The 54,037-nt window shown below is 66.5% G+C and carries 63 protein-coding genes and 1 pseudogene (2 of these 64 only partly in view); 12 read left to right on the top strand and 52 right to left on the bottom strand.

What is annotated here, in order from left to right; genetic code table 11:
* From L1081_RS22455 to L1081_RS22440, 4 genes are all read left to right on the top strand, one after another.
* Window positions 1-256 carry the 3' end of an SLC13 family permease gene (locus tag L1081_RS22455; RefSeq protein WP_489414140.1) on the top strand. Its footprint begins 881 nt before the window's first position, so the window shows 256 of its 1,137 coding nt (coding positions 882-1,137); its start codon lies off the left edge, out of view; the stop codon is at window positions 254-256.
* Between the two features lie 41 nt (window positions 257-297).
* Complete coding sequence (locus tag L1081_RS22450) at window positions 298-1,005, top strand: helix-turn-helix domain-containing protein (RefSeq protein ID WP_489414139.1); 708 nt, start codon at window positions 298-300, stop codon at window positions 1,003-1,005.
* A 70-nt stretch (window positions 1,006-1,075) separates the two neighbouring features.
* A complete protein-coding gene (locus L1081_RS22445; protein WP_489414138.1) occupies window positions 1,076-1,927 on the top strand; it encodes an EamA family transporter in 852 nt (283 codons plus the stop codon).
* 73 nt (window positions 1,928-2,000) lie between these two features.
* Window positions 2,001-2,324, top strand: coding sequence for a hypothetical protein (locus tag L1081_RS22440; protein WP_489414137.1), 324 nt, complete (start codon window positions 2,001-2,003; stop codon window positions 2,322-2,324).
* Window positions 2,325-2,350: 26 nt separating this feature from the next.
* Here L1081_RS22440 and L1081_RS22435 read toward each other — a convergent pair whose 3' ends face one another.
* The 15 genes and pseudogenes from L1081_RS22435 to L1081_RS22365 form a co-directional block, all read right to left on the bottom strand.
* Window positions 2,351-3,358 carry a fimbrial protein gene (locus tag L1081_RS22435; protein WP_489414136.1) on the bottom strand — a complete coding sequence of 336 codons (1,008 nt, stop codon included), beginning with the start codon at window positions 3,356-3,358 and terminating at the stop codon, window positions 2,351-2,353.
* Complete coding sequence (locus L1081_RS22430; RefSeq protein ID WP_489414135.1) at window positions 3,355-5,940, bottom strand: fimbria/pilus outer membrane usher protein; 2,586 nt, start codon at window positions 5,938-5,940, stop codon at window positions 3,355-3,357. Before L1081_RS22430 ends, L1081_RS22435 begins: the two co-directional genes overlap by 4 nt.
* A gap of 95 nt (window positions 5,941-6,035) precedes the next feature.
* On the bottom strand, window positions 6,036-6,830 hold the full coding sequence (locus L1081_RS22425; RefSeq protein ID WP_489414134.1) for a fimbria/pilus periplasmic chaperone: 795 nt from the start codon (window positions 6,828-6,830) through the stop codon (window positions 6,036-6,038).
* A 164-nt stretch (window positions 6,831-6,994) separates the two neighbouring features.
* Window positions 6,995-7,551 (bottom strand): annotated as a pseudogene (locus L1081_RS22420) (fimbrial protein).
* A 172-nt stretch (window positions 7,552-7,723) separates the two neighbouring features.
* Window positions 7,724-8,767 carry a zinc-binding dehydrogenase gene (locus tag L1081_RS22415; protein ID WP_489414133.1) on the bottom strand — a complete coding sequence of 348 codons (1,044 nt, stop codon included), beginning with the start codon at window positions 8,765-8,767 and terminating at the stop codon, window positions 7,724-7,726.
* Between the two features lie 106 nt (window positions 8,768-8,873).
* Complete coding sequence (locus tag L1081_RS22410; RefSeq protein WP_489414132.1) at window positions 8,874-10,271, bottom strand: ATP-binding protein; 1,398 nt, start codon at window positions 10,269-10,271, stop codon at window positions 8,874-8,876.
* Entirely contained in the window at window positions 10,268-10,966 is a 699-nt protein-coding gene (locus L1081_RS22405; RefSeq protein ID WP_489414131.1) for a response regulator, read from the bottom strand. The genes L1081_RS22410 and L1081_RS22405 overlap by 4 nt, the downstream gene beginning before the upstream one ends.
* Before the next feature lie 112 nt (window positions 10,967-11,078).
* A complete protein-coding gene (locus L1081_RS22400; protein ID WP_489414130.1) occupies window positions 11,079-11,474 on the bottom strand; it encodes a DUF4260 family protein in 396 nt (131 codons plus the stop codon).
* Window positions 11,475-11,565: 91 nt separating this feature from the next.
* Entirely contained in the window at window positions 11,566-12,033 is a 468-nt protein-coding gene (locus L1081_RS22395; protein WP_489414129.1) for a Spy/CpxP family protein refolding chaperone, read from the bottom strand.
* A gap of 46 nt (window positions 12,034-12,079) precedes the next feature.
* Window positions 12,080-12,451 (bottom strand): DUF4148 domain-containing protein, encoded by a 372-nt coding sequence (locus tag L1081_RS22390; RefSeq protein ID WP_489414128.1) that lies wholly within the window; start codon window positions 12,449-12,451, stop codon window positions 12,080-12,082.
* A gap of 136 nt (window positions 12,452-12,587) precedes the next feature.
* Window positions 12,588-14,384, bottom strand: coding sequence for a phosphoenolpyruvate--protein phosphotransferase (gene ptsP / locus L1081_RS22385; protein ID WP_489414127.1), 1,797 nt, complete (start codon window positions 14,382-14,384; stop codon window positions 12,588-12,590).
* Between the two features lie 104 nt (window positions 14,385-14,488).
* Window positions 14,489-14,758, bottom strand: a complete 270-nt coding sequence (locus tag L1081_RS22380) for an HPr family phosphocarrier protein (RefSeq protein ID WP_015867655.1) — start codon at window positions 14,756-14,758, stop codon at window positions 14,489-14,491.
* The gene (locus L1081_RS22375) at window positions 14,727-15,182 is read right to left on the bottom strand and encodes a PTS sugar transporter subunit IIA (protein WP_021012782.1); all 456 of its coding nucleotides are present in this window, start codon (window positions 15,180-15,182) and stop codon (window positions 14,727-14,729) included. The genes L1081_RS22380 and L1081_RS22375 overlap by 32 nt, the downstream gene beginning before the upstream one ends.
* Window positions 15,179-16,426, bottom strand: a complete 1,248-nt coding sequence (locus L1081_RS22370) for an MFS transporter (protein WP_489414126.1) — start codon at window positions 16,424-16,426, stop codon at window positions 15,179-15,181. The genes L1081_RS22375 and L1081_RS22370 overlap by 4 nt, the downstream gene beginning before the upstream one ends.
* Window positions 16,423-16,965 (bottom strand): hypothetical protein, encoded by a 543-nt coding sequence (locus tag L1081_RS22365; protein ID WP_489414125.1) that lies wholly within the window; start codon window positions 16,963-16,965, stop codon window positions 16,423-16,425. Before L1081_RS22365 ends, L1081_RS22370 begins: the two co-directional genes overlap by 4 nt.
* A gap of 89 nt (window positions 16,966-17,054) precedes the next feature.
* Between L1081_RS22365 and L1081_RS22360 the strand changes: the two genes are divergently transcribed.
* Window positions 17,055-17,552 (top strand): TlpA disulfide reductase family protein, encoded by a 498-nt coding sequence (locus L1081_RS22360; RefSeq protein WP_489414124.1) that lies wholly within the window; start codon window positions 17,055-17,057, stop codon window positions 17,550-17,552.
* Between the two features lie 65 nt (window positions 17,553-17,617).
* On the opposite strand, the gene L1081_RS22355 is transcribed toward L1081_RS22360, so the two are convergent.
* The gene (locus tag L1081_RS22355; RefSeq protein WP_489414123.1) at window positions 17,618-18,064 is read right to left on the bottom strand and encodes a cytochrome c; all 447 of its coding nucleotides are present in this window, start codon (window positions 18,062-18,064) and stop codon (window positions 17,618-17,620) included.
* 158 nt (window positions 18,065-18,222) lie between these two features.
* Here L1081_RS22355 and L1081_RS22350 point away from each other — a divergent pair, with 158 nt between their 5' ends.
* Window positions 18,223-18,936, top strand: a complete 714-nt coding sequence (locus L1081_RS22350; protein WP_489414122.1) for a cytochrome b/b6 domain-containing protein — start codon at window positions 18,223-18,225, stop codon at window positions 18,934-18,936.
* Entirely contained in the window at window positions 18,933-19,520 is a 588-nt protein-coding gene (locus L1081_RS22345) for a GNAT family N-acetyltransferase (protein WP_489414121.1), read from the top strand. Before L1081_RS22350 ends, L1081_RS22345 begins: the two co-directional genes overlap by 4 nt.
* 5 nt (window positions 19,521-19,525) lie before the next feature.
* Here the strand turns inward: L1081_RS22345 and L1081_RS22340 are convergent, their stop codons facing one another.
* From L1081_RS22340 to L1081_RS22230, 23 genes are all read right to left on the bottom strand, one after another.
* A complete protein-coding gene (locus L1081_RS22340) occupies window positions 19,526-20,032 on the bottom strand; it encodes a redoxin family protein (RefSeq protein ID WP_489414120.1) in 507 nt (168 codons plus the stop codon).
* A gap of 94 nt (window positions 20,033-20,126) precedes the next feature.
* A complete protein-coding gene (gene rpsQ / locus L1081_RS22335) occupies window positions 20,127-20,396 on the bottom strand; it encodes a 30S ribosomal protein S17 (RefSeq protein WP_015867662.1) in 270 nt (89 codons plus the stop codon).
* A gap of 9 nt (window positions 20,397-20,405) precedes the next feature.
* Window positions 20,406-20,615 (bottom strand): 50S ribosomal protein L29, encoded by a 210-nt coding sequence (gene rpmC / locus L1081_RS22330; RefSeq protein ID WP_041946241.1) that lies wholly within the window; start codon window positions 20,613-20,615, stop codon window positions 20,406-20,408.
* 55 nt (window positions 20,616-20,670) lie between these two features.
* A complete protein-coding gene (rplP, locus tag L1081_RS22325; RefSeq protein WP_015867664.1) occupies window positions 20,671-21,087 on the bottom strand; it encodes a 50S ribosomal protein L16 in 417 nt (138 codons plus the stop codon).
* Window positions 21,088-21,115: 28 nt separating this feature from the next.
* Window positions 21,116-22,042 carry a 30S ribosomal protein S3 gene (gene rpsC, locus L1081_RS22320; RefSeq protein ID WP_015867665.1) on the bottom strand — a complete coding sequence of 309 codons (927 nt, stop codon included), beginning with the start codon at window positions 22,040-22,042 and terminating at the stop codon, window positions 21,116-21,118.
* Window positions 22,043-22,059: 17 nt separating this feature from the next.
* A complete protein-coding gene (gene rplV, locus L1081_RS22315; RefSeq protein WP_007838134.1) occupies window positions 22,060-22,392 on the bottom strand; it encodes a 50S ribosomal protein L22 in 333 nt (110 codons plus the stop codon).
* A gap of 9 nt (window positions 22,393-22,401) precedes the next feature.
* Window positions 22,402-22,680 (bottom strand): 30S ribosomal protein S19, encoded by a 279-nt coding sequence (gene rpsS, locus L1081_RS22310; protein WP_007838132.1) that lies wholly within the window; start codon window positions 22,678-22,680, stop codon window positions 22,402-22,404.
* 10 nt (window positions 22,681-22,690) lie between these two features.
* Window positions 22,691-23,515, bottom strand: a complete 825-nt coding sequence (gene rplB, locus L1081_RS22305) for a 50S ribosomal protein L2 (RefSeq protein WP_015867666.1) — start codon at window positions 23,513-23,515, stop codon at window positions 22,691-22,693.
* A gap of 2 nt (window positions 23,516-23,517) precedes the next feature.
* Window positions 23,518-23,853, bottom strand: a complete 336-nt coding sequence (gene rplW / locus L1081_RS22300; RefSeq protein ID WP_007838129.1) for a 50S ribosomal protein L23 — start codon at window positions 23,851-23,853, stop codon at window positions 23,518-23,520.
* The gene (rplD, locus tag L1081_RS22295; protein WP_013543942.1) at window positions 23,850-24,470 is read right to left on the bottom strand and encodes a 50S ribosomal protein L4; all 621 of its coding nucleotides are present in this window, start codon (window positions 24,468-24,470) and stop codon (window positions 23,850-23,852) included. The genes rplW and rplD overlap by 4 nt, the downstream gene beginning before the upstream one ends.
* Complete coding sequence (gene rplC, locus L1081_RS22290; protein ID WP_021012791.1) at window positions 24,470-25,150, bottom strand: 50S ribosomal protein L3; 681 nt, start codon at window positions 25,148-25,150, stop codon at window positions 24,470-24,472. Before rplC ends, rplD begins: the two co-directional genes overlap by 1 nt.
* Before the next feature lie 255 nt (window positions 25,151-25,405).
* On the bottom strand, window positions 25,406-25,942 hold the full coding sequence (locus L1081_RS22285; protein ID WP_489414119.1) for a hypothetical protein: 537 nt from the start codon (window positions 25,940-25,942) through the stop codon (window positions 25,406-25,408).
* 14 nt (window positions 25,943-25,956) lie between these two features.
* Window positions 25,957-27,546: a hypothetical protein gene (locus tag L1081_RS22280; protein ID WP_489414118.1), complete on the bottom strand. Its 1,590-nt coding sequence runs from the start codon at window positions 27,544-27,546 to the stop codon at window positions 25,957-25,959.
* Between the two features lie 146 nt (window positions 27,547-27,692).
* Window positions 27,693-28,007, bottom strand: coding sequence for a 30S ribosomal protein S10 (rpsJ, locus tag L1081_RS22275; RefSeq protein WP_007838118.1), 315 nt, complete (start codon window positions 28,005-28,007; stop codon window positions 27,693-27,695).
* 21 nt (window positions 28,008-28,028) lie between these two features.
* Entirely contained in the window at window positions 28,029-29,222 is a 1,194-nt protein-coding gene (tuf, locus tag L1081_RS22270; RefSeq protein ID WP_012745744.1) for an elongation factor Tu, read from the bottom strand.
* Between the two features lie 196 nt (window positions 29,223-29,418).
* Window positions 29,419-31,518 (bottom strand): elongation factor G, encoded by a 2,100-nt coding sequence (fusA, locus tag L1081_RS22265; RefSeq protein WP_489414117.1) that lies wholly within the window; start codon window positions 31,516-31,518, stop codon window positions 29,419-29,421.
* A gap of 96 nt (window positions 31,519-31,614) precedes the next feature.
* Entirely contained in the window at window positions 31,615-32,088 is a 474-nt protein-coding gene (rpsG, locus tag L1081_RS22260) for a 30S ribosomal protein S7 (protein WP_007829591.1), read from the bottom strand.
* Between the two features lie 150 nt (window positions 32,089-32,238).
* Window positions 32,239-32,616, bottom strand: coding sequence for a 30S ribosomal protein S12 (gene rpsL / locus L1081_RS22255; protein ID WP_013543948.1), 378 nt, complete (start codon window positions 32,614-32,616; stop codon window positions 32,239-32,241).
* Between the two features lie 190 nt (window positions 32,617-32,806).
* Window positions 32,807-33,976, bottom strand: a complete 1,170-nt coding sequence (locus tag L1081_RS22250) for a D-alanyl-D-alanine carboxypeptidase family protein (protein ID WP_489414116.1) — start codon at window positions 33,974-33,976, stop codon at window positions 32,807-32,809.
* A 53-nt stretch (window positions 33,977-34,029) separates the two neighbouring features.
* On the bottom strand, window positions 34,030-34,662 hold the full coding sequence (locus L1081_RS22245; RefSeq protein ID WP_489414115.1) for an alpha/beta fold hydrolase: 633 nt from the start codon (window positions 34,660-34,662) through the stop codon (window positions 34,030-34,032).
* Between the two features lie 72 nt (window positions 34,663-34,734).
* Window positions 34,735-35,088: a (2Fe-2S) ferredoxin domain-containing protein gene (locus L1081_RS22240; RefSeq protein WP_015867673.1), complete on the bottom strand. Its 354-nt coding sequence runs from the start codon at window positions 35,086-35,088 to the stop codon at window positions 34,735-34,737.
* 32 nt (window positions 35,089-35,120) lie between these two features.
* Window positions 35,121-36,236, bottom strand: coding sequence for a VanZ family protein (locus L1081_RS22235; protein WP_489414114.1), 1,116 nt, complete (start codon window positions 36,234-36,236; stop codon window positions 35,121-35,123).
* 14 nt (window positions 36,237-36,250) lie between these two features.
* On the bottom strand, window positions 36,251-36,679 hold the full coding sequence (locus L1081_RS22230) for a CopD family protein (RefSeq protein WP_015867675.1): 429 nt from the start codon (window positions 36,677-36,679) through the stop codon (window positions 36,251-36,253).
* A 362-nt stretch (window positions 36,680-37,041) separates the two neighbouring features.
* Here L1081_RS22230 and hemB point away from each other — a divergent pair, with 362 nt between their 5' ends.
* Both hemB and L1081_RS22220 read left to right on the top strand, forming a co-directional pair.
* Window positions 37,042-38,031 (top strand): porphobilinogen synthase, encoded by a 990-nt coding sequence (gene hemB, locus L1081_RS22225; RefSeq protein ID WP_526025437.1) that lies wholly within the window; start codon window positions 37,042-37,044, stop codon window positions 38,029-38,031.
* A 3-nt stretch (window positions 38,032-38,034) separates the two neighbouring features.
* Window positions 38,035-39,195, top strand: coding sequence for a CorA family divalent cation transporter (locus L1081_RS22220; RefSeq protein WP_489414112.1), 1,161 nt, complete (start codon window positions 38,035-38,037; stop codon window positions 39,193-39,195).
* 89 nt (window positions 39,196-39,284) lie between these two features.
* Here L1081_RS22220 and L1081_RS22215 read toward each other — a convergent pair whose 3' ends face one another.
* The gene (locus L1081_RS22215) at window positions 39,285-39,653 is read right to left on the bottom strand and encodes a DUF4148 domain-containing protein (protein WP_489414111.1); all 369 of its coding nucleotides are present in this window, start codon (window positions 39,651-39,653) and stop codon (window positions 39,285-39,287) included.
* Window positions 39,654-39,907: 254 nt separating this feature from the next.
* Between L1081_RS22215 and L1081_RS22210 the strand changes: the two genes are divergently transcribed.
* On the top strand, window positions 39,908-40,813 hold the full coding sequence (locus tag L1081_RS22210) for a LysR substrate-binding domain-containing protein (RefSeq protein WP_489414110.1): 906 nt from the start codon (window positions 39,908-39,910) through the stop codon (window positions 40,811-40,813).
* A 27-nt stretch (window positions 40,814-40,840) separates the two neighbouring features.
* Here the strand turns inward: L1081_RS22210 and L1081_RS22205 are convergent, their stop codons facing one another.
* Window positions 40,841-41,524, bottom strand: a complete 684-nt coding sequence (locus L1081_RS22205; RefSeq protein WP_489414109.1) for a dienelactone hydrolase family protein — start codon at window positions 41,522-41,524, stop codon at window positions 40,841-40,843.
* 42 nt (window positions 41,525-41,566) lie between these two features.
* On the bottom strand, window positions 41,567-42,172 hold the full coding sequence (locus L1081_RS22200; RefSeq protein WP_489414108.1) for a DsbA family protein: 606 nt from the start codon (window positions 42,170-42,172) through the stop codon (window positions 41,567-41,569).
* 73 nt (window positions 42,173-42,245) lie between these two features.
* Between L1081_RS22200 and L1081_RS22195 the strand changes: the two genes are divergently transcribed.
* Both L1081_RS22195 and L1081_RS22190 read left to right on the top strand, forming a co-directional pair.
* Window positions 42,246-42,992 carry an SDR family oxidoreductase gene (locus L1081_RS22195; protein WP_489414107.1) on the top strand — a complete coding sequence of 249 codons (747 nt, stop codon included), beginning with the start codon at window positions 42,246-42,248 and terminating at the stop codon, window positions 42,990-42,992.
* Between the two features lie 2 nt (window positions 42,993-42,994).
* A complete protein-coding gene (locus L1081_RS22190; protein ID WP_015867683.1) occupies window positions 42,995-43,648 on the top strand; it encodes a MarC family protein in 654 nt (217 codons plus the stop codon).
* Between the two features lie 6 nt (window positions 43,649-43,654).
* Here L1081_RS22190 and L1081_RS22185 read toward each other — a convergent pair whose 3' ends face one another.
* The 10 genes from L1081_RS22185 to purT form a co-directional block, all read right to left on the bottom strand.
* Complete coding sequence (locus L1081_RS22185; protein ID WP_489414106.1) at window positions 43,655-44,116, bottom strand: EVE domain-containing protein; 462 nt, start codon at window positions 44,114-44,116, stop codon at window positions 43,655-43,657.
* Window positions 44,117-44,123: 7 nt separating this feature from the next.
* Entirely contained in the window at window positions 44,124-45,290 is a 1,167-nt protein-coding gene (locus L1081_RS22180; protein WP_489414105.1) for an ABC transporter substrate-binding protein, read from the bottom strand.
* 32 nt (window positions 45,291-45,322) lie between these two features.
* Complete coding sequence (locus L1081_RS22175; protein ID WP_489414104.1) at window positions 45,323-47,203, bottom strand: AMP-binding protein; 1,881 nt, start codon at window positions 47,201-47,203, stop codon at window positions 45,323-45,325.
* Window positions 47,204-47,207: 4 nt separating this feature from the next.
* Complete coding sequence (locus L1081_RS22170; protein ID WP_489414103.1) at window positions 47,208-47,981, bottom strand: ATP-binding cassette domain-containing protein; 774 nt, start codon at window positions 47,979-47,981, stop codon at window positions 47,208-47,210.
* A gap of 352 nt (window positions 47,982-48,333) precedes the next feature.
* Window positions 48,334-49,155, bottom strand: coding sequence for an ATP-binding cassette domain-containing protein (locus L1081_RS22165; protein ID WP_489414102.1), 822 nt, complete (start codon window positions 49,153-49,155; stop codon window positions 48,334-48,336).
* Complete coding sequence (locus tag L1081_RS22160; protein WP_489414101.1) at window positions 49,152-50,228, bottom strand: ABC transporter permease subunit; 1,077 nt, start codon at window positions 50,226-50,228, stop codon at window positions 49,152-49,154. Before L1081_RS22160 ends, L1081_RS22165 begins: the two co-directional genes overlap by 4 nt.
* Before the next feature lie 41 nt (window positions 50,229-50,269).
* Window positions 50,270-51,145, bottom strand: a complete 876-nt coding sequence (locus L1081_RS22155) for a branched-chain amino acid ABC transporter permease (RefSeq protein ID WP_489414100.1) — start codon at window positions 51,143-51,145, stop codon at window positions 50,270-50,272.
* Window positions 51,146-51,161: 16 nt separating this feature from the next.
* Window positions 51,162-51,992, bottom strand: coding sequence for a helix-turn-helix domain-containing protein (locus tag L1081_RS22150; RefSeq protein WP_489414099.1), 831 nt, complete (start codon window positions 51,990-51,992; stop codon window positions 51,162-51,164).
* Window positions 51,993-52,112: 120 nt separating this feature from the next.
* Complete coding sequence (lipP1, locus tag L1081_RS22145) at window positions 52,113-53,057, bottom strand: LipP1 family hormone-sensitive lipase (protein WP_489414098.1); 945 nt, start codon at window positions 53,055-53,057, stop codon at window positions 52,113-52,115.
* 63 nt (window positions 53,058-53,120) lie between these two features.
* A protein-coding gene (purT, locus tag L1081_RS22140; RefSeq protein WP_489414097.1) for a formate-dependent phosphoribosylglycinamide formyltransferase crosses the window boundary here: on the bottom strand, window positions 53,121-54,037 show its 3' portion. Its footprint extends 286 nt past the window's final position; 917 of the gene's 1,203 nt are visible here — the last part of the coding sequence; the start codon falls outside the window, past its right edge — the gene reads right to left on this strand; the stop codon is at window positions 53,121-53,123.

The raw sequence follows: 54,037 nt of genomic DNA, 5'->3' as shown, positions 1-54,037 counted from the left end.
CCTCGCCGCCATCGTCGCCTCGCAGCTCATCAGCAACGTGCCGGCCGCGATCCTGCTCGACGGCCATGTGCGCGACCTGCCCGCGCTCGCGGCCGGCGTGAGCGTGGGCGGCTTCGGCTGCGTGCTGGGCTCGCTGGCCAACCTGATTGCGCTGCGGCTGGCCAAGTTGCCGCACGGGCTGCGCGAGTTCCATCGCATCAGCATTCCGTTCCTGCTGGTGTGCGCGGCCTCGGCGCTGCTGCTGCGGCTCGGGTGACAGGCGGGGAGCGCCGCAGGACAATGGCGCCCGACCCACCCATGCACCAACCCGCCCCGCCCATCCTTTCGCTGCGCCGCTACGGCACCTCGCGCGGCAGCCATTCGCACGACCACTTCCAGGTGCTGGTCGGCCTCGAGGGTGTGCTGGAGATCGAGGTCGAAGGCCGCGGCGCCGGCATCGGTGCCGGCCAGGCACAGGTGGTCGCGCCGGGCGACCGGCACGACTTCGAAGCCCGCGGCGGTGGCAGCAGCTGTCTCGTGCTCGACACCGCGCATGCGCCCTGGGCCCGGTGTGCCGAGCGCGCGCCGGCCGACCCGATTCAGCTGCATGCACTGGCGCGCTATCTCGCGCATTGCACGACGCAGCCGCAGCAGTTCGCGCTTGCGCTGCAGCACGGTCCCGCGCTGCTGCTGGAAGCCTGGAGCCCCGCGCCTTATTCTTCGATGCCGCACGCGCGCCGCCGCCGCATCGACTGGCCGGCGCTCGCGGCTTGGGCCCGGGCGCGATGGCACGAGCCGCTCACGGTCGCCGACCTGGCCGAAGTCGCCTGCCTGAGCCCCAGCCAGCTCGCGCAGCGCTGCCGCGAGGAACAGGGCGTGAGCGCGATGCACTGGCTGCGCGGCCTCAGGCTGGCGCATGCGCGCGAACTGCGGCTCGAAGGCATCGGCGTCGCGGAAACCGCACGCCGCACGGGCTACCGCTCGCCCTCGGCACTCACCGCCGCGCTGCGCCGCCTCGATTCCTGACGGCAAGACCGTCGTTTTGCGACGACGCGCCGGCGCTGCGCGACGGCCGGCCGGGTTAGCCTCGTTCTTCATGTCACCCACCTTCCACGCCCTCTTCGCGATCGCGCTCTGGGCCACGCTCGCCTCGCTCGGCACCGCCCTGTCGCACTTGCCGCCGTTCCTCCTGACCGGGCTCGCGCTGATCATCGGCAGCCTGCCGAGCTGGCCGCTGGTGCTGCGCGACCGCGCGGCCTGGCGCGTGCCGCCGCGCACGCTGGCATTGGGCGTCTATGGCCTGTTCGGTTTCCACTTTTTGCTGTTCATCGCGCTGCGGCATGCGCCGCCGGTCGAGGCCAACCTCGTCAACTACCTGTGGCCGCTGTTCATGGTGGTGCTCGCACCGGTGCTGCTGCCGGGCGTGTCGCTGCGGCCGCTGCACCTGGCGGCAGCGCTGCTGGGCTTTGCGGGCGCGGCGGTCGCGATCCTTGGCACGCGCGGCGATGGCGGCGCTGGTGCCAGTGCGCTCCAGGGCTACTGGGGCTTCCTGCCGGCGCTGGGCTCGGCCTTCATCTGGGCCAGTTATTCGCTGTGGACGAAGCGTGTCGAGGCCTTTCCGACCTCGGCCATCGGCCTGTTCGGGCTGGTTTCGGGCGTGCTCTCGCTGGCCTGCCATGCGGTGCTCGAAACACCTGTGGCGCTGTCCGGCAAGGACTGGCTGCTGCTCGCGCTGTGCGGCCTCGGCCCGCTCGGCGCGGCCTTCTTCGTGTGGGACATGGCGCTCAAGCGCGGCGACCCGCGGCGCATCGGCATCCTGAGCTATCTCACGCCTCTGGGCTCGACCGCGCTGCTGCTGCTCGTGACCGGCCGGCCGCTGACCTGGACCATCGCGCTGGCCGCCCTGCTCATCATTTCGGCGGCAGTCATGGGCACACGCGCCCGCTGAATGGCTCCTGTCCGACGGAGCCGCGCATTTTTATGGCTAGAGTGGAGGCTCAGGAAAAAAGGAGCCCCCACTCATGGAAAACAAGAACAAGAACGAAGATTTCGAGATCACGCCCAAGCTGGTGTTCGACCTGAACCTGGCGCTGTACCTCGACCTGGTGGCCGCACTCGAGGGCGCGGGCGCCATCACCTACCGCCAGATGGCGGCCCGGGTGCTCAATATCAGCATGGACGCGCGCGCCGACGGCGAGACCGGCCTCGCAACGGCGCTGGAAGGCGTTGCCAAGGGTTTCGCCGGCCAGCGCGGCGGCCTGTCGATCGAGCTGCTGAAGGCCGCGCGCGGCTTGCGCGAGGACGACGCGATGGGCGACATTCCGATGCGGCCGACCGACGAATGAACTGAACGGCGAGCGTCCCGCGCCGGTTACTTGTAATCGAGCGTGAAGGTGGCCGTGCCGTCGGCGCGGCCGGGCGCCACGCTGGCACCGGTCTGAAAGTAGCGCGCCGTGTAGGGCAGCACGTAGTCGCCGTCCTTCGAGGGGCCGACCAAGGCGTTTTCACCGAACCGCACCGGCACACTCTGGCCGTCGATCACCTGGATGCCCACGCCGGTGGCGGCGCCGGTGCCCTGGGTGATCTTCAGCACGCCCTGCTCGTTCGACGGGTCCGGCGTCGCGTCCATGCGCAGGTAGACGGTGTTCTGCGCGTTCTGCCCGGCCTTGCAATTGAGCTTGATGCTGAAGCTGCGGTCACCTGCGGTGGTGCCCCTGCCCTTGAAGTTGTTCTGGGGCACCCTGCCGAACTGCACCGAGATGTTCCGTGAACCCAGGTCTACGGTACATGACGGCGTGATGATCGTGATGCCCAAGCCCGAGAGGAAGGTGGTCAGTACCGACTTATTGTCCGCCAGGCTGTAGTAGCGGGTGTAAGTGCCCTGCGAGAGCGGGCCACTGCCTGTCACCGCGGCAATCTTGAACAGTTCGACCTGAAAGCGCGATGCCGAGTTGAATTCGCCGAAATCCCCAGTGGTGGTGCGCGTGTGCGGGTAGTAGGCGGACTCGGCCCCGTCGAAGTAGCGCGACAAGCGGATGCCGATGCCCGCCACATTGGTAGTGAACACACGGTTGTATCCAGGTACCTCAGTGCCCTGACGCATCTCGCCGATCACCGTCCCGCCTCCCGTGCAGATCCACGGCTTGTTGGTGGTTCCCGAAAGAGGCAAGGGAAACAGCTTCGGCGTCATGACGGACGAGCCCACGGGCAGGTCATTGGAAATGATCACGCGCCCCACTTCCATGTTGACCGTCTTCTCGATGTAACCCGGCGTGACGTAGCATGCCGCCCACGCACCCTGCGCACCGAGCAGCGGCGCCAGGGCCGGCACGCAGTGGCGCAGGAAATTCGTCGCGCCCGATGGTTTGCTGCGGTTCATTCCGCCTCCTTCTGCTTCATCGTGCCCGGCTCGGCCGCAGCACATTGGCCGTTCAGCTCGCGGATCGGCGGCGGGTTCTCTTCATCGGGCAGGCTGTAGGGCACGACACACTGGTCGGCCTTGTCCTGGCCCCATCGCACGGTCAACTGCCCGCTGTTGCCCGCGCCGGTCACGAAGGCCTGGCCATCGGGGCCGACAATGCCGACCTCCTGGCCCGCCTCGTTCTCGATCTTCGAGCCCAGCGGCAGCACGCGACCCTTGCGGTCGGTCAGCACCATCAGCAGGCGGAAGCCCACCGAGGTCTCGAACTTCGCGGCCACCATCGCGCCGCGCGTGGGCACCACCTCGGTGGCGGCGTTCTTCACTTCCACCGTGTCGCCGAGGTCGCCGGTGCGGATGGCCAGCCGGTTCAGCCGGTACGGCGTCAGGTTGGGGATGACCGCGTTGCCGGCCCAGTCGGTGGCCACGCCGGGCTGCGATTCAAAGCCCACGCCCTGCGCCTTGGGTGCCTGCACCAGCGCCACCGTTTCGCCGAGCGGCTGCGACAGGGTGACGCCGCCGCCATGAACCAGCACGCCGCCCGACACGCCGAAGGTGCTCTGGCCGTAGCCGCGGCCCTGCGAGTGGCCGGCATCGAAGCGGCCCACGGACGACAGGTAGCTCGCGCTCGCGCTGCCGCTGCTGCCGCCGTCCTGGTTGGCGCCGCCGGCCGTCACGTTGTAGGTGAGGCGGCTGTCGTCGAAGGCCGAGCCGTAGACACTGGCCTGCTGGTTGACGCGTCCGGTGCTGTCGCGGGTGAGGGCGTACTGCGCACTGGCGCGGGTGTCGCCGAGCGGAATGCTCAGCGTGAACATCACCTGGCGCACCGGCGCGCGGTTCAGGCTGGTGGTGTGGTTGTAGAAAACGCTGTAGCCAAACTGCCTGTAGTTGCCCGAGTAGCCCAGCTGCACCAGCCGGTCTTTCGCGCTGGTGCCCCAGTAGCTCTGCTGGCGTGCGGATGCGAACACACTGCCCCAGTCGCCGATCTGCTGCGAGAGTTCGAAGCGCACCTCGTTGCGGCGGCTGTGGAACGACTCGAGAGACCGCAGGTCCTGCATCTGCACCGCCGCCTGGAAGGTGCGGTAGCCGCTGGTGGAATAGCGATAGCCGGCCACGCGGAAGTTGGTGCCCGAGGCGAGAAAGGCTTTCGAATAGAGGAAGCGCAGCGACTGGCCGTCGTAGGTCTTCATGCCATCGACCGGTGCGCGGCCGGTGGTGCGCGCGCTCGACAGGTCGACCGACACGGCGCCGAAGTCGCGCAGATTCTTGCCCACGCCCGCGAGCAGCGACTGGTACATGTTTGCCATCAGCAGGCCGCCGTAGACCGAGAACTCGTTGCCCAGTCCGCGCGCGAGCGTGGCCTGCATGAAGACTGGCTGCGAGAGCGAAGACCGCAGGCCGAGCACGCTGCCGCTGCCGCTGTCGTAGCCGTTGCGGTACCTGCCGACAGTGGCCGAATAGCGCCAGGTGCCTTCGCGCAGCAGAGTGGGCACGGCCGAGAAAGCCTGGATGTACCTGGTCTGGCGGCCATCGGCTTCGGCAATGGTCACCTCGAGGTCGCCGCTCGATGCGGTGGGGTACAGGTCGTCGATCACGAACGGGCCCGGCGCCACGAAGGTGCTGTAGATGACGTAGCCGTTCTGGCGCACCGTCACGCGCGTGTTGGTCTGCGCCACGCCGCGGATGGTGGGCGCGTAGCCCTGCTGGCTGTCGGGCAGCATCGCGTCGTCGGACGACAGCTGCACGCCGCGGAATGGCAGGCTGTCGAAGAAGTTGCCGGGCGTGTTGCCGTCGCCGATGAGCAGCCGCCCGTTGATCGAGGCCAGGTCGCGCTGCGCATAGGTGCTGATGCCCTGCCAGCGGCTCTTGCCGTCGATGCCGCGGTTGTAGGTCGAGAAGTGGCGAAAGCGCCAGTCGCCGTGGTTGAAGCCGGCGCGTAACCCCGCGAACAGGGTGTTGCGCTGCAGGTTCTCGTCGCGCCTGGCGAAGGCGTTGCCGTCGAACACGTTCTGCGGCGGCGCAAAAGGGGCCGCGTTGTTGCGGTAGCCGTTGCCGCTGTAGCGCGCGAAGTTGAGCTGGTAGTCCAGCATGCCGGCGGTGATGCCCCTGTCCCATTTCTCGGGGCCCACCGCGCCGCGCGCCGATCGCTTCAGCGCCGCCTGCGGAATGCTGACGAACAGGCGCTGCTTGCCCGCCTCGTAGCTCACGGCCGCGTCGGGAATGACCTTGAGCAGGTCGATGCAGGCCTCGTCCGCGGCGCCTGCGAGCTCGGGAAACACGGCCACGTTGACGCCCCACGCATCGAGCATGCCGCGCGTGAGGCAGGGCTCGGCGTCATGCTTGCCGTCTTTCGCGGCGAAGCGGATTTCGGTCTGCCCCGCGCTGCGCTCGTTGAGCGACACGTCGACCATGTACTTGCCCGCGAGCACGCGGTTGCCGAAGGAGAAGAGCGAAAGGTCGGCATGCGGCTGGTCGCCACCGATGCCGAGGAATTCCTCGTTGAAGCTGGAGCCGGCGAGCTGCTGCTGTGCATGGCCGGGCATGCCGAACGCGCCCAGCAGGGCTGCGCACAGGGCGAGCCGGCATGGCGCACGAAGAGCAGGCGGCGAACGGCGCATGGCGATGTGGCCCCCGCGTCTCAGCGCCTCGCCGCGTCGGCGGACGGTGCAGAAGGCGCAGGCGGAGGCACCAGTTCGGCCTTCACGGCCACCGGCTCTGCACCCGCCGGCACCTGCACCCGCTCTTCGGGCGTCTCGCCGCCGTAGTCGTTGAGCGTGGTGAAGTCGACCTGGATGGCCTGCGGCGTCTTGACCGCGCTCAGCGGATAGGCCATCTCGCCGAAGGGCGGCACCATGTCGGCATTGATCAGCTGCTGTCCGCTGTTGATGTTCAGCGCGGTGAAGGTCACGTGGTAGGCCGTGGGATTGCCGACCTTGAGCACCGCGCCCTGGCCTTGCGCGCCGGCGCTGACGGCCCACTTGAGCTGCGCGCTCGATTCCTCGGGCTTGCCGGCGAGCTTCGCGGGACGGTAGAACAGCTTGATGCGGCTGCGCACCGCGATCTGCAGCACGTTCTCTTCCTTCGACTTCTCGGGAATCTCCTTGACGTTGAGCCAGAACACCGACTCGCGGTCGGCCGGCAACTCGCCGGCCACGCGCATGATGCGCAGGATGTTTTCCATGCCGGGATCGAGCCGCGACAGCGGCGGCGTGACGAGCAGCGGCGTCTTGTTCCTGCCTTCGCCGGCATCGATCCAGGCCTGGACCACATAGGGGGAGGTGCCGGTGTTCTTCACCGGAATGGAGGCTTCGCGGTCCTTCTCGCCGAGGATCACGCGCGTGCCGCCGAGCATCACGCCCGCATCGGCGGGCCACTGGAAGCCCAGCATCAGCAGGATGGCGAAAACCCACCGACGGCGATTGTTGCTGCACATAGGGAGAGAAATCCTTGACGGGCGGACGCATGACGCGCGCAGCCCGGCACCGCGGCGCACCGAGTCGCCGAGGAAAAAAGAAAAAAGGGAATTTGCCGACGCCGGCCCGGACCTAGGAGTCCAGGCGCGGCGCGGGCAAGAGCGGCAGCGCGGCCGCCGGCGGCTTACTTGTAGGCCACCGTGAACTGCGCGACCGAGTTGGCCGGGCCGGTCGTCACGGCCGTCTTGGTCGCCACGTAGGCTGCCTGGAAGTTCAGCGAGTTGTCGCCGAGGCCCAGAACGTAGACGCCGGACGGCGAACCCAGGGCGATCTTGGTGCCGGCGGAATCGCCGAGTTCGATGGCCACGCCCGAAGCGGAGCCCACGCCCACCTGGCCAGCGTTGCCAGGCGCAGATTGGTGGCGTCATCGAGGTCGGCGGTGCCCGAGAAGGTCACGGTGGCGCCCTTGGCGGTAGCGCCGCAGCCGAGCAGGTCGATCTTGAACCTGGCGGGCGTGGTCTTCTTGCCGACGACCGCGGTGCCGGCGGTGGCGCCGTCGAACACGGTGCGCGAAACCTTGCCGAGCGGCACGGTCAGGTTCTGGCTGTTGGGCGAGATCGAGCAAGGCGCATCGACGATTTCACCGGTGAAATTGATGGTGCCGTCGGCGGCGAAGGCAGCTTGCGACAGCACGCTGGCGACGGCCAGTGCTGCGAACTTGACGAATACGGTCTTTTGCATTTTTGCGTTCCCTGGGATTGATGTGACTGCGCCTGCTTGTGCAAGGCAGGGCGCAGCTTATTCACACAAAGATGCAAAAGAACACCGTCTGTCGTCAGTTGACGATAGTTAACACTCCCTACCCGGATCTTCGAGACTTAGGTCACAGATCAAGGGCAGGCGGCAGACCGAACTAGGCCTCCGCAACCTGCAGCACCAGCTTGCCGAAGTTCTCGCCGCTGAAAAGCCGGTTCAGCGCCTCGGGGAAGGTGCCGAGCCCCATGACCACGTCTTCCTTGCTCTTCATGCGGCCGTCCTTGAGGTAGCCGGCGAGTTCGGCCACGGCAATGGGGAAGCGGTCCGCATAGTCGAACACCACGATGCCTTCCATGCGCGCGCGGTTCACCAGCAGGCTCAGGTAGTTCCGGGGGCCGGCCGCGGGCATGCTGTTGGCGTTGTTGTACTGGCTGATGGCGCCGCAGATGATCACGCGGGCCTTGCGCGCGAGCCGCGCGAGCACCGCGTCGAGGATCTCGCCGCCGACGTTGTCGAAGTAGATGTCCACGCCCTTGGGGCAATGCGCCTTGAGGCCGTCACGCACGGCACCGGCGCCGGCCTTGTAGTCGATGCAGGCGTCGAAGCCCAGCTCCTTCACCACCCAGTCGCACTTGGCCTGGCCGCCGGCGATGCCGACCACGCGGCAGCCCTTGATCTTGGCGAGCTGCCCGACCGTCTGCCCCACGGCGCCCGCGGCACCGGAGATGACCACGGTTTCGCCCGCCTTGGGCTGGCCCACGTCCATCAGCCCGAAGTAGCCGGTCATGCCCGGCATGCCGAGCACGTTGAGCCACTGGTGGATGGTGCCCGCGCGCAGGTCGACTTTGACGAGCCCGTTGCGCTTGATCTCTTCCTTGGGAACGAGCATGTATTCCTGCACGCCCAGCGTGCCGTAGACCGTGTCGCCGACCGCGAAGTCCGGGTTCTTCGAGGCGATGACGCGGCCGATGCCGCCCGCGCGCATCACGGCGCCGATCTCCACCGGCGCGATGTAGCTCTTGGCGTCGTTGAGCCAGCCGCGCATGGCGGGGTCGAGCGAGAGCGAGAGTGTCTTGACCAGCACGCCGCCCTCGGCGGGCTCGCCGACCGGCTCGGTCGTGAACTGCCAGTGCTCGCGCGTTGCCGCGCCCTCGGGCCGCCTGGCGAGCCTGACCTGGTGATTGACGGGCGCTTCGGCCATGGGAGGTCTCCTTGGAAAGGTCGTTGTTGCGGCGCCATGCTAGCGGCGCGCGGCGCTGTTGGCCGTAGCGCAGGCGACAGCACCGCGCCTCGCCTGGGGCTGCCGCTCAGGCCAGGCGCACGACGATCCGCAGGCCCGGATTCGCGTTGCGCACCGCCAGGCTCCCGCCGTGCGCCTCGGCGATCAGCCGGCAAAGATACATCCCGAGCCCGACGCCGCCGGTGGCGCGCGCGCGCGCGCTGTCGGTGCGGTAGAAGGCCTCGGTCAGTCGTTCGAGCTGGGCCTCGTCGACGCCGGGGCCGTGGTCGCGGACCTCGATCTCCACGCCCTGCGCCGGCCCGTCGACCACGGCACGCAACGACACGCAGGGCGGGCGGGGCGCGTCGGTGCTGTAGCGCAGGGCGTTGTCCAGCAGGTTGCGCACCAGCAGGCGGATGCGCATGCGGTCGACGGCGTGCGGCGGCAGTCCCTCGGCCAGGTCCAGGTGCACCTGCTGGGCGCCCGGCATCTCGGCCGCGACCTCGCGCACCAGCGCCGCCAGGTCCACAGGCTCGCGCTGCAGCGCCACGTGCGGGCTCGCGAGCCGCTCGCTCTCGAGCAGGTCGCTGATCAGGTCGCGCATCTCGTTCAAGTCGCGCAGCAGCGCCTCGCGTTCGGCCTGGCTTTCGGGCGTGGCCGGCAGCAGCTCGGCATTGAGCCGGGCCCGCGTGAGCGGCGAGCGCAGCTCGTGGCTCAATGCCAGCAGCAGCCCGCGCTTGGCATCGAGCATGGCCTGGATGTCGTCGGCCATGGTGTTGATGTGCTCCGCAAGGTCGCCGAGGTCGTCGTTGCGGCGGATCGGAATCGGCTGCGTGAACTCGCCGCGGCCGAAGCGCTGCGCGCCTTCGCGGATGTCGATCAGCGGCCGCAGCAGCCGGCTGACATAGGCATAGCCCAGCACCACGAGCAGCAGCAGCGCGCAGAGCGTGGCCCAGCCGACGACGCGCGGCGCAAGCTGCCAGAGCCTGGGCGACCAGCCGAAGATGACGTGGTGGCCATCGGCCGTGGGGCGGATGAACCATTTGTCGCTCCACGGCTTCTCGTCGCGGTCGTGCATCCAGCCGCCGCGGCCCTGGATGCCGCCGGGATTGGAGTCCCAGTTGACCTTGGGGCCCACGATGCGGATCGTGATCGGCAGCCGGGCGACCAGCGCCTGTGCGCGCGCCACGTCGGGTGGCGTGCCGATCTCGGCGACGAGCCGGTCGGCATAGTCGACCAGCATCGGCTTGGCGGCCTCGGCCCAGCCGGTGGAAAAGGACTTCTTCATGCCGCCCATGAACACCGCCGCCATCACCAGCGCCAGCATCACGAACATCATGACCAGCCGGATGCGCAGCGAGCGGCGCCAGCGGCGCTTGCCCTGCACCTTTTCGTGCCACTGCGCGTGCCATTGCCTGTGCAGCTCCGCGCGACGCGATGCGATCCCGTGCAGCGCCTCGCGCAAGCCCCGCCGCCTGGGCCTCATGCGGGCTCGCTGCGCGCGACGGCCAGCGCATAGCCGGCATTGCGCAGTGTCTTGATGCAGTCCAGCGGCTCGAGCTTCTTGCGCAGGCGGCTCACCACGATGTCGACCGCCCGGGTGTAGAGCTCGGCCTCGTGGCCGCGCAGGCGGTTCAGGATGTCGTCGCGGCTGAACACCTTGCCGGGCTCGGCTGCCAGCAGCGCCAGCAGTTCGAACTCGGTGCCGGTGAGCTCCACGCGCTCGCCTTGGCGCAGCACCTGGCGCCGGTCGAGGTCGATCGACAGCCCGTCGAACACGCGGTGCTGGTTGCCGTTGCTGTTGGCCGCCGCCGGCGTGCTGCGCTGTCGGCGCAGGATGGTCTGCACGCGCGCCACCAGTTCGCGCGGCTCGAAGGGCTTGGGCACGTAGTCGTCGGCACCCAATTCGAGGCCGACCACGCGGTCCATCACTTCGCCGCGCGCGGTGAGCATCACGATGGGAATGTCGCTCTCCTTGCGGATCTCGCGGCACAACGCAAAGCCGTCCATCTCGGGCAGCATCACGTCGAGGATCGCCGCGTCGAACGGGCCCGCGCGCAATTTGGCGAGCCCTTCGCTCGGGCGCACCGCGCTCTCCAGCGTGTAGCCGAAGCGGGCGAAGTAGGTGGTCAGCGGCGCGGCGAGATGTTCGTCGTCGTCGATCAGCAGGATGCGCGGCATGGCGGGATTGTGCCTCCTGGCGAACAGTTGGCTGACGATCAGGCCCGCGGGCATTGCACCGCCGTTTCCGTCCGTTGCTGCGAGGCGCGCCACGGCATTGCCTTGAATGCGCTCACCACGGATCGGCCCGCCCGATGCGGCCCAGGTGCGTCGAGCCGAAGCCCGCGCCGTACTTGAGGCCCCAGCCGAGCGCGCGATCGAGGCCGATGTGGGCGCCCCAGATCAGGCCGCCGGCCACGGCCCAGGGGATGGCTGCGAGCGCACCGATGGCCAGCAGCGCCACGGCGCCGAGGTACGAATGCGTGGCGTTGTAGAAGGCGGCGCCGATGCGCGGTCCCGCCAGGTAGCCCAGCACCGCGAGATCGGGCGCCAGCAGCCAGAGCGCGAACACGCCCCAGCCGGCACCGAACTGCGCGTAGGCGGCCAGCGATGCGGCCAGCACCACCATGCCTTCCACTCGCAGCAGCATGCGCACGCCGCCAACGACGGCCTGTTCGCGGGACACCACGGAACCGGCTGCGCCGGGCCGCAGGTGTCGCCCCCCGGCAGCAGGTTGGCGAAGCGATACGAAGTGCGCGAAGGCTGGGAGCGAGCCAAGCCTAGCCATGATGGCGCCAGCGGCGGCCGCCGCGGTCCATGAAGTCACGCACCTTCTGCTGCTGCTCGGCGTTCAGGCTATCGAAGAAATCGGCGGCGGCCGCGATGATTTCCGGGCTGCCGTTGCGCACGGCCGTGGTCTTCTCGTCGACAAGGCGCGTGGCGGCCGCCTGGTCGAGCTTGTTGCCCGCGAACAGCGCCTTGAACTGCGAACGCGGATCGCCTGCACCGCCCGCGCCGCGCATCGCTTCGCGCTGCGCCTGCAGCTTCTCGGCCAGCACGGTGAGCTTCTGCTTCTGCGCAGCGTCGAGTTCCAGCTTGCTGCCGACGCGTTCGACCATCCTGGTGCGGAACTCGGCGGAGTCGCCGCTGCCCCAGCCGTGCCGGTGGCCGGCGCAGCCGGCAATGCTGCCCGCCACCACCGCAAGGCCGGCGAAACCGAAGAGAGTGCGTTTGATCCAGTGTTTCATGATGTTCCTTGCGGCCCGGAGGATGCCCTGCGGGCGTGGGTCTTACTTAGAGTCTGTTGCTGTTGCCGGCCGCTGCGGCACGTGCATCGACAGGGTTCTGCATGGTCGAGATGACCTTGCTGTTCACGCGCGAGCCCGAGGTCACGTTCTGGTCGGGTGCAGCGGCGGTGCGCATGGCTTCGAAGACGACGCCCGCGCGGTCCCTGGAAACGGCCATGGTCTCGGCGCCGCGCGAACCGCGCACGACGTTCTGGTCCGGTGCGGAAGCCTCGCGAACGGCCTCGGCGTTGACTTCGGCGCGGCTCTTCGCCGAGGTGAGCGGCTGGACGCCTTCGTAGGATTCAGCCTTGGCGCCGGCTGCAGCGAGCAGGGCGAAGGAGCCGATGGCGACGACTTGGGTCAGGGAGAGGGATTTCATGGTCAGGCCTTTCTGTGGTGGAAGAGGAGACCTGATGGTGCTTGCGGCGCGTCCGCAAGTCCTTTCGCCGCAGTTTCGGCGTGTTTCGTTTTATTTCGATTCCGCCCTGCCCTTGAGCGAATTGAATAGCTAAGAACTAACTTCCGGCGAGGACCGACGCCGGATCGTCCGACTCGAGCACGCCCTTGGCCCAGGCCTCGAGCTTGCTGGTGTCGGCGCGCAGCACCTCCTGCTTGACGGCGAGGATGCGCGAGGGATGCATCGAGAAGCTGCGCAGTCCCAGGCCGAGCAAGAGGCGCGTGAAGGCCACGTCGCCCGCCATTTCGCCGCACACGGCCACGCTCTTGCCCTGGCGGCGGCATTCGGCAATGGTGTCGGCCACCAGCTTCAGCACCGCGGGATGGGCCGGGTCGTAGAGATGGGCCACGGCCTCGTCGGCCCGGTCGATGGCAAGCGTGTACTGGATCAGGTCGTTGGTGCCGATCGACAGGAAGTCGAAGTACTTCAGGAAGGTCCTGAGCGTGAGCGCGGCGGCGGGAATCTCGATCATCGCGCCGAGCTTCACCTTGCCGTACACGGCGCCGCGGCTGTCGAGCTCCGAGCGCGCGAAGTCGATCAGCGAGAGCGTCTGGCGGATCTCGCTGAGGTGCGCAAGCATGGGGATCAGCAGGTGGATCTCGCCATGCGCCGCCGCGCGCAGGATGGCGCGCAACTGCGTGAGGAACATCGCCGGGTCGGCCAGGCTCCATCGGATGGCGCGCAGGCCGAGCGCGGGGTTCAGATGCTCCTGCTTGCTGACCGCCTTGCCGTCGAGCGGCTTGTCGGCGCCCACGTCGATGGTGCGGATGGTGACCGGCATGCCCTGCATGCCTTCGACCGCGCGCTTGTAGGCCTGGTATTGCTCTTCCTCGTCGGGCAGGCGCGTCTGGTGCTGCGACTCGCGGCCCATGAAGAGGAACTCGCTGCGAAACAGCCCCACGCCCACCGCGCCGGCCTTGACGGCGCCGACGGTGTCCTCGGGCATCTCGATGTTGGCGAGCAGCTCGACGCGCTGGCCGTCGAGCGTCACCGCGGGCTTGTGGCGCAGGCGCGCGAGCCGGCCGCGTTCGAGGTCGCCCTGGCGCTGCTTGAAGCCGTACTCGGCCAGGATGATCGGCGAGGGATCGACGATCACCACGCCGGCATCGCCGTCGATGATCACCCAGTCGTCCTGGCGCACCAGCTGGCTCGCGGTGCGCGCGCCCACCACGGCCGGAATGTCCATGCTGCGCGCGACGATCGCGGTGTGCGAGGTGCGCCCGCCCACGTCGGTCACGAAGCCGGCGAACACGCTCTTCTTGAACTGGAGCATGTCGGCCGGCGACAGGTCATGCGCAATCAGCACCAGCGGCGCGTCGATGCCGTCGCCGGCGGTGGGGTCGTCGTCTTCCTCGGTCGCGGGGCGCTTGCGGCGCGGCGGGCTCGGCGCCAGCACCGCGGCCGTGCCCTTCATGCGGTGCAGCAGCCGCTCGACCACCTGCTCGAGGTCGGCCTTGCGCTCGCGCAGGTACTCGTCCTCCATCTCGTCGAACTGACGCGCGATGATTTCGAGCTGCGTGGTCAGCGCCCACTCGGCGTTGTAGAGCCGGTCGGTGATCCAGTGCTTCACGCCGCCGGTGAGCGCCTCGTCCTGCAGCAGCATCTGGTGCACTTCGAGCAGCGCCGCGAGCTCGTGCGGCGCATCGTTGGGGCCCATCAGCGCCACGCTGGCCTGCAGCTTGGCAAGCTCGTCGGCCACCGCGTTGCGGGCCATGCGCACCCGGTCGATCTCGGTTTCTATTTCTTCGGGCTTGATGAAGTAGTGGGCCACGTCGATGCGGCTGGACACCACCAGCACCGCGCGGCCAATGGCAATGCCACGGGCAACAGGGAGGCCGTGGACTGCGAAGGTCATGGGAGCCTACCGAAGGTCACCGGCCGCCGCCGGGCCGCCCCAAGGCGGCCGCGCCCCCTCGGGGGGCAGCGACGACACGCAGTGCGGGAGCGTGGGGGCCACATTCATTCGCCTTCGCCGAACTTGTCGTTCATTAATTGAACGAGGGCGTCCATCGCCTCTTCTTCCTGCGGGCCGTTGGTCTCGAGTTCGACGGTCGAGCCGAGCCCGGCGGCCAGCATCATGACGCCCATGATGCTCTTGGCATTGATGCGGCGGTCGCCGCGCGAGAGCCACACCTCGCAAGGAAAGCTGCCTGCGATCTTGGTGAGCTTGGCCGATGCGCGCGCATGGAGGCCCAGCTTATTGCTGATGGTCACGGATTTCTTGATCACTGTGCTTTCTCTTCGCCTGATTCTGGGGTGCCGCCACCGCCACCTGCATGACACCCGCGGTGCCGCCCGCGATGGCGCGCTGCACCAGCGTTTCGAGCGGCTCGTGGCGGTAGGTCACCGCGCGCAGCAGCATCGGCAGGTTGACGCCCGCCACCAGCCGCGAGCGGACGCCGTCCACCAGCTTCTGCGCCACGTTGCAAGGTGTTGCGCCGAACACGTCGGCCAGCACCAGCACCTGCGAGCGCGGCGCATTGAGCTGCTGCGCGAGCGTGATGCGGGCCGCCGCCAGCGTTTCTTCGGGCGACACGTTGGGCAGCACGTCGAGTGCGACGACGGCCTGCTCGCAATCGGGGAACACATGCAGCGCGCACCGCCGCAGCGCCTGCGCGAACGGTGAGTGGGCGATGATGAGGATGCTGTTCATGCGGGTCGTGGGACTACGCACCGATTATGCGGGGGCGCCCAGAGGAAGTAGACATACGACATAACGCAGCAGGCGAGGAAAACGGACAGCGCCGCGCGGAACGAGGCCACCGGATCGAGCCCGGCGCTGGCGAACAGATCGATCAGCAGGCCGATGCCCCACTGCACGACAAATACGCCCGCAAAGACCACCAGGTTGTAGGCCGACAGCGCGCGACCCGCGAGCGCAGTCGGCAAGGCCAGGGCAACGGCGGGCTGGGCCAGCGTGACGACGGTGGAAACGCACAGGAAGACCACCCAGGCCACCGTCCCCGCCGCGGGGCCAGCTATCAAAACCAGAGCAAGCACGAGCATCCCGAGCGGCATGCCCCAAGCCAGCAGCCGGGCGGCGGGAATGCCGCGATGCGCGAGTCGCGGATTGACCATGCCCCAGAGCCCGTAGGTCGCGAGCAGCGCGATGCTGATCCAGAACAGCGCGCCGGCGGCCTCCTGGGGCGTGTAGCCCGCCACGCGCGTGAGCCATGGCACGACCCAGAGCGTCTGCATCGCGACGAAGCCGCCGTAGTTGAAGAAACCGATCGGCGCGAGCTTGCGGAAGAAGGGATCGCGCCATACGGCCGCGTAGCTGCTGCCCTCGCCCTGGTTCTTTTCCCGGGCGGCGCCGTCATGCCATGCCGGCGCGGCCCATGCAATCAGCGCCATCGACACGAGCACGCCCGCTGCCAGCAGCCAGAACAGCGGCCGCCAGCCGAGGTAGGGCATGAGCCACTGCACCGGCAGGGTCGCGCCGACCAGGCCGAACGAGCCCACCATCAGCATCCACGAGTTGCTGCGCAGCTGCATGGGCGGCGTCAGCCAGCGCCGGTAGCCGGTGAGTGGCGCCATCAGGCAGGCGCTCACGCCGACGCCGGTGAGCAGGCGCGCCGCCAGCAGCAGCCAGAAATGCGTGGCCACCGAAAACAGCAGACAGCCGGCCACCGCGGCGCACAGGAAGCAGACGATCACGCGCTTGGGCCCATGGCGGTCGAGCCAGGTGCCCATGGGCAGCTGCGTGAACGCGAAGCCCAGGAAATAGCCGCCCGCGAGCAATCCAAGGTCGCGCGATTCGAGCCCGAATTCAGCGGTGAGCGCGGGCGACAGCGTGGCCGTGATGGCGCGCACCAGCGTCGAGAGGAAATAGGCGAAGGCAAAGGCCAGGAAGACGGTGGCGATCCGCCGCCGTCCGGCAAGCAGGCCGCCGCTCATGGGAGACGCAGGCTCTCGAAGAAGGTATTGGCCGCGTCGGGCGCAGAAGGGCGGCCGAGTACGGTGGCCTGGTAGAGCGAGACACCGCCGTTCTTCTTCGACTGGGCGAACCAGAGCACCTGGACCGGCGCGGCGCCCTTTTGCGGCGGCTGCGCATCGAGCCGCACCGGTGCGGGCGCGGCGATCGCGCGTTTGAATACGGCGGGGGCTTCGGTCATCTGCGCCTCGCCCAGCTGGCTGCGAGTGGCGGCGCGCCATGCCCTGAGCCAGGCCTCGGCCTGCGCCGGACTTTCGGCGGATGCATGGGCCACGGCGAAGGTCGCGCCGCCGGTCTCGCAGCCCGCCATGTCGACCTGCACCGACTCGACGCCGAGCGGCAAGGCGCGATTGGCGCGGTCCGGCTTGCAGGGCAGGAGAACGACCAGGCCGTCATCGGCAACCGGCACCTCGCGCCAGTTGAAGGTGGGGCTGCAGGCGGCAAGCGCGAGTGCGGCGGCTGCGGCCAGCGCGGGCCGGAAACGGGAGTCGGACGATGGCATCGGAAAGCCATTATCGAGCCGCGCGGACGCCCGCCGGCACGATCCGGCGGGCGGAACTAAAATCGGCCGGCCTCCCTCCATCCGCTGCCATGAAAAAATACATCGCCGTCGCCGCAGTCGCCCTTGCATTGGCCGCTGGCGTGGGGGTGTACCTCGGCTCCGGCGCCACCGCGGCACCGGCCTCGACCTTCGTGCTGCTCGACGGCAGCAAGAAAAGCACCAGCGACCTGAAGGGCAAGGTCACCCTGGTGAACTTCTGGGCCACCAGTTGCGTGACCTGCGTGGCTGAAATGCCCAAGGTCATCGCCACCTACGACAAGTACAAGTCCAAGGGCTACGACACGCTGGCAGTGGCCATGAGCTACGACCCGCCGAGCTATGTCGTCAACTTTGCCGAGACCCGCAAGCTGCCGTTCAAGGTGGCGATCGACAACACCGGCAGCGTGGCGCAGGCCTGGGGCGACGTGAAGCTCACGCCCACCACCTACCTGGTCAACAAGAAGGGCGAGATCGTGAAGCGCTACGTGGGCGAACCCGATTTCGCCGAGCTTCACAAGCTGATCGAGAAACTGCTCGCCGAGGCTTGAAATCCGCCCGCTGGAATCATGAAGGCGCTGCGTTCGGCAGCGCCTTTTTTGTTTCCGCCGCTCGGCTACTGGTTGCGGAAGCTGTCGTGGCAGGCCTTGCAGCTCGAGGCGGTGGCGCCGAACTGGGCCTTGAGCGCCTCGACGGTGCCGGCCTTGGCTGCAACCACCAGCTTGCCGGTCTCGGCAACCATCTTGTCCTGGTGCTCCTTGAACTTCGTGGTCTCCTTCCAGACCTCGGGCTTGCCCTTGCCGCCTTCGGTTCCGGCCCCGAAAGCAGTCCAGGGCAACTTGGCCATTTCGGCCACGATCTCGGCGTTGGCGGAGGCGGCCGCCGCATCGTAGGGAATGCGTCCATTGGCCATGGCGCCGACACGGCTGAAATGCTGGCCCATCACGAACAGCGCGCTCTGGCGATACTTGATGGCGTCCTCGGGCTTGGCGAACTGGGCGGCCGCCGGCAGGGAAACCGCTGCGCAGGCAGCGGCCAGCGCGAACGAAGCAAGTCGAGTCATCGGGGGTCCTTGTTGTGGGTTGGGCACCGTCGAAAACGGCGCCGCGCCGAGTGTAGGGGCAGCGTTCCTGGCGCGCATAGCAACAACCCGAAGCATGCAGCGGCCCGGACTTTGCTAATCTGCGCCTTCCGCAGTCTTTTGCGCACCTCGCCTCTTCGATGACCGACTCTTCCGTGGCCGCCATGCAGGCCGCAGCGTCCGACACCCCCGTCCGAAAGCGCATCTGGGATCTGCCGACGCGCGTTTTCCACTGGACATTGAGCGTTGCCGTGATCGGCCTGATCGCCACCGGCCTCGGCGGCGTCATGGAGTGGCACTTCCGCCTGGGCTATACAGTGCTCGCCCTGCTGCTGTTTCGCCTGCTCTGGGGTTTCGTGGGTGGACGCTGGTCGCGTTTTGCCTCGTTCTTCTATGGTCCGGGCTCGGTCGTCGCGTACCTGCGCGGGCGGGCCCATCCCGATCATGTGATCGGCCACACGCCATTGGGCGCCCTCTCGGTTTTCGCAGTGCTCGCGGTGCTCGCGGTACAGGTCGGCACGGGGTTGATGGCGGACGACGAAATTTCCGCAGCGGGGCCGCTCACGCGCTTCGTCTCCGGCAATATGGTGAGCCTTGCCACGGGCTGGCACGAGGGCCCGGGCAAGACGATCGTGATCGCCCTGGTGAGCCTGCACGTGCTGGCGGTGCTCTTCTATGTGCTGGTCAAGCGGCACCGCCTGGTGCGGCCCATGGTGTCGGGCGACAAGCTGGTCGCACCCGCCCACAGCCAGGCGGCGCCCAGCCGCGACGACACCGCCTCGCGCGGGCTCGCGCTGGTGCTGTTCGCCGCATGCGCAGGCGCGGCCTGGTGGATTTCATCGCTGCGTGTATGAGCTTTTCGGTTTCACGCCCCCTGCCGCTGGCCGACACGCCAGCCGTCGTGCTCCTGACGCCGGAGGAACCTGGCGAACTCGATGCGGCGCGCGCGATCTTCCGCGACTACGCCGCCTCGCTGGGCATCGACCTGTGCTTCCAGAACTTCGCGGAAGAAGTCGCCACGCTGCCAGGCGACTATGCCGAGCCGCGCGGCGCCCTGCTGCTTGCGCTGGTCGATGCCGCCCACATCAAGGAAGAGGCCGGGCAACGCGCGCCGACCTTCATGCGCGCCAACGGCACGCTGGCGCACGTGGCCGGCTGCTGCGCGCTGCGCCCGCTCGACAACGCCGACTACGCCAATGCCGCGGAGATGAAGCGGCTGTTCGTGCGGCCCGGCTTTCGGGGGCTGGGGGTCGGCCGGCAGCTCGCCGAAGCCATCCTCGACGCCGCGCGCGGCGCAGGCTATGCCTGTGTGCTGCTCGACACCCTGGACGACATGGAATCGGCCCGCGCGCTCTACGAAGACCTGGGATTCGAGGAAGTGCCGCCCTACTATCACAACCCGATCGCGGGCGCGCACTACCTCAAGGTCGACCTTTAGCCAGCTCAGCCGCGGGCCTGGGCCAGCAGCGTCTCGGCATTGCTGACCTCGAACTTGCCCGGTGCCTCGACGTTCAGCGTCGCCACCTTGCCGTCCTTCACGAGCATCGAATAGCGGTTGCTGCGCAGGCCCATGCCGCGGCCGGCCAGGTCGAGCGTGAGGCCGGTGGCCTTGGCGAAATCGGCACTGCCATCGGCCAGCATGCGCACCTTGGTGCCGGTTTTCTGGTCGCGCGCCCAGGCGCCCATCACGAAGGCGTCGTTCACGCTCACGCACCAGATCTCGTCCACGCCGGCGGCCTTGAAGTCGTCGTAGTGCTGCACATAGCCGGGCACATGCTTGGCCGAGCAGGTGGGCGTGAAGGCGCCCGGCAGCGCGAACAGCGCAATGGTCTTGCCGGCCGTGGCCTTGCCTACGTCCACCGGGTTCGGTCCGATGCTGCAGCCTTCGCCTTCGACCTCGGAATATTCCTGCAGGGTTGCCGAGGGAAGGGTGTCGCCGACTTTGATCATCTGTGTGCTCCTGAAAAAGAAAAACGGCCCACATTGTGGGCCGTTTCCGGATGGGTTGCCTTCGAGAGGCTTCCCGAGGTCGATCAACCAGTGATCAGACCAGCACGGCCTTCTCGACCAGACGGGTCACGACCCAGTTCTTGGTCTTCGAGATCGGACGGCTTTCCGTGATCTCGATGGTGTCGCCCAGCTTGTACTCGCCCTTTTCATCATGGGCGTGGTACTTGCTCGTCTTGGCCACGATCTTGCCGTAGAGCTCGTGCTTCACACGGCGCTCGACCAGCACGGTCACGGTCTTGGCACGCTTGTCGCTGACCACCTTGCCGATCAAGGTGCGCTTGAGGGATTTTTTAGCTTCCGTCATGTTCACTCCTTACTTGGCGGCTTGGGTTTCTTGCTGCTTCTGAGCAAGAATGGTCTTGGCGCGCGCGATGTCGCGGCGCGTCACGCGCAGCGTCGAGGTGTTCGACAGCTGTTGCGTGGCTTTCTGCATGCGCAGGCCGAAATGGGCCTTCTGCAGTTCCTTGACTTCGGTTTGCAGCGCTGCGACGTCCTTCGTGCGCAGGGTTGCAGCCTTGGTCACCTTGGCCGGAGCCGCGGTTTCTTTTTTCTTACGTGTTGCCATGGATGTTCTCCTCTCAGGCGCCGAGCTGGCGAGCGACGAACGTCGTACGCAGCGGAAGCTTGGCGGCGGCCAGGCGGAACGCTTCGCGGGCGAGTTCTTCGGGCACGCCGACGATCTCGAACACGATCTTGCCAGGCTGGATTTCAGCGACGTAGTACTCGGGGTTGCCCTTACCGTTACCCATCCGCACTTCGGCGGGCTTGGTAGAGATCGGCTTGTCCGGGAACACGCGGATCCAGATACGGCCACCACGCTTCACGTGACGCGAAATCGCGCGGCGAGCGGCTTCGATCTGGCGCGCCGTGAGGCGGCCGCGGTCGGTGCATTTGAGACCGAAGTCACCGAAGGCAACCGAGTTGCCGCGGGTTGCGACGCCGGTGTTGCGGCCCTTTTGTTCCTTGCGGAACTTTCTGCGTGCAGGTTGCAGCATTTTTAATACTCCGTAGTTCTAAGACCGATCACTCGGTCTTGGCACCGTCAGCTGCTGCAGCTGGCGCGGCTTTGCGGACGCGCTTAACGGCGGGTTTCGAGTCTGCACCCGGAGCAGCGGGAGCTGCGCCAGTGGCTTCTGCGGGCTTGTCGCTGCCGTCGGCCGGAGCGGTGTTGCCACCGATCGGGCCACGGGCACCGGCGCGCGGGCCGGGACCACGACGGTCCGAACCCGGACGGTCGCCACCCGGGCGGCCATCGCGGCGCGGACCACGCGGACGACGCTCGTCGTCCGGACGCGGCGTCTCGACGGCCGGCAGGTCGTTGCGGCCCAGCGTGTCACCCTTGTAGACCCAGACCTTGACGCCGATGACGCCGTAGGTGGTCTTGGCTTCCGAGGTGCCGTAGTCGATGTCGGCGCGCAGCGTGTGAAGCGGCACGCGACCTTCGCGGTACCACTCGGTACGGGCAATTTCGATGCCGTTCAGGCGGCCAGCCGACATGATCTTGATGCCCTGGGCACCCAGACGCATGGCGTTCTGCATGGCGCGCTTCATGGCGCGGCGGAACATGATCCGCTTTTCGAGCTGCTGCGTGATGCTGTCGGCGATCAGCTGGGCATCGATTTCGGGCTTGCGCACTTCTTCGATGTTCACTGCCACCGGCACGCCGAGCTGCTTGCCCAGTTCGCGCTTGAGGTTCTCGATGTCTTCGCCCTTCTTGCCGATCACGACGCCCGGACGAGCCGAGTAGATCGTGATGCGTGCATTCTTGGCGGGACGCTCGATCATGACGCGCGACACCGAAGCGTTCTTCAGCTTCTTCTTGAGGTATTCGCGAACCTTGATGTCTTCGGCCAGCATGCCCGCGAAATCGCGGTCGCTTGCGTACCAGCGGCTGGACCAGTTACGGGTAACCGCAAGGCGGAAGCCGGTCGGATGGATTTTCTGTCCCATATTTCTTCCAGGCGTTCTTAGTTGCCAACCGTCACGTACACATGGCACGTGGGCTTGCTGATGCGGTTACCGCGACCCTTGGCTCGCGCCGTGAAGCGCTTGAGCGTTGCGCCCTGTTCGACGTAGATGGTCTTGACCTTCAGTTCGTCGATATCGGCGCCATCGTTGTGCTCGGCGTTGGCAATTGCCGACTCGAGCACCTTCTTGATGATCACAGCGGCCTTCTTCTGCGTGAATTGCAGAACGTTGAGCGCTTGATCAACCTTCTTGCCGCGGATCAGGTCAGCGACCAGACGGCCCTTGTCGACCGAGAGGCGGACACCGCGGAGGACTGCACGTGTTTCAGACATGGTCGTTCCTTACTTCTTCTGGACTTTCTTGTCCGCGGGGTGCCCCTTGAACGTGCGCGTGAGCGCAAATTCGCCGAGCTTGTGGCCGACCATCTGGTCGGTGATGTAGACAGGCACGTGCTGCTTGCCGTTGTGCACGGCAATGGTCAGGCCGATGAACTCGGGCAGAACCATCGAGCGGCGCGACCAGGTCTTGATCGGCTTCTTGTCCTTCGTCGTCACTGCCTTGTCGGCCTTGGCCACGAGGTGATGGTCAACAAACGGACCCTTTTTGAGAGAGCGAGTCATTTGCTATCCCTTACTTCTTGCGGCGCGACACGATGAAGACCTGCGTGCGCTTGTTGTTACGGGTACGGTAGCCCTTGGTCAGGTTGCCCCATGGGTCGACAGGATGGCGGCCTTCGCCGGTCTTGCCTTCGCCACCACCGTGCGGGTGGTCGACAGGATTCATCACCACGCCGCGAACGGTCGGGCGAATACCCATGTGACGCTTCACACCGGCCTTGCCGAGCTGGCGCAGGCTGTGCTCTTCGTTTGCGACTTCACCGATGGTGGCGCGGCATTCGATGTGGATGCGGCGCACCTCACCCGAACGCATGCGGACCTGGGCGTAGACGCCTTCGCGAGCCAGCAGCGTGGCCGACGTACCGGCCGAACGCGCGATCTGCGCGCCCTTGCCGGGTTGCAGTTCGATGCAGTGGATCGTCGAGCCGACCGGAATGTTGCGGATCGGCAGCGTGTTGCCGGCGCGGATCGGAGCTTCCGAACCGCTCAGCAGCGTTGCACCAGCCTCAAGACCGCGCGGGGCGATGATGTAGCGGCGCTCGCCGTCGGCGTAGCAGACCAGGGCAATGTGGGCGGTGCGGTTCGGGTCGTACTCGATGCGTTCGACCTTCGCCGGGATGCCGTCCTTGTTGCGCACGAAGTCGACAACGCGGTAGTGGTGCTTGGCACCGCCGCCACGATGACGGATCGTGATGTGGCCGTTGTTGTTGCGGCCGGCCTTCTGGAACTGGGGTTCCAGCAGAGGCGCATGAGGAGCACCCTTGAACAGGTGGTCCCGCGAGATCTTCACCGCGCCGCGTTGGCCCGGCGAAGTGGGTTTCATCTTGATGACGGCCATGATTAAGCGCCTTCCCCGACGAGGTTGAGCTCTTGACCGGGCTTGAGCGTCACATAGGCCTTGCGAACGTTGTCGCGGCGGCCGATGGACTTGCCAAAGCGCTTGGTCTTGCCCTTGGTGTTGAGCACCGACACGCCCTGGACTTCGACCTTGAACATCAGTTCGACAGCGGCCTTGATCTCGGGCTTGGTGGCGTCTTGCAGCACCTTGAAAGTGACAGCGTTCGACTTCTCGCCGACCATCGTGGCCTTTTCGGACACGATCGGGGCGACCAGCACCGCCATCAGGCGGCCTTCTTCGAACGTACGTTCAGCGGCGGTAGGGTTCACGCGGCTCATGCGAACATCTCCTTGAGCTTGTCGACGGCACCCTTGGTGACCAGCACCTTCTTGTAGTGGACCAGCGACACCGGATCGGCGTAGCGGGGTTCGACCACGAGAATGTTCACCAGATTGCGCGAGGCAAGGTACAGGTTTTCGTCGACTTCTTCGGCGATCACGAGCACGGACTCGAGATTCATCGCCTTGAAACGGGCTGCCAGCGGCTTCGTCTTGGGCGAATCCACGGTCAGCGAATCCACCACGGCCAGACGGCCTTCGCGAGCGAGCTGCGAGAAGATGGCGGCCATGCCGGCGCGGTACATCTTCTTGTTGATCTTCTGCGAGAAGTTTTCGTCAGGCATGTTCGGGAAGATCCGGCCACCCCCGCGCCACAACGGCGAGGACGTCATACCGGCACGGGCGCGGCCCGTTCCCTTTTGCTTGAAAGGCTTCTTGGTCGAGTGCTTGACCTGCTCGCGGTCCTTCTGGGCGCGCGTGCCTTGGCGGGCGTTGGCCTGGAATGCAACGACGATCTGGTGGACCAGGTCTTCGTTGTAGTCACGGCCGAACACGGTCTCGGGGGCGTCGTATTTCGACGCGGCCTGGCCTTGTTCGTTCAGGAGTTCGAGTTGCATTACTTCGCTCCTTCAGCCGCTTGCGGCTTGGCCTTGATGGCGGGACGCACGGTGACGAAGCCACCCTTCGAACCCGGGATCGCGCCCTTGATGAGCAACAGTTGACGCGCTTCGTCGATGCGGAAGACATCGAGGTTCTGCGTGGTCTTGGTGACGTCGCCGAGGTGGCCCGTCATGCGCTTGCCGGGGAACACGCGACCGGGGTCTTGTGCCATGCCGATCGAGCCGGGAACGTTGTGCGAACGGCTGTTGCCGTGCGACGCGCGTTGCGAGCTCATGTTGTGGCGCTTGATGGTGCCGGCGTAGCCCTTGCCGATCGAGGTGCCTTGCACGTCGACCTTCTGGCCCACCGAGAACACGCTGCTCGCGGCGATCACGCCGCCAGCCTTGTGCTGGCCTGCGGTATCGGCGGTCACGCGGAATTCGCGGATGATTTCACCAGCTTCGACACCCGCCTTGGCGAGGTGGCCGGCTTGGGGCTTGGTCACGCGCGATGCCTTGCGCGAACCGAACGTCACTTGCAGTGCGACGTAGCCGTCGGTCTCTTGCGACTTGATCTGGGTCACACGGTTGTTGGACACATCCACCACCGTGACAGGAACTGCGTCCCCGTCATCGGTGAAGAGACGCATCATCCCCACCTTGCGGCCCAGCAACCCGAGGGAGTTGCTCAGACTCATTTTGTTTTCTCCAAAAATGGAAACTCCCCTCGCCGCTGCCACTTCAATTGGCGACAGCGTTTGGCCGATTCCCTGTGGGGTCCCGGCCTGCGAAAGAAGGTTGATAAATCTCCGCCCTCACGGCACCCAAATGGACGCACGAAGGGCAGAGCCAGCGATTATAGCCCGCGATGCGGGCGCAGTGCAAGCTGCATTGCGAAGCGGCCTGCAGGGGCATTGCCCCCTGGTTTTCGGCCTTTTTTGCCCGCTTTGGGCCTATTTGACAGGCATCGTGATGATGCTGTCGCCGCCCGGCGTGGCCTTCATTTCGCCGCTGGACTTCAGGGTTGGCGCCGCCGTGCCGGTCTGGATGGGGACCGAAACCACGCTTGAGCCGCCGCCCTGATTGATGAACACATTGAGGTAGGCCAGCCCTTCGGCCTCGCTCACCACGACGACGGTGGCCGTGGTCCGTTTGCCGGCCGGCAGCGCGATGGCGTTGCTTCCCTGAAGGGTCAGTCCCTTGTCGGCGCTCAGGCGGACCGTGGCACCGTCGGCGTCGGTCACGCCGTCGAATTGCAGCACGACAGGCGTGGCCTGGCCCAGCTGCGGCGTGGCGTCGAGCCGATAGTCGAGCTTGACGCCGGCGCCGCCGGGCTTTTGCGGCGCCGTGGTCATCGGGGCGGCATGGCGCTGCGACGCCGGATGCCTGGCGCTGCGCGACCCGGGCTCGCCGTCGGCCGCGGCCGGCGCCGACAGCGCTGCCAGTGCGAGGCACGCGAGGGCCATCATCGAATTCAAACGGATGTTCATGGCGGCCTTTCTTGCTACTGAATGGAGACGTTGAAGCATGCGTCGAGACTGCTTCTGTCCCTCACTGCCAGAACGTACTCGCCAGCCGACAGGCTGACCGTATTGCCGGTGCGGGCAATCCGGCCGCCCCTGAAGATGTCGAAATCGGGGTTGGATCCTGCCGGACCGCCGTTCACGACGATCTGGTAGCTGCGGTTGGCAGGCGCAATGAAACGAACATAGGAGAAGTTGCCGAGCTTGTTGCCCGTGCCGGCAACATTGGAGACGCAAGCCTGGGTCACGGTGCCGCCGACGGTGGCGCTCCTGTACATCGGGAGCACGTTCGGAATCGTCGGGGTGCCGCCGCTGTTCGTTTCCGCGCCGCCGAACGGATCGTTGTCCGTCGCGTTGATGCTCTGCCCGCCGAGCAGGGCAGCCAAGGCCGAAGCGCTGCCCGGGGCGGTCGCGTTGAAGGCCGCCGAGAAAGGGTGGATCGAGGTAACTGCCGCACCGCTCCTGAACTGGAAGCCGGTCAGCGTATCGTGGATCGGCTTGAAGCCGACCTGCTGGTTGAGGTTCCAGAAGATCGATTGGATCGAGGTCTCGTTGTACCAGCCCGGCGTGGTTGTCGCGCCAGCAGAGAGATCGATGTTGGGCCCATCTACCGCCGCTTGCCGCGCGCCCAGCGAGTCGACGTAATTCCGGCGCCCGAGTGCAATGCCCGACCAGGCATTGCCCCAGCCCTCCGAGAAGGCGAGCCGGCGATCGGTACGCTGGCCCTGACTGTGGTCCCCGCCCATCGAGTCGTCGCGGCTGAATGAGGACTGGTAGTAATGACCCCATTCATGGGCGATCACCGAATTGTCGTATTCGTCGGTATCGGCGTCTTCCTTGCCCAGCACATAGATTTCGCGGCCGTTGCTGCCTCTGTCGACGAAGAAGGTGGTGCCGATCTGTCCCGTCGCAAGATTGAAAACATCATCGGTCGGCGCATTGTTCGGACTCCAGAACACGCGCAATACCGGAAACGCCGTTGCGGGCGCCACCGACATGACCTTCTGCATGGCGGTGTAGACCGTATCGAGGATGGCAAAAGGCGCCGCGACCCGGTCCTCGGTGTAGCTCGAGCCACCCCAGCCCGAAGGTGCGTGAAGGTCGCGCACCAAGGCGACCATGCCGGACGAGAAGGTGGGGCTCTGCATGGTGTACAGGCCGCCGGAACGCGTGTTGTCGCGCACCGTCACATCCCAGCTTGCGCCCGGGCCGCTTCGAACCAGCTGGGCCTTGACCCGCACCGCGACCATCGTGTTGGCGGGCACGGACACCGCATAGGCGCCGTTGTCGTCGGTGGTGGCCGTGGCCAGTTGCGCGGACGTTGCCGCATTGAGCACTTCCACACTGGCCCCTCGCACGGGCCTGGGAGCCGAACTGGCATAGACGAGGGAGCCATTCGGATTCGGCACGGACTCATAGGTGGCCGTACCGCTCAGGGTCACCGGACCCGCCACCGGCAGCGGGAAGCCGGCCAGGCCGCCGCCACCTCCCCCGCCTCCGCCACCGCAGCCGGCCAGCAACGCCACCGCGACACATGCCGCGATCCATGCAGAAGAGTTCTTGTAGCTCATAGCGTGTACTGCCCTCGTTTCAGCCCCGGCCCCGCTTGCCTCGAAGAATGCCGGTGCGCGAGGATGCCACAGTTGGGACACAAATGAAAAAAGCCCGCTTGCATTTCTGCAAGCGGGCTTTTCAGGAAACGCAGCGCGAGGCCGGTTTACTGCAGCTTGATTTCGACGTCCACGCCAGCCGGCAGGTCGAGCTTCATCAGCGCGTCCACGGTCTTGTCGGTCGGGTCGACGATGTCCATCAGGCGCTGGTGCGTGCGGATCTCGAGCTGGTCGCGCGAAGTCTTGTTGACGTGCGGCGAACGCAGGATGTCGAAACGCTTCATGCGGGTCGGCAGCGGCACGGGGCCCTTGACGATCGCGCCGGTGCGCTTGGCGGTATCAACGATTTCGGCTGCCGACTGGTCGATCAGCTTGTAGTCGAACGCCTTCAGGCGGATGCGGATTTTTTGCTTGGTAGCCATGATGATTCCTTTGCGTCCGGCTTAGATGTCGAGGATCTTTGCCACGACGCCCGAACCCACGGTGCGGCCGCCTTCGCGGATGGCGAAGCGCAGGCCTTCTTCCATCGCGATCGGGTTGATCAGCTTCACGGTGATGCTGACGTTGTCGCCAGGCATGACCATTTCCTTGTCCTTGGGCAGCTCGATCGCGCCGGTCACGTCCGTCGTGCGGAAGTAGAACTGCGGACGGTAGTTGTTGAAGAACGGCGTGTGACGGCCGCCTTCGTCCTTGGACAGCACGTACACCTCGGCGGTGAAGTGCGTGTGCGGCTTGATCGAGCCGGGCTTGCACAGCACCTGGCCGCGCTCGACTTCTTCGCGCTTGGTGCCGCGCAGCAGCACGCCCACGTTGTCGCCCGCTTGACCCTGGTCGAGCAGCTTGCGGAACATTTCCACGCCGGTGCAGGTGGTCTTGACGGTCGGGCGGATGCCCACGATCTCGATTTCCTCGCCGACCTTGATCACGCCGCGCTCGACGGCGCCGGTCACCACGGTGCCGCGCCCGGAGATCGAGAACACGTCTTCCACGGGCATCAGGAAGGTGCCGTCCACGGCGCGCTCGGGCGTCGGGATGTAGGTGTCCAGCGCCTCGGCCAGCTTCATGATGGCTTCTTCACCGAGCTTGCCCTTGTCGCCTTCCAGGGCGAGCTTGGCCGAGCCGTGGATGATGGGGGTGTCGTCGCCGGGGAACTCGTACTTGTCCAGAAGCTCGCGCACTTCCATCTCGACGAGCTCGAGCAGTTCGGCGTCGTCCACCATGTCGCACTTGTTCAGGAACACGATGATGTAGCCCACACCCACCTGGCGCGCCAGCAGGATGTGCTCGCGGGTCTGGGGCATGGGGCCGTCGGCGGCCGAGCACACGAGGATGGCGCCGTCCATCTGGGCAGCGCCGGTGATCATGTTCTTGACGTAGTCGGCGTGGCCGGGGCAGTCGACGTGAGCGTAGTGGCGGTTGGCCGTCTCGTACTCGACGTGGGCGGTGTTGATGGTGATGCCGCGGGCCTTTTCTTCGGGCGCCGCGTCGATCTGGTCGTAGGCCTTGGCTTCGCCGCCGAACTTGGCCGACAGCACCGTGGCGATGGCCGCCGTCAGCGTGGTCTTGCCGTGGTCAACGTGACCGATCGTGCCCACGTTCACGTGCGGCTTGGTGCGGGTGAATTTACCTTTTGCCATTTTTCAATCCTTGAAAGAGCATTCCCGTGTATTGGTTTTATGTCTGCATCCGATTGCTGGTTCGCCTCGCACGGGAACGCGGCGGCACCGGATCGCAGACAACGAAGGCCACGCACTGCGTGACCCCACATTCTTTTTAATCAGTTGGGGACAGAGCAGATTTGCTGCGCAAATCCTGGTCTGTCCCGCAAAGACATTATTTTGCGCGAGCGGCCACGATGGCTTCGGCGACGTTACGGGGAGCTTCGGCGTAGTGCTTGAACTCCATCGTGTACGTGGCGCGGCCTTGCGACATCGAACGCAGCGTGGTCGAGTAACCGAACATTTCCGACAGCGGCACTTCGGCCTTGATGGACTTGCCGCCACCGATCATGTCGTCCATGCCCTGCACCATGCCGCGGCGTGACGAGAGGTCGCCCATCACGTTGCCGGCGTAGTCTTCGGGCGTTTCGACTTCCACGGCCATCATCGGCTCGAGGATCACGGGGTTGGCCTTGCGGGCGCCTTCCTTGAAACCGAAGATCGCGGCCATCTTGAACGCCATTTCGTTCGAGTCCACGTCGTGGTACGAGCCGAAGTGCAGCGTGACCTTGACGTCGACGACGGGGTAGCCCGCCAGCACGCCTTGCGTCAGCGCTTCCACAACGCCTTTTTCCACTGCGGGGATGTATTCGCGAGGAACCACACCGCCCTTGATGGCGTCGACGAATTCGAAGCCCTTGCCGGCTTCCTGCGGCTCGAGCTTGAGCACAACGTGGCCGTACTGGCCCTTGCCGCCCGACTGGCGCACGAACTTGCCTTCGGCTTCCTCGACGGTCTTACGGATCGTTTCGCGGTAGGCCACTTGCGGCTTGCCCACGTTGGCTTCCACGCCGAACTCGCGCTTCATGCGGTCCACGATGATTTCGAGGTGCAGCTCGCCCATGCCGGCGATGATGGTCTGGCCCGATTCCTCGTCGGTCTTGACGCGGAACGACGGGTCTTCCTGAGCGAGGCGCTGCAGGGCGATGCCCATCTTTTCCTGGTCGGCCTTGGTCTTGGGCTCGACGGCTTGCGAGATCACCGATTCCGGGAACACCATGCGTTCGAGCGTCACGACGGCCGCCGGGTCGCACAGGGTTTCGCCCGTGGTCACTTCCTTCAGGCCCACGCACGCGGCGATGTCGCCGGCGCGGATTTCGTTGACTTCTTCGCGGTTGTTCGCGTGCATCTGCACGATACGGCCGATGCGCTCCTTCTTGCCGCGCACCGGGTTGTAGACGCTGTCGCCCTTGGTCAGCACGCCCGAGTAGACGCGAACGAAGGTCAACTGGCCCACGAACGGGTCGGTCATCAGCTTGAATGCGAGCGCCGAGAACTTCTCGCTGTCGTCAGCCTTGCGGGTGACGGGGGCTTCGTCTTCGTCGGTGCCGTTGACCGGCGGAATGTCGGTCGGAGCGGGCATGTATTCGACGACGGCGTCGAGCATGGCCTGCACGCCCTTGTTCTTGAAGGCCGAGCCGCACAGCATCGGCTGGATTTCGCCGGCGATGGTGCGCTGGCGGATGGCCTTCTTGATTTCTTCCTCGGTCAGCTCGTTGCCTTCGAGGTACTTGTTCATCAGCTCTTCGCTCGCTTCGGCAGCGGCTTCGACGAGCTTTTCGCGGTATTCGTTGCAGACGTCGGTCAGGTTCGCGGGGATTTCACCGTAGGTGAAGGTCACGCCCTTGTCTTCGTCCCAGATGATCGCCTTCATCTTCACGAGGTCGACGATGCCCTGGAAGTGCTCTTCGGCACCGATCGGGATCTGGATCACGACGGGGTTGGCCTTCAGGCGGTCCACCATCATCTGGCGCACGCGCAGGAAGTCGGCGCCGGTGCGGTCCATCTTGTTGACGAACGCGAGGCGCGGAACCTTGTACTTGTTGGCCTGGCGCCAGACGGTTTCCGACTGGGGCTGCACGCCACCGACAGCGTCGTACACCATGACGGCGCCGTCCAGCACGCGCATCGAGCGCTCGACTTCAATGGTGAAGTCCACGTGGCCGGGGGTGTCGATGATGTTGATGCGGTGTTCTTCGAACTTGCCGGCCATGCCCTTCCAGAAGCAGGTGGTGGCAGCCGAGGTGATCGTGATGCCACGCTCTTGCTCTTGCTCCATCCAGTCCATCGTGGCGGCGCCATCGTGCACTTCACCGATCTTGTGGTTCACACCGGTGTAGAACAGGATGCGCTCGGTCGTCGTGGTCTTGCCGGCGTCGATGTGCGCGGAGATGCCGATGTTGCGGTAGCGCTCGATGGGGGTCTTGCGGGACATGATTTACTTTCGGGTTAAATGCGTTGAGCGCTGGGCCTTGAGCACGGGCGACGTCGCCCGACACTCAACACCCAACGCCCAAGCGAAGTTTGATTCTTAGAAGCGGAAGTGGCTGAATGCCCGGTTGGCTTCTGCCATGCGGTGCACTTCGTCGCGCTTCTTCATGGCACCGCCACGGCCTTCCGTGGCTTCCATCAGCTCGTTGGCCAGGCGCAGGGCCATCGACTTCTCGCCGCGCTTGCGGGCGGCTTCCTTGATCCAGCGCATCGAGAGCGCCAGGCGGCGCACGGGACGCACTTCGACCGGCACCTGGTAGTTGGCACCGCCGACGCGGCGCGACTTGACTTCGACCATTGGCTTCACGTTGTTGATGGCGACGGTGAAGGCCTCGAGCGGGTCCTTGTCGGGGTTCTTCTTTTCGATGAAGTCGAGCGCGCCATAGATGATGCGCTCGGCAACAGCCTTCTTGCCGCCTTCCATGATCACGTTCATGAACTTCGACAGCTCGACATTGCCGTACTTGGGATCCGGCAGGATTTCACGTTTGGGGACTTCGCGACGACGTGGCATTTTTCTAACCTCTTTGCTTCAGTTGGCATCGTTTCCGATACCGCGAGAGCCATTCCGGACTCTCACTTACTCGACCCGACATTGGGTCACTTCGTTCGATGTGCCCGCCAAGGCAACCGAACACCGTTTTGTTTTTTACGACAGGAAGGCTTAAGCCTTCTTGGGACGCTTCGCACCGTACTTGGAGCGCGACTGCTTGCGGTCTTTCACGCCTTGCAGGTCGAGCGAACCGCGCACGATGTGATAGCGAACACCGGGCAAGTCCTTGACACGACCGCCGCGAACCAGCACGACGCTGTGTTCCTGCAGGTTGTGGCCTTCGCCGCCGATGTAGGAGATGACTTCGAAGCCATTGGTCAGACGGACCTTGGCAACTTTACGAAGCGCCGAGTTGGGCTTCTTGGGCGTCGTGGTGTAGACGCGGGTGCAGACACCGCGGCGTTGCGGCGAGTTCTGCATGGCAGGGCTCTTCGAATTGATCTTTTCGACCGTTCGACCCTGACGCACCAGTTGATTGATGGTTGGCATGAATGAATTAGTCCCAAAACAACCCGGCCCTGGCTGTGAAGCCGCCCCTGACTTGTCGTGACGCAAGGCAAGGAAACCGGGAATAACGAAAACGTGAAACCCTTCGGAAAATTCCGAAAAGCCCACGAGTATAGCAGGCGGGCTTGAAACGGCAAGGACAGCGCCGGCCGGCGTTGCCTGGCGCCCTTCCTTACTTGATCCAGAGCCGGACGGCATCCCAGGCGCGGCCGAGGATGCCCGCCTGCTCGACGCCTTCCAGCGCCACCAGCGGCACGTCCGCCAGGGGCTGGTCGTCCAGCGTCACCTTGAGCGAACCCACCGGCTGGTACTTGGTGAACGGCGCCACCAGCGGATCGGGGCGCGCCACCTGGGTCTTGATCTTGCTAGCGGTACCGGCCGGTACCGCGACCACGATGGCCTCCGGGCGGCCCAGCTTGAGCGTGTTGGCCTTGCCCTTCCAGACCGCCGGCGTGGCGGCCGGCTGGCCGGCGTCGAACAGGCGCACGGCGTCGTAGGCCGTGTAGCCCCAGTTCAGGAGCTTCTGCGATTCGTTCGCGCGCACGGTTTCGCCCGAGGTGCCCAGCACGATCGACAGCAGCCGGCGCCCGCCGGTCAGGTTGGGGAAGTCGCGCTTGGCGGTGGCGATCATGCAGTAGCCGGCCGCCTCGGTGTGGCCGGTCTTCAGGCCGTCGACGGTCGGGTCGCGGAACAGCAGCAGGTTGCGGTTGGTGTCGTTGGTCGACGGCGTTCCAGGATAGCGGTACTTCTTGATCGCGTAGTACTTGGCTTCCTCGGGGAAGTCGCGCACCAGGCGCGTCGCGAGAATGCTCAGGTCGCGCGCCGTGGTGGTGTGGCCGGGCGCGGTGAGGCCTTCGGGGTTCTTGTAGGTCGTGTTCTTCATGCCCAGCACCTTGGCCTGCGCATTCATGAGCTCGACGAAATGCTCCACGGTGCCGCCCACGCCCTCGGCCAGCGCCACGGTGGCGTCGTTGCCCGACTGCACGATGAGCCCCTTGATCAGGTCTTCGACCGGCACCTGCATCTTGGGATCGATGAACATGCGCGAACCGGGCATCTTCCAGGCGCGCTGGCTGACCGGCAGCGTCTGGGCCAGCGTGATCTTCTTGGCGCGCAGCGCGTCGAACACGACGTAGGCCGACATCAGCTTGGTAAGCGACGCCGGCTCCACGGGGCTGTCGATGTCCTTCTGCGCAAGGATCTGGTTGGCCGTGACATCGAGCAGCAGGTAGCTGCGCGCGGCGATCTCGGGCGGCGCCGGCACCTGGGCAGCGGCGATCATGCAAGCCGATGCGGCGGCGGCCAGCACCAGCGCGCGAAACGCGTCAAAAAAACGATTCATGGGAGCAATAGGGAGAGACGGGAGGAGACGAAAACACAAGCCCGTGAGGCTTTTCACGCGGCGCCCGCGCGCAGATGGCGGACGACCAGACTTTTGAGGAGCGGCAATTGTCCGTGAAAGAAATGGCCGCCCCCCGGAATAACCGTGACAGGGAGTGACTGCGGCCGCGCCCAGTCCATGACCGCCGCCAGCGGCACTGTGTCGTCGGCTTCGCCGTGGACCACCAGCGTGCACTCGTGCGCCTCAGCCGGCAGCGTGGGCACGGAGAAGCGCGAAGCCGCCGTTCCGACAAGCACGAGCTGCCGCAGGTCGCGGCTGGCCCAGAGCTTTTCGGCCGCGCAGCTTGCCACGAAGGCGCCGAACGAAAAGCCGGCAATCGCCAGCGGGCCCTCGGGCGCGAGCTGGGCGACGACGTTCAACATGTCTTCGCACTCGCCGCGCCCTTCGTCGTGCGCGCCTTCGCTCGCACCCACGCCGCGGAAGTTGAAGCGCACCGCGGTCCAGCCGCAGGAGACGAAGGCGCGCGCCAGGGTCTGCACCACCTTGTTGTCCATGGTGCCGCCGAACAGCGGATGCGGATGGGCGATCACGACGACGCCGCGCGCGGCATCCGCTGGCTGATCGCGCTGCACCTCGATGACGCCGGCGGCGCCCTGGAGGCGGATCTTTTCGGTCTGGGAATTCATGATGAGAGGAATGGAACTGACCGGCCCCGAGGGCTTGGGTGCACGGTACGAGCGCGGGATCCCGCCAAAAGTTCAGCGGCCCACATCGGGAGGCAGCAGCAGGCGCTCGACGACCTGGCCGTTCTTCAGGTGCGAGTCGACGATCTCGTCGATGTCGTCGGCATCGACGAAGGTGTACCAGACCGCTTCGGGATAGACCACCGCCACCGGGCCGCCGGCGCAGCGGTCCAGGCAGCCCGCCTTGTTGACGCGCACCTTGCCGGGCCCGGCCAGCCCCGCCTCCTTGACCTTCGCCTTGCAGCGGTCGAAACCCGCCTGGGCGTTGTGCAGGGCGCAGCAGTCTTCCCCGTTCTTGCGCTCGTTCAGGCAAAAGAAGATGTGGCGGCCGTAGTAGCCGCGCGGCGCGGCGGAAGAGGAACTGGGCATCGGGAGATTTTAGTGACGCCCGCCGCACGCCATCAGCCGGCCGGCCGCCCCCGGCGCGACAGCGCCGCCACCACATACGCAAGAACCGCGAACGGCCAGAGCCACCCGAGCCACTGCGCCAGACCGTGGAAGCGGATGAAGCGTCCCTGCTCCCAGGTGGCGAGGGTCTGTGCGAAATACGCGCTCTCGGGCGCCTGGTTCAGCAGGCTCAACTGGATCACCAGCGCCACCAGCAGCAGGGCCGCGCACAGCCGGCGCGGCGCCCCGAGCAGCAGCACGCCGGCAACCAGCGCCGTCGCAATGCCGACCTGCACCGGCAGGCCCAGCCATGCCCATGCGTGCTCGGGGCCGTAGCTCAGCGCCGCCGACAGCGCCGAGGCGCCGATGCCCGCGAGCAGCGTGAGCGGCAGCAGCACGGCACGCCGGGCGACCGTGCGCGTCACCATGAAAGCCAGCAGGCACGGCACCAGGGCACCGAGCATCACGCACAGCAGTTCGACAGCCGGCACCAGCGGCTCCAGCTCGAACTGGCGCAGCGGCATCCAGTCGATGAAGGGCGTGTCGAGCAGCCACTCCGAGACCGCGACCTCGAGCCGCTCGAACACCTGGCCGAGGCCGAAGGTCACGGCAGCCGGGAACAGCAGCGCCAACGGCCACAGCGCGAGCAGCACCAGCGCGCCGCGCGAATCGTCGACGAACCACTGCGAGCGCGTGCGGCTCCAGTGCGCCACCGCGCCAAGCCGTTCGAGCCCCGCCGCGAGCAGGGCCCCCAGCAGCGCGCCGGAACTGTTCAGGCCCAGGTCGACATTGGAAGGAATGCGCGCGGGCAGATAGCTCTGCAGCGTTTCCATGGCAAAGGCCACGGCCGTGCCGGCCAGCGTGGCGCGCAGCACCGCACGCCAGACGCTGGCGTCGCGCCGCGTTCGCAATACCGCCAGCGCACACAGGAAGCCGAAGGGAACGTAGCCGCCCACGTTGACCGCGAAATCGAAGCCCGTCCAGTACTTGGGCCACGAGGCCGACAGGTAGGCCCACGGCGCAATGCCCTGGTCGCGCCAGTCGGCGAACGGGTACAGGCTGGCATAGACGATCAGCGCCGCGTAGGCCAGCGCCAGGGGCAGCGCGGCGGACTTGTGCTGCGTCTCCACCGTGGCTTTCGGGCTCAGAACGGCTTGACGACCACCAGCACCACGATCCCGAGCAGCAGCAGGACCGGCAGTTCGTTGAACCAGCGGTACCAGCGGTCGTTGCGCTGGGTGCCTCCGGCCACGAAGCGGCGCAGCAGCACGCCGCAGGCATGGTGATACCCGATCACTGCCAGCACCAGCGCCAGCTTGGCATGCAGCCAGCCGTTGCCCGGGCCGCGGCCGATGCCATAGCCCAGCCAGAGCCAGAGGCCGAAACCCAGCGCCGGAATGGCCAGGAAGGTCGTGAAGCGCAACAGCTTGCGCGCCATCAGAAGCAAGCGCTCGCGTTCGGCCACGGACTCGGGCGGCACCATCGCCAGGTTGACGAAGATCCGGGGGAGGTAGAACAACCCGGCGAACCAGCTGGCAATGAAGACGATGTGAAGAGATTTAACCCAGAGCATGGGGCCAGTTTAGTGGCCGGCCGCGCCGTGCAGGCCGGGCTTTGCCGCCGGCGCGGATGCAGCGGGCAAAAAAAAGCCCGACGTCTTCACGTCGGGCTGGGAAGCCCTTTTGCTGTCACACATCAAGGCACCCGCTCAGGGAGGAAAAGCGGGGAGCGGTAAACCGCCCGCTTTTGAATTTAACAAAGGCGAAACAAAGTTTCAAGCGGCCCGGGCCAGATTCTTTGACATTTCCACGCAAAAAAGGAGAACCTTCGATCTACGTGTCCGGATGGTCATCGGACAACACTTGGCCAGTCACCCAGCGCACGAATGGAGGCTTCAGGCACAATTTTCCGCCTATGACGCCATCTTCCTTTGCCATGTACCCCGCCGGCCGGCCGCGCCGCCTGCGCCGCGACACCTTCACCCGCAACCTGGTCAGGGAGCATGCGCTGACGGCGCACGACCTCATCTATCCGGTGTTCGTGCAGGAAGGCGAGAAAAAGCGCGACGCCGTGCCTTCGATGCCTGGCGTGGATCGCCTGAGCCTCGACCTGCTGCTGCCGGTGGCAGAGCAGTGCGTGAAGGCCGGCATCCCGGTGATGGCGCTCTTTCCGGTGATCGATGCGAGCCTCAAGACGCCCGCGGGCGACGAGGCCTTCAATCCCGACGGGCTGATCCCGCGCGTGGTCGCCGCGCTCAAGTCGCGCTTTCCGGAACTCGGCGTGATGACCGACGTGGCGCTCGACCCCTACACCAGCCACGGGCAGGACGGCCTGCTCGACGATACCGGGTACATCCTCAACGACGCCACCGTCGAGGTACTGGTGAAGCAGGCGCTCACACAGTCGCAAGCCGGCGTCGACATTGTGGCGCCCAGCGACATGATGGACGGCCGCATCGGCGCGATCCGCACTGCGCTGGAGGCCCGCGGCGACATCCATACCCGCATCATGGCCTACAGCGCCAAGTACGCGAGCGCCTTCTACGGGCCGTTCCGCGACGCCGTGGGCTCGGCCGCGACGCTCGGCAAGAGCAACAAGAAGGTCTACCAGATGGACCCGGGCAACAGCGACGAGGCGCTGCGCGAGGTCGGACTCGACATTGCCGAGGGCGCCGACATGGTGATGGTCAAGCCCGGCATGCCGTACCTGGACATCGTGCGCCGCGTGAAGGACGAATTCCATGTGCCGACCTTCGCTTACCAGGTGAGCGGCGAATACGCGATGCTCAAGGCCGCCGCCCAGAACGGCTGGCTCGACCACGACGCGGTGGTGCTCGAAAGCCTGCTCGCGTTCAAGCGCGCCGGCGCCGACGGCGTGCTCACCTACTTTGCGCTCGATGCCGCGCGGTTGCTACAAAAACAATAGCGCATGCGCATCTTCGAAATCAACCGCTCGCGCGTGAGCGAGCATCCGGCGCTGGCTCCTCTCGCGCTGCCCGGGGCCTGCGCCGCGCAAGGCTATCTCTGGATTTCGCTCACGCGGGACGAGTTTCGCGCCTCGCTGCCCGAGGTCCAGCAGATCCTGCAGTCGCTCTGCCAGGCGCAGCTGGTCGACCTGCACGTGGCGGACCTGCTCAACGACCAGCTGCCGTCGCACTACGACTACACCTCGCAATACGACGTGCTGGTGTTCCGGCGCCTCTCGAGCGGTCCCGGCCAGGCGGCGCTGGGCAACGGCAAGGGCACCACGGGCGGCGAGCCGCCCCTTCCCGCGCCGTTGCGCCGCGGCCCGCCGGTGCTTCGGCGGGTCGACACCCGCCCCGTGGGTTTCGCGCTGTTCGACCGCGTGCTGCTGTCGGTGCACCCCGAGGACGGCGCCGTGCGCGACGCCTTTGCCGCCCGGCTGCTCGCCGCCGGATCGCCGGACGACAAGGGCGCCCCCGCGCTCGACGTGCGCGCCACCTCGGCCCGCGTGCCCACCGGCACCGCCGACCTGATGCTGCGCGTCATCAACCAGATCGTCGACGGCTACCTGGACATGCGCCGCGAACTCACGCGCCAGCTCGACCACTGGCAGACCGAGCTGATCGATCCGCGCAGCCGCTTCACCAACTGGGGCGCGCTGATGGAAGCCCGGCAGTCGCTGCACCACCTGGACGAGATCTGCGAAGACCAGCGCGCGGCCATCCAGGACTGGATCGACTCGCTCGAGACGCTGCCTCCTGCCAAGGGCGAGGCGGAGCAGCGCGAACGCGAACTGATCATGGTGCGAAGCCGCGACGTGCTCGAGCACATCGAACGCGTGGTGCACCACGTGCACCGGCTCGAACAGAACGCGGAAACCGCGGTGCAGATGCATTTCAGCGTGCAGGGCCACCGCGCCAACGACATCATGCGGGTGCTCACCGTGCTGACGGCCATCTTCCTGCCGCTCAACCTCATTGCCGGCATCTTCGGCATGAACTTCGAGTTCATTCCGCTGGTGCACAAGGCGGACGGCTTCTGGATCGCCATGATGGCGATGCTGGTGATCGCGCTGCTGCTGGTGCTGGTGTTCTGGCGCAAGCGCTACCTGGCGCGCACGCGCTGAAGCTCGCAACCCGCCCTGAAAACAAAAAGGCCACGCAATTGCGCGGCCTTTTTGCTTGCCCGCGAGGGGCAGCAGCGGTCTTGCCGATCTTACTTGGCGACGGCGCCCGAGCCTTGCTGGGCTTGAACGCGTGCGTCCATCGGGTGGGGCATCGTCGAGATGACCTTGCTGTTGACGCGCGAGCCGCCGGTCACGTTCTGGTCGGGAGCGTAGGCGGTACGGACGGCTTCGGCTTCCACGAGCGCACGGTCCTTCGACACGGCGACCGTTTCCGGGCCGCGCGAACCGCGGGTCACGTTCTGGTTCGGAGCCGATGCGGCGCGCACGGCTTCGGCGTTGACTTCGTCGCGGCTCTTGGTCGAGACGGCGGTGTTCACGCCTTCGTAGGATTCGGCTTGAGCGCCGGTGGCGGCCAGCAGGGTCAGGGCAGCGGCGGCGAGGATGTGCGAGGTCTTCATTTCAATTCCTTGTGTTCGTTGGATGGTTCGTCCACCAGGCTCGCTCGTTCGTTCGTGCTCACCTGTGCGGCGAGTTTCCAACTGAACGGCCTTTGTAAATCACGCGGAACAGAGACACGGTGTTTCCTCTATTGAAACAATGACGCCCCGGCGGCATGCACACGAACCGAGCACGCACCGGCGCCTGCAGTGCCGGGTCTTCCCGGAAAATCGCAGCAGGCTGGTCATGAAACGGAAACAATGGGCGCTTTGACATGGACAGTCTCGATCTGATCAGAACCTTCCGGGAAGTGGCCTCGCATGGCAGCTTCTCGCACGCGGCAAAGAAGCTCGATATGTCGAAGGCGACGGTCAGCAAATACGTGGCGGAACTCGAAACGCGCTTCGGCGTGCGCCTTCTCAACCGCTCCACGCGCTCCGTAAGCCTGACCGATGCCGGGCAATTGCTGCTCGAGCGCAGCACCCCGGTGCTCGAAATGGTGGAACTCACGCAGGCCGAACTGCAGGAGCGCGCCAGGCAGCCCGGCGGCCGGCTGCGGATTTCCGCGCCGCACGGCATGGGCAACGGCGAGTTTCCGAGCCTGCTGGCCGAATTCATGCGCTACTACCCGGACGTGAGCATCAGCCTGCAGCTGACCAACCGCGCGGTCGACCTTGCGGAAGAAGGCATCGACGTCGACATCCGCAGCGGCCCGGTGGCGGACGCCAACCTGATCGTGCGCAAGCTGATGCTCATGGAGATGGTGGTCTGCGCATCGCCGGTGTACTGGAAGAAGCACGGCAAGCCCGGGCACCCGCGCGACCTCGCGGCACACGAGGCGCTCACGCATTCGCTGCTGGGCGCCCAGCCGGTCTGGCGCTTCGACGACGGCGGCGAGCCGCTGGACGTGCCGGTGAAGAGCCGCATGGACTGCACCGAGGGCGCGCCGCTGATCCGGGTGGCGATGCACGGCTTCGGCGTGATCTACCTGCCCTCGATCCTCGTGCAGTCGCACATCGACCACGGCGAGCTGGTGCCGGTGCTGCAGGGCTATGCGCGCAAGGACATGTGGCTCTCGGCCGCCTACCTGCAGCGGCGCCACAACAGCGCCGCGCTGCGTGCGCTGCTCGACTTTCTGCAGACCCGCGTCGGCAAAGGACCGGGCTCCCCAAAAAAATAGCAACGGCCCGCCCGGCCGGCAGGCCAATCAGCCGACGTGCATGGCAAAGAACGCGAGCGTGCGCGTGCGCGCGAGCTTGGCGGCCTCGGCGTTGTAGGAGCCGCGCTGGTCGCAGTTGAAGCCATGGCCCGATTCGTAGACGTGCACTTCCACCTCGGGATGCGCCTTCTTGAAGGCCTCGATGGTGTCCAGCGGGATCCAGTGGTCCTGGTTGCCGAAATGCGCGAGCACCGGCACCTTGGGCTGGCGCGCGGTTTCTTCCGGCGTGGTCATGCCGCCGCCGTAGTACGGCGCCGCGGCGGCAATGCCCGGAACCAGGCTGGCGGCGCGCCAGACCAGCAGGCCACCCCAGCAATAGCCCACGATGCCGACCTTGCCGGCCTTGGACGCGTAGGCCACGGCGGCCTCGATGTCCTGCAGCACGCCGGGCGCGGGCAGCGCCTCGACCGCGGTCTTCAGCGCGAAGCCGGCCTTCATGTCCTCGTCGCTGTAGCCGAGCTCGACGCCGGGCTTCACGCGATGGAAGGTCGAGGGCGACACCGCCAGATAGCCGTCGGCCGCGTAGCCGTCGGCCACCGAACGGATGTGCGAGTTGACGCCGAAGATCTCCGGCACCACGACCACCGCGCCGCGCGGCTTGCCGGCGGGTTCGGCCACGTAGGCGGGAAAGGTGAAGCCGTCCTTGGCTTTCAGATCGATGAATTGACCCATGATGTCTTGCTCCTTGATGGCAACTGAGAAAAGAAGGCGGGGTTAGGGGCGCAGCGCCCGCTCGACGAAGTCGAGGCGGTCCTGCCCCCAGAAAATTTCACCGTCGATCACGTAGCTCGGCGCGCCGAACACCTGGATGTCGATGGCCTCCTGCGTGTAGGCCTCGTAGCGCTCCTGCACCGCCTGGCTCTGCGACTGCTCCGCGCGCTTGGGCGACAGCCCGCATTCGACGACCAGCGAATCGAGCACCTTCGGGTCGCCGATGTTGCGCTCCTGCACCCACACGGCCGCGAAAACCGCCGCGCACATGCGCATGGCGGCCTCGGTGCCGTCGTGCATGTCGACCGCGATGATGACCCGGGCCGCGTCGTCGCTGGCCACCGGAAAGAATTTCGGCTTGGTGTTCAGCGGCAGCCCGAGATGGCGCGAGCAGCGTGCGAGATCGACCAGCCGGTACGCCTGGCGCTGCGGCGCGCGTTTGCCCAGCGGCAGCCCGCCCGACACCGGGAACACGCTGCCCAGGTCGATCGGCCGCACGCGCACCGTGGCGCCGGCGGCCGCGGCAATCGCGGCAAAGCGGGAATGCCCCAGATAGGTCCATGGGCTCTGTGGCGCAAAGTAGTAGTCAATCGTCTTGCTGGTGCTCATGCGCATGCCCCCGATGATGTAATCCAAGCCGACGGTTTTAACTGACACGCAGTTTCTCTGCAGGAGGTAGGTTTTGGACCAGGTGCTCTTGATCACGGGCGGCGGCCGCGGCATCGGCGCCGCCACCGCCCTGCTGGCGGCGCAGCGCGGCTACGCGGTGGCTGTCAACTACGCGAGCAACTTGCTCGCCGCCGACGAGGTGGTGCGCGCCATCCGCGCGGGCGGCGGCACCGCCATGGCCGTGCAGGCCGACGTGGGCGACGAGGCCCAGGTGCTGGCCATGTTCGAGAAGGTCGATGCCAGGCTCGGCCGGCTCACGGCGCTGGTCAACAACGCCGGCGTCGTCGACGTGCAGGCCCGTGTCGACGAAATGAGCGTGGCGCGCCTGGAACGCATGTTCCGCATCAACGTGATCGGCAGCTTCATCTGCGCGCGCGAGGCTGTGCGGCGCATGAGCACCCGGCACGGCGGATCGGGTGGCGCCATCGTCAACATCTCGAGCGGCGCCGCGCGGCTGGGCTCGCCCGGCCAGTATGTCGACTACGCGGCCAGCAAGGGTGCGATCGACACCTTCACCATCGGCCTGGCGAAGGAAGTGGCCGCCGAGGGCATCCGCGTCAACGCGGTTCGCCCCGGCCTGATCGACACCGAGATCCACGCCTCCGGCGGCATGCCGGGCCGCGCCTTCGAGCTCGCACCCACCGTGCCGATGCAGCGCACCGGCAGCGCGGAAGAAATTGCCGGCGCGATCCTGTGGCTGCTGTCCGCCGAAGCGAGCTACACCACCATGGCGCTGCTCGACGTGACCGGAGGGAGATAGAAGTGAGCACCTCGATGGACCTGATCAAGCCGCTGGTCACGCTGGTGGCCATCGTCAACCCGCTGGCCATCGTGCCCTTCTTCATCCACTACACGCAGGGTTACAGCGATGCGCAGCGCCGGCACACCGTGCGCATGTCGGCCTTCAGTGCCTTCGTGGTGATTGCGGTCAGCGCGCTGATCGGGCTGCAGCTGCTGGCGTTCTTCGGCATCTCGATTGCCAGCTTCCAGGTGGGCGGCGGCCTGCTGCTGCTCATGAGCTCGCTCTCGATGCTCAACGCGAAGCCGGCCGAGAGCAAGACCAACGTCGAGGAGCTGCGGGCCACCGAAGTGAAGGCCTCCATGGGCGCATCGATCGCGGTGGTGCCGCTCACCATTCCGCTGCTCACCGGGCCGGCCACCATATCGACCGTGGTGATCTATGCCGACAAGACGCAGCACCTGTGGGAGCTCGGGCTCCTGGTGGGTTACGGCGTGGTGGTGGCGCTGGCCACCGCGCTGGCGTTTTCGCTCGCGCAGCCGATTGCGCGCGTGCTCGGCAAGACAGGCATCAACATCATGACGCGGCTCATGGGCCTGATCCTCGCAGCGCTCGCGGTCGAGGTCATGGCCGACGGCCTGGGCAAGCTGTTTCCGATCCTGCAGCGCGTGGGCTGACGCCCTTCAGCCCAGCATCTTCTCGATGACTCGCCAGTGCGCGGGCTCGACCGGCGTGATCGACAGCCGGTTGCCCTTGCGCAGCACGACGAGGTCGGCCAACTCGGGCTTGGCGCGCAGCTCGGGCAGCGGCAGCAGTCGTGTCTTGCGCACGGCCTGCACGTCGACCAGCAGCCAGCGCGGGTCTTCCTTCTTCGAGGCCGGGTCGTAGTAGGGCGACTTCGGGTCGAACTGCGTCGGGTCGGGCTTGATGCCCGAGGCCACGCGTGCAATGCCGGCGATGCCGGGCTCGGGGCAGCTCGAGTGATAGAACAGCACGCCGTCGCCGACCTTCATGCCGTCGCGCATGAAGTTGCGTGCCTGATAGTTGCGCACGCCGGTCCACGCCACGGTGGCGCCGGGTGCGGCAAGCGCGTCGTCGATCGAGACCTCGTCGGGCTCGGATTTCATCAACCAGTAGTTGGACATGGTCCCGCTATGGTGTCACATAGTCGGAGACCACGACCCATTTCCCATCCTTGATCTGGGACAAGCGGGACTGGTCGTTGCCCAGGCGCTTGGTGGCGGTGTAGGTGCTCTTCGCGCTGCCGAACATGTCGGGCTCGAAGGTCATGCTGTCCATGGCCTTGACGAAGCTGTCGGTCGAGAGGTTCGGGCCGGCCTTCTGCGCCGCCTTGATGAACGAATCGATGATGACGTAGCCGTACACCGAGAACACCGTCGGGTCCTCGTTGAACTTGGTCTTGTACTTGTTGGCCCAGAAGCGCAGCGGCTGCGACTGCTCGTCGGTGTAGGGGTTCTGCACCGTCATGGTGGCGTAGATGCCGTCCATCGCCTTGCCGCCGAGCTTGTGGATCAGGTCGGTGTAGGCCGCGCTCGAACCCAGGAAGGTCGGGTTGAAGCCGGTCTTGCGCGCCTCGCCCACGGTGCCGATGGTCTCGCGGATGATGGTGCCGAGCACCACGAGATCGCAGTTGGCAGCCTTCATCTTGGCGACCTGCGAGCTGAAGTCGGTGGCGCCGCGCTTGAAGGATGTTTTTTCTGCCAGTTCCATGCCGGCGGTCTTCAGGCCGGCTTCGGCGCCGCGCTGCACTTCGAGCCCGAACTCGTCGTCCTGGTAGATGGTGCAGACCTTCTTGGCGCCCTTCTCCTTGATCATCTTGGGCAGTGCCAGGCGGATCTGATCGTAGTAGGTGGCCGCGAACGAATACTTGAGCCGGTGCAGCGGCTCGTACATCTCGCGTGCCGCGGTGATCGGCATGAAGTTGACGATGTTCTTCTCGAACTGCACCGGCATGGCCGCCATGTTCTGCGCGGTGCCGATGTGGCCGGCCATGATGAATATCTTCTCCTGGTTGACCAGCTTCTGCGCCGCGAGCACGGCCTTCTTCGGGTCGTAGCCCGAGTCCTCGACGAAGAGCTTGAGCTTGCGGCCGTGGATGTTGCCCTGCTCGTTGAGTTCGTCCACGCGCAGCTGCATGCCGTTGCGCGCCTGCTTGCCGAAGCCCGCGAGCGGACCCGACAGGTCCTGGATGGTGCCGATGCGGATCTCGTCCTTGCTCACGCCCTGTTGCTGCTGCGCGGACGCGAACGCTGCGGCCAGGCCCAGCACGGCCAGGGTCGTCACTGTCTTGAGCTTCATGGGGTTGTCTCCTCGGGTTGACGAAAAATGAATCAGCGGTACATGGCCTCGATGCGCTCGGCGTACTTGGCCTGGACCAGCTTGCGCTTGAGCTTCATGGTCGGCGTGAGCTCCTCGTCCTCTGCGCTCAGCTGCGTTTCGAGCAGGAAGAACTTCTTGATCTGCTCGACCCGCGCAAACTTCGCGTTGACGCGGTCGATCTCGCCCTGGATCAGGTCCAGCACCTCCTGCGCGCGCGTCAGGCTCTCGTAGTTGCTGAACGGCACGTCGTGGTCCTGCGCAAACTTCTCGACGTTCTCCTGGTCGATCATGACGATCACCGTGAGGTAGGGTTTCTTGTCGCCGATCACCACTGCGTCGGTGATGTAGGGGCTGAACTTGAGCTCGTTCTCCAGCTCGCTCGGCGTGATGTTCTTTCCCCCTGCCGTGATGATGATGTCCTTCATGCGGTCGGTGATGCGGAAATACCCTCCCGCGTCGACCGTTCCCACGTCGCCGGTGTGCAGCCAGCCGTCGGCGTCGATGGTCTCGGCGGTCTTCTCCGGCAAGTTGAGGTAGCCCATGAAGACATTAGGGCCGCGCACCAGGATTTCGCCGGTTTGCGGATCGAGGCGAACCTCGTTGTAGCTGGTGGCCGGCCCGATCGAGCCCGGCATGATGCGCGAGGGCGGCACGCCGGTGGAGGCGCCGCACGATTCCGTCATGCCCCAGACCTCGAGCATGGGCACGCCCAGCGCCAGGTACCAGCGCACGAGCTCGGGCGAGATCGGCGCCGCGCCGGTCACGAGAAAGCGCGCGCGGTGGATGCCGATGAGCTTGCGCACGTTGTCCAGCGCCAGCCAGCGCGCCAGGCGGAACTTCAAGCGCAGCCAGGCGCCCACCGGCCGGCCCTCGAGCACGCGCTCGGCGATCTGCCGGCCGATGCCGATGCTCCAGCCGTACGCAGCCTGCTGCAGGCGGCTGGCTTCCTTCAGCGCGATCATCACGCCCGAATAGAACTTCTCCCACACGCGCGGTACGGCGGTGAACACGGTGGGCGAAATCTCGCGCACGTTCTCGGGCACCGTCTCCGGGTTCTCGACGAAGTTGAGAATCGAGCCGGTGTACATCGCGAAGTATTCGCCGCCCATGCGCTCGGCGATGTGGCACAGCGGCAGGAAGCACATGCGCTCGTCGCCCTCGCCCTGGGCCAGCAGGGTGTTGTAGCCGCGCATGGTGTAGACCAGACCGCGGTGGCTGTGCATCGCGCCCTTGGGCTTGCCGGTGGTGCCCGAGGTGTAGACCAGGATCGCGAGGTCTTCGGGGCGGCAGGCGGCAATGCGCTGCTCCAGCGCCTGCGGATGGGCCCGCAGGTGGTCGCGGCCGAGTGCGCGCAGGGCGTCCAGGCTGATGACGCCAGGATCGTCGAGTTCGCGCAGGCCTTCCATGTCGAACACGACGACCTTGCGCAGCATCGGCAATTGCGCGCGCACCCCGAGCGCCTTGTCGAGCTGCTCGTCGTCCTCGACGAAGAGCACCGTGGTGCGCGAGTCCTCGCAGAGGTAGTGCACCTGCGAGGCCGCGTCGGTGGGATAGATGCCGTTGGACACGCCGCCGCAGCTGAGCACGGCGACGTCGCACAGCACCCATTCGATGACGGTGTTGGCAAGGATCGATGCGCATCCGCCCTGGCCAAAGCCCAGCGCCAGCAGGCCGCCCGCGATCTCGCGCACGGCCTCGGCGGTTTGCCGCCAGGTCCAGGCGCGCCAGATGCCGAATTCCTTCTGCCGCATCCAGACCTTGTCGGCGCGCAGTTCCACGGCCTTCCAGAACACGGCCGGGATGGTGTCGCCCGGCACGGCGATGCCCGGACTCGGCTGCAGATGCGCCAGGTCCCAGAGGCCGACGGGAGCGCGCAGGGCGGTTGTGCTCATGCCGTCATCTCCAGGTCTTCTTCTTTTTCCAGCGCCGCTCGCCGCGCACGCCGTCGTCCTTGACGCCGAGGTAGAACTCCTTGATGTCTTCCTTCTCGCGCAGGCGTTCGCAGGTGTCTTCCATGACGATGCGCCCGTTCTCGAGCACGTAGCCGTGGTCGGAGGCGTTGAGCGCCATGTTGGCGTTCTGCTCGACCAGCAGGATGGTGGTGCCGCGTTCGCGGTTGATGCGCACGACGATCTCGAAGATCTCTTTCGTCAGCTTGGGGCTGAGACCGAGGCTGGGTTCGTCGAGCAGGATCAGATGCGGCGCGGCCATGATGGCGCGCGAGATGGCGAGCATCTGCTGCTGGCCGCCCGAGAGCAGGCCGGCATCCTGCGCGGCCCTTTCGCGCAGGATGGGAAAGTAGGTGTAGACGCTCTCCATGTCGCGCGCCGCGCCGTCGCGGTCCTTGCGGGTGTAGGCGCCCATCAGCAGGTTGTCCTTCACCGAAAGCAGCGGAAACACCTCGCGGCCTTCGGGCACGTGGCTCAGGCCCTGCTGGACGATGTGGGCCGGGTCCTTGGCGGTGATGTCCTTGCCCTGGAATTCGATGCTGCCCTTTCTCGGGTCGATGATTCCCGAGATCGTTTTGAGGATCGTTGTCTTGCCTGCGCCGTTGGAGCCCAGAACGGTCACGATCTCGCCTTGGCGGACTTTCAGGCTCACGCCGCGGATGGCCTTGATGGGACCGTAGGCGCTTTCGACGTTGAGCAGTTGAAGGACGACGTCGGTCACTTCGTTGCCCCTCGAATGTTCGACAAGGGCGGGGAGCGGCGTTGGGGCCCCTGCCCCGGCCGGGCCGACGTCACCGGCCCGCCCGGGGCATGGGCCCGAACGCCGGGGACACGCTCGGGGTGGTTCCACCTCCGCTCGAGCCCGGTGTGCGGTGCGGTGTGGGCGTCCCCTCTACGCCGCTGAGGAGCGCAGCTTTCCGCGGATAAGGGCTCGCCCTTGTTTGAGCGAAGCGAGTTTGGGCGAGACCCCGCGGAAAGCGAGCACCGGAAGGGAGCCCGAAGGGCCGGCGTAGTGGGGGCGACCGCGCCGCACCGCATACCGGGCGTCTCCAACGAAGCAGCGAACAGAACATTCACGCCCCAACCCTCCTCAAGCTGCTCACGTCATCCACAGTCCCGAGATAGGCCTCGACAACCCGCGCATCCGCCTGCACCTCGCGCGGCGTACCGGTCGCCAGTACCTCGCCCATGTTCATGGCCAGCACGCGATCCGACACCTTCGACACCAACGACATGTCGTGTTCCACCATCAGCACGGAAACTCCCAGCTCATGCTGGATGTCCTGAATCCAGAACGCCATGTCCGCCGTCTCCTCGACGTTGAGCCCGGACGAAGGCTCGTCGAGCAGCAGCAGCTTCGGCTCGGTGCACAGTGCACGCGCCAGCTCCACCACCTTGCGCACGCCGTACGGCAGGCCAGCCACCATCGAATCGCGGTGATGCTGCAGGTCCAGCAGGTCGATCACCTGCTCCACCTTCTCGCGCGCCGCGATCTCCGCGCGCCGCGTGGCAGCCGTGAAGAACACCTCGCTCCAGAACCCCGTCTGCCGGTGCGTGTGGCGGCCGATCAAGAGGTTGTGCAGGACAGTGGCATGTTCGAACAGCTCGATGTTCTGGAAGGTGCGCGCAATGCCCAGCGCCGCAATCGCGTGCGGCGCCTGCTGCGTCAGCGCCAGCGGCCCCGCGGCCGCGCCATGCCACGTGATCTCGCCCATCGTCGGCGTGTAGATCCGGCTGATCAGGTTGAACACCGTCGTCTTGCCCGCGCCGTTCGGTCCGATCAGCGTGAACACCTCGCCGCGCCGCACCTCGAAGCTCACCTTGTTGACCGCGAGCACGCCGCCGAAGCGCACGCTCAGGTCCTGGGCCGAAAGAAGAACGTCGCCGCTGCTCATCTCAATCGGTCCGACTTGGTGAACGACTTCTGCCGCTTGAACAGGCCCTTGCGGTAGAACGGAAAGAGCTGCAGCCAGGTGCGGATCTTGAGCCAGCGACCATAAAGCCCCAGCGGCTCGAACAGCACGAACGCGATCAGCACCACGCCGTACACCAGCCCCTGCAGCCCCGGCGCCTGGCCGATCACGGCCGGCAGCCAGTCCTTGCCCATCGAGATCAGCTGCGGCATCGCAATCAGGAAGATCGCGCCCAGGAACGCGCCATGCACCGAGCCCAGGCCGCCGATCACCACCATCAGCAGCAGGTCGATCGACTGCAAAATGTTGAACTGGTCCGGCGAGATGAAGCTCAGCTTGTGCGCATACAGCGCACCGCCCAGGCCCGCGAGCGCGGCCGAAATCGCGAACGACATCGTCTTGTAGCGCGCCAGGTGAATGCCCATGCTCTGCGCCGAGATCTCCGAATCGCGAATCGCGACGAACGCACGGCCGGTCGGCGAACGCAGCAGGTTCAGGATGCCGAGCGTGCTGAGCACCGCCACCACCAGGCACAGAAAGTAGAAGCCGCTGCCCGACCCGAGCGACCAGCCGAACAGCTGCGGCGACTTCACATGCAGCCCCGCGTTGCCGCCCGTCACGCTCTCCCAGCGCGCGAACACTTCCTCCACGATGAAGCCGAACGACAGCGTGGCAATGCCCAGGTAAATGCCCTTCACGCGCAGGGCCGGCAGCGCCACCACCACGCCCACCACCGCCGACAGCGCCGCGGCCGCGAGCAGCGCAATCGGAAACGGCACGCCCAGGTTTGTCAGCACGCCCTGCGTGTAGGCACCCGCGCCAAGGAACGCTGCATGCCCGATCGAGAACTGCCCCGTGAAGCCCGCCAGCAGCATCAGGCCCAGGCCGACGATGCCGTAGATCAGCACGAAGGTCAGCTGCGCAAGCCAGTACTCGTCGATCGCCCAGGGTGCAATGACAAGAAAGGCGGCGAGCAGCCCATACCAGAACACATGGCCGCCGTGCCGCGCGAGGCGGATGTCCTGGTCGTAGCTGGTCTTGAAGATGAAGCGCATGGGTCAGGTCCGCCGAAGAGCGTGGGGGCGCATGTTTTTTCTCAGACTTTCTTGCGCAGCTTCTCGCCGAACAGGCCGTTGGGCTTGATCATCAGCATCAGCAGCACCACGATGTATGGGGCCGTGTCCTTGAAGCCGTCGGGCAGGTAGAAACCCGCGAACGATTCGACGATGCCGATCACCAGCCCGCCGACGATCGCGCCCGGCAGGCTGCCGAAGCCGCCCACCACCGCGGCCGGAAAGGCCTTCAGCCCGATGAAGCCCATGTTCGCGTGCACGAAGGTGATGGGCGCGAGCAGCATGCCGGCAATGGCCGCGACCGCCGCTGCCAGCCCCCACACCAATCCGTTCAGGCGCTTCACCGGAATGCCCATGTAGTACGCCGCGAGCTGGTTCTGCGACGAAGCCTGCATCGCGATGCCGAGCTTGCTGTAGCGGAACATCGCGAACAGCAGGCCGCACAGGATGGCCGTGGCAACGATGATCGCGAGCTGTTCGAGGTTGACCACCAGTTCGCCCAGCTTCCAGATCTGGTCCTTGTAGGGCACGGGCAGCGTGTGGGTGTCGGTGCCGATGCCCGGCACCATGGTGATGAGCCCGCGCGCCACGTAGGCGATGCCGATGGTCAGCATCACGATGGAGAACTGCGGCTGCCCGAGGATCGGGCGGATCACCACCAGCTCGAGCAGCACGCCGAAGGCTGCCATCGCCACCACTGCAAGCAGGGCCGCGAGCCAGAACGGCAGGCCGAACAGCGACATGCCGGCAAACGCACCGAAGGCGCCGAGCATCATCAGATCGCCCTGCGCGAAGCTCACGGTTTCGGTGGCCTTGTAGATCAGCACGAAGCCCAGTGCGATCAGCCCGTAGATGCAACCTTGCGCAATGCCCGACAGCAGGAGTTGGAGGATCTGCATGGGGCCTCTTCTATGCCTACTGCCTGAAGCCGCCGGCTGCGTCGTGCAGCGCGAGGCGGCGCGAGCCGGCCAGGATGTCGCTGGGCTTCAGGCCGTAGACCTGGCGGATCGAATGGCTGAAGTGCGTCGAATCGGGGTAGCCGGTGTCCAGGGCGATGTCGGTCAGCGTGCTGGCCTGGCGCACGTAGCGCAGCAGGCTGCGCGCGCGCTTCCAGGCGCGGAAGGCGCGAAACGCCATGCCGGTTTCCTGCTTGAACAGATGCAGGAAGCGCGAGAACGACAGGTGCACCGAGGCCGCGCAGTCTTCCGCCGAGGTGGGTGCGGCCGGGTCGGCGTTGATGGCGTCGATGACCTTGCGGATGCGCGTATCGAGCGCGCGCGGCGCCAGCGGCTCGCCGAAGAACAGCGCATCGAAATCGAAGCCGTCGAAGTCGATGCCACGGCCCGACGCGGCAAGCAGGTGCGCATGGGCGTCGCGCATGCGCCGCACGAAGGCCGGTGCATCGACCGGACCGCAGTGCTGCATGAAGGCCGGCATGCGGGCGGGATCGACCGACTCCGATTCGATCAGCAGGTTGAAGATGAGCGGATGCGCGCTTTCCACGCGGTGCGGCACCTGCGGCGGCACCATCAGCAGTTCGCCCGTCTGCCAGGCGCCGCCGCCGATGCACAGACGGTTCGGCGGCGCGCCCGCGGGCGACACGTACACGCCGTGCCCGCCCATCGTGCGCTCGGCTGCGGCCCCGAGCAGCCCGGCGTAGAACACGCGCTGGTGCGTGAGCCACATCAGGCGCTCCCCGCGCTGCGCGCCGCCGCTTTCGGGCGGCGCCGTCTTCGTTCGCTGCATGGTGTCTGTCTCCTGCATCGGGCCGCCGCCGGCCCGGGGCCGGCGTTGCGTTGGCTGGATCGTAGCGGCGGGGGCCGGCTGCGCGGCGTGCATTTGCGCGGGGACTTTCCCTAGGCCGAACTAGGCCGGCGCGAACGCGCGGCGCAGTTCGGCGCAGCACAGCGCGATGGCCGTATCGGCCTCGTCGAGCACCTTGCCCATGGTGATGAAGCCGTGGATCTGGCGCTCGAAGCAAACGTACGCGGCGCGGTTGCCGGCGGCGGTCAATGCCTCGGCGTAGGCCATGCCTTCGTCGCGCAGCGGGTCGTAGCCAGCCGTGAGCACCAGCGCGGGCGGCAGGCCCGAGAGATCGGCATGCAGCAGCGGCGATGCGCGCCAGTCGAGGTCGTGCCGGGCGTCGTCGATGTAGTGGTCGTGGAAGTAGGCCATCGTGTCGCGGGTCAGGAGGTAGCCCTGGCCGTTGGCTTGGTGCGAGGGATGGCCGCGGCGCATGTCGGTGGCCGGATAGATCAGTAGCTGGAAGGCGATCGGCAGGTCGCCGGCATCGCGCGCCGCAATGGCCGTCACCGCCGCGAGGTTGCCGCCCGCGCTGTCGCCGCCCACCGCGAGGCGGCTTGCATCGAGGCCGAGCGAGGCGGCCTCGCGGCGCACCCAGCGGGTCGCGGCGAGCACGTCGTCGACCGCGGCCGGGAAGCGGTGCTCCGGTCCCATGCGGTAGCCGATCGAGGCGACCGCGCAGCCCGCGCCGTTGGCGAGCGAGCGGCACAGCACGTCGTGCGTGTCGAGGTCGCCGATGACCCAGCCGCCGCCGTGAAAGTACACGAGCACCGGCAGCGCGGCATCGAGCATGGAACCCAGCGGGCGGTACAGGCGCACCGGGATGGTGCCGTGCGGCCCGTCGGCCTCCAGCCCGCGGACTTCGGCGACCGGCGGGGCCTCGGGCTGCGTGGCGGTGCGGCGCTCGCGATAGAAGGCGCGCGCCTCGGCCGGCGAAAGCGTGTGGGTCGGCGGGATGCCGCGCGCCTCGATGAAGTCGAGCAAGGCGCGCGCCTGAGGATGCAGCATGGTGTCTCCGGTGGATCGGTCCGACCATGCCCGCGCCGCCTTGGCGCGGCTTGCGAAAACTGGCTATGCCTTGCGCGGCTTCACGCGCGAGGCGGCTTCCTTGGCAAGCCGGCGCGCCGTGCCGGTATCCGCGGCATGCACCAGCGCCACGCCCATGCGGCGCTTGGCAAAGCTCTCGGGCTTGCCAAACAGGCGGATGTCGCTGCCGGGCACCTGCAGCGCCTCGGCCACGCCGTCGAAGGCAATGCCGGTGGCATCGACGCCGCCATAGATCACCGCGCTCGCACCCGGGCTCTTGAGCGAGGTGTCGACCGGCAGGCCGAGGATGGCGCGCGCATGCAGCTCGAACTCGTTCTGCCATTGCGTGGCCATGGTGACCATGCCGGTGTCGTGCGGACGCGGGCTCACTTCGCTGAACCAGACCTCGTCGCCCTTCACGAACAGCTCGACGCCGAACAGGCCCTGCCCGCCGAGGTCGGACGTGACGGCCTCGGCAATCTGCTGCGCCTTCTGCAGCGCGGCGGGCGCCATCGGATGCGGCTGCCAGCTTTCGACGTAGTCGCCGCTCACCTGCACATGGCCGATGGGTTCGCAGAACTGCGTCTGCACCGCGCCGGCCGCGTCCCTGGCACGCACCGTGAGCAGCGTGATCTCGTAGTCGAAGTCGATGAAGCCCTCGACGATCACGCGGCCGTGGCTCACGCGGCCGCCGGCCATGGCGTAGTCCCAGGCCTTCTGCACGTCGGCCGGGCCGTCGATCTTGCTCTGGCCCTTGCCGGAGCTGCTCATCACGGGCTTGACGATGCAGGGATACCCAATGCCCCCATCGATGGCCGCCTGCAGCTCGGCCAGCGAGTCGCAGAACTTGTAGGGGCTGGTCGGCACGCCCAGCGTCTCGGCGGCCAGGCGGCGGATGCCTTCGCGGTCCATCGTGAGGCGGGCGGCGCGGGCCGTGGGAATCACGCGCACCACGCCGGCGT

The sequence above is a fragment of the Variovorax sp. MSC1_012 genome (assembly GCF_023667525.1).
GTDB classification, from domain to species: domain Bacteria; phylum Pseudomonadota; class Gammaproteobacteria; order Burkholderiales; family Burkholderiaceae_C; genus Variovorax; species Variovorax beijingensis_B.
Note: the sequence above shows the minus strand (reverse complement) of the source record. Positions and strands in the feature narration are given on the sequence as shown.

Excerpts from the sequence above, each read along its gene's own strand:
- L1081_RS22450 (WP_489414139.1), top strand. The coding sequence starts at position 298 with ATGCACCAACCCGCCCCGCCCATCCTTTCGCTGCGCCGCTACGGCACC.
- L1081_RS22445 (WP_489414138.1), top strand. The coding sequence starts at position 1,076 with ATGTCACCCACCTTCCACGCCCTCTTCGCGATCGCGCTCTGGGCCACG.
- L1081_RS22440 (WP_489414137.1), top strand. The coding sequence starts at position 2,001 with ATGGAAAACAAGAACAAGAACGAAGATTTCGAGATCACGCCCAAGCTG.
- L1081_RS22435 (WP_489414136.1), bottom strand. The coding sequence starts at position 3,358 with ATGAACCGCAGCAAACCATCGGGCGCGACGAATTTCCTGCGCCACTGC.
- L1081_RS22430 (WP_489414135.1), bottom strand. The coding sequence starts at position 5,940 with ATGCCCGGCCATGCACAGCAGCAGCTCGCCGGCTCCAGCTTCAACGAG.
- L1081_RS22425 (WP_489414134.1), bottom strand. The coding sequence starts at position 6,830 with ATGTGCAGCAACAATCGCCGTCGGTGGGTTTTCGCCATCCTGCTGATG.
- L1081_RS22415 (WP_489414133.1), bottom strand. The coding sequence starts at position 8,767 with ATGGCCGAAGCGCCCGTCAATCACCAGGTCAGGCTCGCCAGGCGGCCC.
- L1081_RS22410 (WP_489414132.1), bottom strand. The coding sequence starts at position 10,271 with ATGAGGCCCAGGCGGCGGGGCTTGCGCGAGGCGCTGCACGGGATCGCA.
- L1081_RS22405 (WP_489414131.1), bottom strand. The coding sequence starts at position 10,966 with ATGCCGCGCATCCTGCTGATCGACGACGACGAACATCTCGCCGCGCCG.
- L1081_RS22395 (WP_489414129.1), bottom strand. The coding sequence starts at position 12,033 with ATGAAACACTGGATCAAACGCACTCTCTTCGGTTTCGCCGGCCTTGCG.
- L1081_RS22390 (WP_489414128.1), bottom strand. The coding sequence starts at position 12,451 with ATGAAATCCCTCTCCCTGACCCAAGTCGTCGCCATCGGCTCCTTCGCC.
- ptsP (WP_489414127.1), bottom strand. The coding sequence starts at position 14,384 with ATGACCTTCGCAGTCCACGGCCTCCCTGTTGCCCGTGGCATTGCCATT.
- L1081_RS22375 (WP_021012782.1), bottom strand. The coding sequence starts at position 15,182 with ATGAACAGCATCCTCATCATCGCCCACTCACCGTTCGCGCAGGCGCTG.
- L1081_RS22370 (WP_489414126.1), bottom strand. The coding sequence starts at position 16,426 with ATGAGCGGCGGCCTGCTTGCCGGACGGCGGCGGATCGCCACCGTCTTC.
- L1081_RS22365 (WP_489414125.1), bottom strand. The coding sequence starts at position 16,965 with ATGCCATCGTCCGACTCCCGTTTCCGGCCCGCGCTGGCCGCAGCCGCC.
- L1081_RS22360 (WP_489414124.1), top strand. The coding sequence starts at position 17,055 with ATGAAAAAATACATCGCCGTCGCCGCAGTCGCCCTTGCATTGGCCGCT.
- L1081_RS22355 (WP_489414123.1), bottom strand. The coding sequence starts at position 18,064 with ATGACTCGACTTGCTTCGTTCGCGCTGGCCGCTGCCTGCGCAGCGGTT.
- L1081_RS22350 (WP_489414122.1), top strand. The coding sequence starts at position 18,223 with ATGACCGACTCTTCCGTGGCCGCCATGCAGGCCGCAGCGTCCGACACC.
- L1081_RS22345 (WP_489414121.1), top strand. The coding sequence starts at position 18,933 with ATGAGCTTTTCGGTTTCACGCCCCCTGCCGCTGGCCGACACGCCAGCC.
- L1081_RS22340 (WP_489414120.1), bottom strand. The coding sequence starts at position 20,032 with ATGATCAAAGTCGGCGACACCCTTCCCTCGGCAACCCTGCAGGAATAT.
- rpsQ (WP_015867662.1), bottom strand. The coding sequence starts at position 20,396 with ATGACGGAAGCTAAAAAATCCCTCAAGCGCACCTTGATCGGCAAGGTG.
- rplP (WP_015867664.1), bottom strand. The coding sequence starts at position 21,087 with ATGCTGCAACCTGCACGCAGAAAGTTCCGCAAGGAACAAAAGGGCCGC.
- rpsC (WP_015867665.1), bottom strand. The coding sequence starts at position 22,042 with ATGGGACAGAAAATCCATCCGACCGGCTTCCGCCTTGCGGTTACCCGT.
- rplV (WP_007838134.1), bottom strand. The coding sequence starts at position 22,392 with ATGTCTGAAACACGTGCAGTCCTCCGCGGTGTCCGCCTCTCGGTCGAC.
- rpsS (WP_007838132.1), bottom strand. The coding sequence starts at position 22,680 with ATGACTCGCTCTCTCAAAAAGGGTCCGTTTGTTGACCATCACCTCGTG.
- rplB (WP_015867666.1), bottom strand. The coding sequence starts at position 23,515 with ATGGCCGTCATCAAGATGAAACCCACTTCGCCGGGCCAACGCGGCGCG.
- rplW (WP_007838129.1), bottom strand. The coding sequence starts at position 23,853 with ATGAGCCGCGTGAACCCTACCGCCGCTGAACGTACGTTCGAAGAAGGC.
- rplD (WP_013543942.1), bottom strand. The coding sequence starts at position 24,470 with ATGCAACTCGAACTCCTGAACGAACAAGGCCAGGCCGCGTCGAAATAC.
- rplC (WP_021012791.1), bottom strand. The coding sequence starts at position 25,150 with ATGAGTCTGAGCAACTCCCTCGGGTTGCTGGGCCGCAAGGTGGGGATG.
- L1081_RS22285 (WP_489414119.1), bottom strand. The coding sequence starts at position 25,942 with ATGAACATCCGTTTGAATTCGATGATGGCCCTCGCGTGCCTCGCACTG.
- L1081_RS22280 (WP_489414118.1), bottom strand. The coding sequence starts at position 27,546 with ATGAGCTACAAGAACTCTTCTGCATGGATCGCGGCATGTGTCGCGGTG.
- rpsJ (WP_007838118.1), bottom strand. The coding sequence starts at position 28,007 with ATGGCTACCAAGCAAAAAATCCGCATCCGCCTGAAGGCGTTCGACTAC.
- tuf (WP_012745744.1), bottom strand. The coding sequence starts at position 29,222 with ATGGCAAAAGGTAAATTCACCCGCACCAAGCCGCACGTGAACGTGGGC.
- fusA (WP_489414117.1), bottom strand. The coding sequence starts at position 31,518 with ATGTCCCGCAAGACCCCCATCGAGCGCTACCGCAACATCGGCATCTCC.
- rpsG (WP_007829591.1), bottom strand. The coding sequence starts at position 32,088 with ATGCCACGTCGTCGCGAAGTCCCCAAACGTGAAATCCTGCCGGATCCC.
- rpsL (WP_013543948.1), bottom strand. The coding sequence starts at position 32,616 with ATGCCAACCATCAATCAACTGGTGCGTCAGGGTCGAACGGTCGAAAAG.
- L1081_RS22250 (WP_489414116.1), bottom strand. The coding sequence starts at position 33,976 with ATGAATCGTTTTTTTGACGCGTTTCGCGCGCTGGTGCTGGCCGCCGCC.
- L1081_RS22245 (WP_489414115.1), bottom strand. The coding sequence starts at position 34,662 with ATGAATTCCCAGACCGAAAAGATCCGCCTCCAGGGCGCCGCCGGCGTC.
- L1081_RS22240 (WP_015867673.1), bottom strand. The coding sequence starts at position 35,088 with ATGCCCAGTTCCTCTTCCGCCGCGCCGCGCGGCTACTACGGCCGCCAC.
- L1081_RS22230 (WP_015867675.1), bottom strand. The coding sequence starts at position 36,679 with ATGCTCTGGGTTAAATCTCTTCACATCGTCTTCATTGCCAGCTGGTTC.
- hemB (WP_526025437.1), top strand. The coding sequence starts at position 37,042 with ATGTACCCCGCCGGCCGGCCGCGCCGCCTGCGCCGCGACACCTTCACC.
- L1081_RS22220 (WP_489414112.1), top strand. The coding sequence starts at position 38,035 with ATGCGCATCTTCGAAATCAACCGCTCGCGCGTGAGCGAGCATCCGGCG.
- L1081_RS22215 (WP_489414111.1), bottom strand. The coding sequence starts at position 39,653 with ATGAAGACCTCGCACATCCTCGCCGCCGCTGCCCTGACCCTGCTGGCC.
- L1081_RS22210 (WP_489414110.1), top strand. The coding sequence starts at position 39,908 with ATGGACAGTCTCGATCTGATCAGAACCTTCCGGGAAGTGGCCTCGCAT.
- L1081_RS22205 (WP_489414109.1), bottom strand. The coding sequence starts at position 41,524 with ATGGGTCAATTCATCGATCTGAAAGCCAAGGACGGCTTCACCTTTCCC.
- L1081_RS22200 (WP_489414108.1), bottom strand. The coding sequence starts at position 42,172 with ATGAGCACCAGCAAGACGATTGACTACTACTTTGCGCCACAGAGCCCA.
- L1081_RS22185 (WP_489414106.1), bottom strand. The coding sequence starts at position 44,116 with ATGTCCAACTACTGGTTGATGAAATCCGAGCCCGACGAGGTCTCGATC.
- L1081_RS22180 (WP_489414105.1), bottom strand. The coding sequence starts at position 45,290 with ATGAAGCTCAAGACAGTGACGACCCTGGCCGTGCTGGGCCTGGCCGCA.
- L1081_RS22175 (WP_489414104.1), bottom strand. The coding sequence starts at position 47,203 with ATGAGCACAACCGCCCTGCGCGCTCCCGTCGGCCTCTGGGACCTGGCG.
- L1081_RS22165 (WP_489414102.1), bottom strand. The coding sequence starts at position 49,155 with ATGAGCAGCGGCGACGTTCTTCTTTCGGCCCAGGACCTGAGCGTGCGC.
- L1081_RS22160 (WP_489414101.1), bottom strand. The coding sequence starts at position 50,228 with ATGCGCTTCATCTTCAAGACCAGCTACGACCAGGACATCCGCCTCGCG.
- L1081_RS22155 (WP_489414100.1), bottom strand. The coding sequence starts at position 51,145 with ATGCAGATCCTCCAACTCCTGCTGTCGGGCATTGCGCAAGGTTGCATC.
- L1081_RS22150 (WP_489414099.1), bottom strand. The coding sequence starts at position 51,992 with ATGCAGCGAACGAAGACGGCGCCGCCCGAAAGCGGCGGCGCGCAGCGC.
- lipP1 (WP_489414098.1), bottom strand. The coding sequence starts at position 53,057 with ATGCTGCATCCTCAGGCGCGCGCCTTGCTCGACTTCATCGAGGCGCGC.